General features: G+C 36.8%; 70 protein-coding genes and 6 pseudogenes (2 of these 76 only partly in view). 23 read left to right on the top strand and 53 right to left on the bottom strand.

All coding sequences use genetic code 11. From position 1 onward, the window contains the following. The 12 genes and pseudogenes from KUH03_RS40940 to KUH03_RS40890 form a co-directional block, all read right to left on the bottom strand. Positions 1–162 carry the beginning of a hypothetical protein gene (locus KUH03_RS40940; RefSeq protein WP_257090328.1) on the bottom strand. The gene continues 180 nt to the left of window position 1, outside the view, so only the first 162 of its 342 coding nucleotides appear in the window; the start codon lies at positions 160–162; its stop codon lies beyond the left edge, outside the window. A gap of 32 nt (positions 163–194) precedes the next feature. Continuing rightward, positions 195–656, bottom strand: a complete 462-nt coding sequence (locus tag KUH03_RS40935; protein ID WP_257090327.1) for a spondin domain-containing protein — start codon at positions 654–656, stop codon at positions 195–197. A gap of 141 nt (positions 657–797) precedes the next feature. Then, entirely contained in the window at positions 798–902 is a 105-nt protein-coding gene (locus KUH03_RS49950; protein WP_373564899.1) for a hypothetical protein, read from the bottom strand. 76 nt (positions 903–978) lie between these two features. Then, on the bottom strand, positions 979–1,716 hold the full coding sequence (locus tag KUH03_RS40930) for a hypothetical protein (RefSeq protein WP_257090325.1): 738 nt from the start codon (positions 1,714–1,716) through the stop codon (positions 979–981). Positions 1,717–1,852: 136 nt separating this feature from the next. Then, complete coding sequence (locus KUH03_RS40925) at positions 1,853–2,509, bottom strand: FN3 associated domain-containing protein (RefSeq protein WP_257090324.1); 657 nt, start codon at positions 2,507–2,509, stop codon at positions 1,853–1,855. After that, positions 2,494–3,990: a c-type cytochrome domain-containing protein gene (locus KUH03_RS40920; protein WP_257090323.1), complete on the bottom strand. Its 1,497-nt coding sequence runs from the start codon at positions 3,988–3,990 to the stop codon at positions 2,494–2,496. Before KUH03_RS40920 ends, KUH03_RS40925 begins: the two co-directional genes overlap by 16 nt. Positions 3,991–4,003: 13 nt before the next feature. Further along, on the bottom strand, positions 4,004–4,918 hold the full coding sequence (locus KUH03_RS40915; protein WP_257090322.1) for a DUF1501 domain-containing protein: 915 nt from the start codon (positions 4,916–4,918) through the stop codon (positions 4,004–4,006). Next, positions 4,896–5,480, bottom strand: a complete 585-nt coding sequence (locus KUH03_RS40910) for a DUF1501 domain-containing protein (protein WP_257090321.1) — start codon at positions 5,478–5,480, stop codon at positions 4,896–4,898. Before KUH03_RS40910 ends, KUH03_RS40915 begins: the two co-directional genes overlap by 23 nt. A 34-nt stretch (positions 5,481–5,514) precedes the next feature. Continuing rightward, positions 5,515–6,409: pseudogene (locus tag KUH03_RS40905) on the bottom strand (DUF1553 domain-containing protein). 47 nt (positions 6,410–6,456) lie between these two features. Further along, positions 6,457–6,732: a hypothetical protein gene (locus tag KUH03_RS40900; protein ID WP_257090320.1), complete on the bottom strand. Its 276-nt coding sequence runs from the start codon at positions 6,730–6,732 to the stop codon at positions 6,457–6,459. After that, positions 6,717–7,541 (bottom strand): DUF1549 domain-containing protein, encoded by an 825-nt coding sequence (locus tag KUH03_RS40895; RefSeq protein WP_257090319.1) that lies wholly within the window; start codon positions 7,539–7,541, stop codon positions 6,717–6,719. Before KUH03_RS40895 ends, KUH03_RS40900 begins: the two co-directional genes overlap by 16 nt. After that, positions 7,538–7,726, bottom strand: coding sequence for a c-type cytochrome domain-containing protein (locus tag KUH03_RS40890; protein ID WP_257090318.1), 189 nt, complete (start codon positions 7,724–7,726; stop codon positions 7,538–7,540). Before KUH03_RS40890 ends, KUH03_RS40895 begins: the two co-directional genes overlap by 4 nt. Before the next feature lie 641 nt (positions 7,727–8,367). Here KUH03_RS40890 and KUH03_RS40885 point away from each other — a divergent pair. Next, the gene (locus KUH03_RS40885) at positions 8,368–8,625 is read left to right on the top strand and encodes a hypothetical protein (RefSeq protein ID WP_257090317.1); all 258 of its coding nucleotides are present in this window, start codon (positions 8,368–8,370) and stop codon (positions 8,623–8,625) included. Positions 8,626–8,966: 341 nt separating this feature from the next. On the opposite strand, the gene KUH03_RS40880 is transcribed toward KUH03_RS40885, so the two are convergent. Both KUH03_RS40880 and KUH03_RS40875 read right to left on the bottom strand, forming a co-directional pair. Next, complete coding sequence (locus KUH03_RS40880) at positions 8,967–9,713, bottom strand: enolase C-terminal domain-like protein (RefSeq protein ID WP_257090316.1); 747 nt, start codon at positions 9,711–9,713, stop codon at positions 8,967–8,969. Beyond that, on the bottom strand, positions 9,701–10,075 hold the full coding sequence (locus tag KUH03_RS40875; protein ID WP_257090315.1) for a hypothetical protein: 375 nt from the start codon (positions 10,073–10,075) through the stop codon (positions 9,701–9,703). The genes KUH03_RS40880 and KUH03_RS40875 overlap by 13 nt, the downstream gene beginning before the upstream one ends. 649 nt (positions 10,076–10,724) lie before the next feature. Between KUH03_RS40875 and KUH03_RS40870 the strand changes: the two genes are divergently transcribed. From KUH03_RS40870 to KUH03_RS40860, 3 genes are all read left to right on the top strand, one after another. Beyond that, entirely contained in the window at positions 10,725–10,937 is a 213-nt protein-coding gene (locus KUH03_RS40870; RefSeq protein ID WP_257090314.1) for a hypothetical protein, read from the top strand. Continuing rightward, on the top strand, positions 10,927–11,178 hold the full coding sequence (locus KUH03_RS40865) for a hypothetical protein (protein WP_257090313.1): 252 nt from the start codon (positions 10,927–10,929) through the stop codon (positions 11,176–11,178). The genes KUH03_RS40870 and KUH03_RS40865 overlap by 11 nt, the downstream gene beginning before the upstream one ends. Before the next feature lie 181 nt (positions 11,179–11,359). Beyond that, a complete protein-coding gene (locus tag KUH03_RS40860; protein ID WP_257090312.1) occupies positions 11,360–11,872 on the top strand; it encodes a TfoX/Sxy family protein in 513 nt (170 codons plus the stop codon). 265 nt (positions 11,873–12,137) lie between these two features. Here the strand turns inward: KUH03_RS40860 and KUH03_RS40855 are convergent, their stop codons facing one another. Then, positions 12,138–13,055 carry a penicillin-binding transpeptidase domain-containing protein gene (locus KUH03_RS40855; protein ID WP_373564898.1) on the bottom strand — a complete coding sequence of 306 codons (918 nt, stop codon included), beginning with the start codon at positions 13,053–13,055 and terminating at the stop codon, positions 12,138–12,140. A 1,047-nt stretch (positions 13,056–14,102) separates the two neighbouring features. On the opposite strand from KUH03_RS40855, the gene KUH03_RS40850 reads away from it, so the two are divergent. The 3 genes from KUH03_RS40850 to KUH03_RS40840 all read left to right on the top strand — a co-directional run bounded on the left by KUH03_RS40850 (position 14,103) and on the right by KUH03_RS40840 (position 15,219). Then, on the top strand, positions 14,103–14,447 hold the full coding sequence (locus tag KUH03_RS40850) for a hypothetical protein (RefSeq protein WP_257090309.1): 345 nt from the start codon (positions 14,103–14,105) through the stop codon (positions 14,445–14,447). A 27-nt stretch (positions 14,448–14,474) separates the two neighbouring features. After that, positions 14,475–14,699 (top strand): metallophosphoesterase, encoded by a 225-nt coding sequence (locus KUH03_RS40845; protein WP_257090308.1) that lies wholly within the window; start codon positions 14,475–14,477, stop codon positions 14,697–14,699. A gap of 181 nt (positions 14,700–14,880) precedes the next feature. Next, the gene (locus tag KUH03_RS40840; protein WP_257090306.1) at positions 14,881–15,219 is read left to right on the top strand and encodes a metallophosphoesterase; all 339 of its coding nucleotides are present in this window, start codon (positions 14,881–14,883) and stop codon (positions 15,217–15,219) included. 43 nt (positions 15,220–15,262) lie between these two features. Here the strand turns inward: KUH03_RS40840 and KUH03_RS40835 are convergent, their stop codons facing one another. From KUH03_RS40835 to KUH03_RS49945, 6 genes and pseudogenes are all read right to left on the bottom strand, one after another. Then, positions 15,263–16,201: an SPFH domain-containing protein gene (locus KUH03_RS40835; RefSeq protein ID WP_257090305.1), complete on the bottom strand. Its 939-nt coding sequence runs from the start codon at positions 16,199–16,201 to the stop codon at positions 15,263–15,265. Positions 16,202–16,451: 250 nt separating this feature from the next. Continuing rightward, a complete protein-coding gene (locus KUH03_RS40830) occupies positions 16,452–16,844 on the bottom strand; it encodes a hypothetical protein (protein WP_257090304.1) in 393 nt (130 codons plus the stop codon). A 477-nt stretch (positions 16,845–17,321) separates the two neighbouring features. Then, on the bottom strand, positions 17,322–17,492 hold the full coding sequence (locus tag KUH03_RS40825; RefSeq protein ID WP_257090303.1) for a hypothetical protein: 171 nt from the start codon (positions 17,490–17,492) through the stop codon (positions 17,322–17,324). A 1,303-nt stretch (positions 17,493–18,795) separates the two neighbouring features. Then, positions 18,796–18,975 carry a hypothetical protein gene (locus KUH03_RS40820; protein WP_257090302.1) on the bottom strand — a complete coding sequence of 60 codons (180 nt, stop codon included), beginning with the start codon at positions 18,973–18,975 and terminating at the stop codon, positions 18,796–18,798. A 157-nt stretch (positions 18,976–19,132) separates the two neighbouring features. Further along, entirely contained in the window at positions 19,133–19,573 is a 441-nt protein-coding gene (locus tag KUH03_RS40815; RefSeq protein WP_257090301.1) for a hypothetical protein, read from the bottom strand. Positions 19,574–19,759: 186 nt separating this feature from the next. Then, a pseudogene (locus KUH03_RS49945) lies at positions 19,760–19,969 on the bottom strand (hypothetical protein); the annotation flags it as partial. 318 nt (positions 19,970–20,287) lie between these two features. On the opposite strand from KUH03_RS49945, the gene KUH03_RS40810 reads away from it, so the two are divergent. Continuing rightward, positions 20,288–21,127 carry an alpha/beta fold hydrolase gene (locus KUH03_RS40810; protein ID WP_257090300.1) on the top strand — a complete coding sequence of 280 codons (840 nt, stop codon included), beginning with the start codon at positions 20,288–20,290 and terminating at the stop codon, positions 21,125–21,127. An 89-nt stretch (positions 21,128–21,216) separates the two neighbouring features. Here the strand turns inward: KUH03_RS40810 and KUH03_RS40805 are convergent, their stop codons facing one another. Next, positions 21,217–22,044: a hypothetical protein gene (locus tag KUH03_RS40805; protein ID WP_257090298.1), complete on the bottom strand. Its 828-nt coding sequence runs from the start codon at positions 22,042–22,044 to the stop codon at positions 21,217–21,219. A 435-nt stretch (positions 22,045–22,479) separates the two neighbouring features. On the opposite strand from KUH03_RS40805, the gene KUH03_RS40800 reads away from it, so the two are divergent. The 5 genes and pseudogenes from KUH03_RS40800 (at position 22,480) to KUH03_RS49940 (ending at position 24,701) form a co-directional block, all read left to right on the top strand. Next, positions 22,480–23,028 carry a helix-turn-helix domain-containing protein gene (locus KUH03_RS40800; RefSeq protein ID WP_257090297.1) on the top strand — a complete coding sequence of 183 codons (549 nt, stop codon included), beginning with the start codon at positions 22,480–22,482 and terminating at the stop codon, positions 23,026–23,028. A 76-nt stretch (positions 23,029–23,104) separates the two neighbouring features. Continuing rightward, positions 23,105–23,335 (top strand): NAD(P)H-dependent oxidoreductase, encoded by a 231-nt coding sequence (locus tag KUH03_RS40795; RefSeq protein ID WP_257090296.1) that lies wholly within the window; start codon positions 23,105–23,107, stop codon positions 23,333–23,335. Continuing rightward, positions 23,317–23,678, top strand: a pseudogene (locus KUH03_RS40790) (NAD(P)H-dependent oxidoreductase). Before KUH03_RS40795 ends, KUH03_RS40790 begins: the two are co-directional and overlap by 19 nt. Positions 23,679–24,111: 433 nt before the next feature. Next, on the top strand, positions 24,112–24,399 hold the full coding sequence (locus KUH03_RS40785) for a hypothetical protein (protein WP_257090295.1): 288 nt from the start codon (positions 24,112–24,114) through the stop codon (positions 24,397–24,399). After that, positions 24,378–24,701, top strand: a complete 324-nt coding sequence (locus KUH03_RS49940; RefSeq protein WP_373564897.1) for a phosphodiester glycosidase family protein — start codon at positions 24,378–24,380, stop codon at positions 24,699–24,701. Before KUH03_RS40785 ends, KUH03_RS49940 begins: the two co-directional genes overlap by 22 nt. 369 nt (positions 24,702–25,070) lie before the next feature. On the opposite strand, the gene KUH03_RS40775 is transcribed toward KUH03_RS49940, so the two are convergent. The 14 genes from KUH03_RS40775 to KUH03_RS40710 form a co-directional block, all read right to left on the bottom strand. Continuing rightward, positions 25,071–25,688 carry a hypothetical protein gene (locus KUH03_RS40775; RefSeq protein ID WP_257090293.1) on the bottom strand — a complete coding sequence of 206 codons (618 nt, stop codon included), beginning with the start codon at positions 25,686–25,688 and terminating at the stop codon, positions 25,071–25,073. A 639-nt stretch (positions 25,689–26,327) separates the two neighbouring features. Further along, positions 26,328–26,813: a hypothetical protein gene (locus KUH03_RS40770; protein ID WP_257090292.1), complete on the bottom strand. Its 486-nt coding sequence runs from the start codon at positions 26,811–26,813 to the stop codon at positions 26,328–26,330. Positions 26,814–26,829: 16 nt separating this feature from the next. Next, on the bottom strand, positions 26,830–27,435 hold the full coding sequence (locus KUH03_RS40765; RefSeq protein ID WP_257090291.1) for an MBL fold metallo-hydrolase: 606 nt from the start codon (positions 27,433–27,435) through the stop codon (positions 26,830–26,832). Between the two features lie 132 nt (positions 27,436–27,567). Next, positions 27,568–28,485, bottom strand: coding sequence for a glycerophosphodiester phosphodiesterase family protein (locus KUH03_RS40760; RefSeq protein WP_257090290.1), 918 nt, complete (start codon positions 28,483–28,485; stop codon positions 27,568–27,570). A gap of 25 nt (positions 28,486–28,510) precedes the next feature. After that, entirely contained in the window at positions 28,511–29,323 is an 813-nt protein-coding gene (locus tag KUH03_RS40755; RefSeq protein ID WP_257090289.1) for a RagB/SusD family nutrient uptake outer membrane protein, read from the bottom strand. Then, positions 29,260–29,865, bottom strand: coding sequence for a RagB/SusD family nutrient uptake outer membrane protein (locus KUH03_RS40750; protein ID WP_257090288.1), 606 nt, complete (start codon positions 29,863–29,865; stop codon positions 29,260–29,262). Before KUH03_RS40750 ends, KUH03_RS40755 begins: the two co-directional genes overlap by 64 nt. 113 nt (positions 29,866–29,978) lie before the next feature. Continuing rightward, positions 29,979–32,249 (bottom strand): SusC/RagA family TonB-linked outer membrane protein, encoded by a 2,271-nt coding sequence (locus KUH03_RS40745; protein ID WP_257097802.1) that lies wholly within the window; start codon positions 32,247–32,249, stop codon positions 29,979–29,981. Next, positions 32,237–33,406, bottom strand: coding sequence for a TonB-dependent receptor plug domain-containing protein (locus KUH03_RS40740; RefSeq protein ID WP_257090287.1), 1,170 nt, complete (start codon positions 33,404–33,406; stop codon positions 32,237–32,239). Before KUH03_RS40740 ends, KUH03_RS40745 begins: the two co-directional genes overlap by 13 nt. A gap of 118 nt (positions 33,407–33,524) precedes the next feature. Beyond that, on the bottom strand, positions 33,525–34,190 hold the full coding sequence (locus KUH03_RS40735) for a FecR family protein (protein ID WP_257090286.1): 666 nt from the start codon (positions 34,188–34,190) through the stop codon (positions 33,525–33,527). Between the two features lie 220 nt (positions 34,191–34,410). Continuing rightward, entirely contained in the window at positions 34,411–34,893 is a 483-nt protein-coding gene (locus KUH03_RS40730) for an RNA polymerase sigma factor (RefSeq protein ID WP_257090285.1), read from the bottom strand. Between the two features lie 293 nt (positions 34,894–35,186). Next, on the bottom strand, positions 35,187–35,387 hold the full coding sequence (locus KUH03_RS40725; protein ID WP_257090284.1) for a hypothetical protein: 201 nt from the start codon (positions 35,385–35,387) through the stop codon (positions 35,187–35,189). 96 nt (positions 35,388–35,483) lie between these two features. Next, on the bottom strand, positions 35,484–35,855 hold the full coding sequence (locus KUH03_RS40720) for a hypothetical protein (RefSeq protein ID WP_257090283.1): 372 nt from the start codon (positions 35,853–35,855) through the stop codon (positions 35,484–35,486). Between the two features lie 432 nt (positions 35,856–36,287). Further along, positions 36,288–36,752: a helix-turn-helix transcriptional regulator gene (locus KUH03_RS40715; protein WP_257090282.1), complete on the bottom strand. Its 465-nt coding sequence runs from the start codon at positions 36,750–36,752 to the stop codon at positions 36,288–36,290. A 226-nt stretch (positions 36,753–36,978) separates the two neighbouring features. Continuing rightward, complete coding sequence (locus KUH03_RS40710) at positions 36,979–37,251, bottom strand: hypothetical protein (protein WP_257090281.1); 273 nt, start codon at positions 37,249–37,251, stop codon at positions 36,979–36,981. A gap of 52 nt (positions 37,252–37,303) precedes the next feature. Between KUH03_RS40710 and KUH03_RS49935 the strand changes: the two are divergent. Beyond that, positions 37,304–38,474, top strand: a pseudogene (locus KUH03_RS49935) (FAD-dependent oxidoreductase). Positions 38,475–38,866: 392 nt separating this feature from the next. On the opposite strand, the gene KUH03_RS40690 reads toward KUH03_RS49935, so the two are convergent. Continuing rightward, complete coding sequence (locus KUH03_RS40690; protein WP_257090277.1) at positions 38,867–39,199, bottom strand: hypothetical protein; 333 nt, start codon at positions 39,197–39,199, stop codon at positions 38,867–38,869. Between the two features lie 330 nt (positions 39,200–39,529). Between KUH03_RS40690 and KUH03_RS40685 the strand changes: the two genes are divergently transcribed. From KUH03_RS40685 to KUH03_RS40675, 3 genes and pseudogenes are all read left to right on the top strand, one after another. Then, a complete protein-coding gene (locus KUH03_RS40685; RefSeq protein WP_257090276.1) occupies positions 39,530–40,102 on the top strand; it encodes an isochorismatase family protein in 573 nt (190 codons plus the stop codon). A gap of 406 nt (positions 40,103–40,508) precedes the next feature. Beyond that, complete coding sequence (locus tag KUH03_RS40680) at positions 40,509–40,880, top strand: DUF2975 domain-containing protein (protein ID WP_257090275.1); 372 nt, start codon at positions 40,509–40,511, stop codon at positions 40,878–40,880. Position 40,881: 1 nt separating this feature from the next. Next, positions 40,882–41,087, top strand: a pseudogene (locus tag KUH03_RS40675) (helix-turn-helix domain-containing protein). Between the two features lie 73 nt (positions 41,088–41,160). Here KUH03_RS40675 and KUH03_RS40670 read toward each other — a convergent pair. The 6 genes from KUH03_RS40670 to KUH03_RS49925 all read right to left on the bottom strand — a co-directional run bounded on the left by KUH03_RS40670 (position 41,161) and on the right by KUH03_RS49925 (position 45,579). Then, positions 41,161–42,246, bottom strand: a complete 1,086-nt coding sequence (locus KUH03_RS40670; RefSeq protein WP_257090272.1) for an Imm5 family immunity protein — start codon at positions 42,244–42,246, stop codon at positions 41,161–41,163. A 242-nt stretch (positions 42,247–42,488) separates the two neighbouring features. Then, positions 42,489–42,827, bottom strand: coding sequence for a DUF3471 domain-containing protein (locus tag KUH03_RS40665; protein ID WP_257097800.1), 339 nt, complete (start codon positions 42,825–42,827; stop codon positions 42,489–42,491). A gap of 350 nt (positions 42,828–43,177) precedes the next feature. Further along, on the bottom strand, positions 43,178–44,029 hold the full coding sequence (locus KUH03_RS40660; RefSeq protein ID WP_257090271.1) for a serine hydrolase: 852 nt from the start codon (positions 44,027–44,029) through the stop codon (positions 43,178–43,180). Positions 44,030–44,204: 175 nt separating this feature from the next. Continuing rightward, the gene (locus tag KUH03_RS40655) at positions 44,205–44,678 is read right to left on the bottom strand and encodes a hypothetical protein (RefSeq protein WP_257090270.1); all 474 of its coding nucleotides are present in this window, start codon (positions 44,676–44,678) and stop codon (positions 44,205–44,207) included. Between the two features lie 197 nt (positions 44,679–44,875). Beyond that, the gene (locus KUH03_RS49930) at positions 44,876–45,196 is read right to left on the bottom strand and encodes a Pr6Pr family membrane protein (RefSeq protein ID WP_373564580.1); all 321 of its coding nucleotides are present in this window, start codon (positions 45,194–45,196) and stop codon (positions 44,876–44,878) included. Continuing rightward, a complete protein-coding gene (locus tag KUH03_RS49925) occupies positions 45,193–45,579 on the bottom strand; it encodes a Pr6Pr family membrane protein (RefSeq protein WP_373564579.1) in 387 nt (128 codons plus the stop codon). The genes KUH03_RS49930 and KUH03_RS49925 overlap by 4 nt, the downstream gene beginning before the upstream one ends. Positions 45,580–45,946: 367 nt before the next feature. On the opposite strand from KUH03_RS49925, the gene KUH03_RS40650 reads away from it, so the two are divergent. The 3 genes and pseudogenes from KUH03_RS40650 (at position 45,947) to KUH03_RS40640 (ending at position 47,426) form a co-directional block, all read left to right on the top strand. Next, a complete protein-coding gene (locus tag KUH03_RS40650; protein ID WP_257090269.1) occupies positions 45,947–46,480 on the top strand; it encodes an RNA polymerase sigma factor in 534 nt (177 codons plus the stop codon). Then, positions 46,461–46,733: a hypothetical protein gene (locus KUH03_RS40645; protein ID WP_257090268.1), complete on the top strand. Its 273-nt coding sequence runs from the start codon at positions 46,461–46,463 to the stop codon at positions 46,731–46,733. The genes KUH03_RS40650 and KUH03_RS40645 overlap by 20 nt, the downstream gene beginning before the upstream one ends. A 125-nt stretch (positions 46,734–46,858) precedes the next feature. Next, positions 46,859–47,426: pseudogene (locus KUH03_RS40640) on the top strand (ClpP family protease). A gap of 1,042 nt (positions 47,427–48,468) precedes the next feature. Here the strand turns inward: KUH03_RS40640 and KUH03_RS40635 are convergent. Beyond that, positions 48,469–49,320, bottom strand: coding sequence for an AraC family transcriptional regulator (locus KUH03_RS40635; RefSeq protein WP_257090267.1), 852 nt, complete (start codon positions 49,318–49,320; stop codon positions 48,469–48,471). Between the two features lie 85 nt (positions 49,321–49,405). Here KUH03_RS40635 and KUH03_RS40630 point away from each other — a divergent pair, with 85 nt between their 5' ends. The 3 genes from KUH03_RS40630 (at position 49,406) to KUH03_RS40620 (ending at position 51,986) form a co-directional block, all read left to right on the top strand. Next, the gene (locus tag KUH03_RS40630) at positions 49,406–50,587 is read left to right on the top strand and encodes an MFS transporter (RefSeq protein WP_257090266.1); all 1,182 of its coding nucleotides are present in this window, start codon (positions 49,406–49,408) and stop codon (positions 50,585–50,587) included. Positions 50,588–50,955: 368 nt separating this feature from the next. Further along, a complete protein-coding gene (locus tag KUH03_RS40625) occupies positions 50,956–51,375 on the top strand; it encodes a Crp/Fnr family transcriptional regulator (RefSeq protein ID WP_257090265.1) in 420 nt (139 codons plus the stop codon). Positions 51,376–51,461: 86 nt separating this feature from the next. Further along, on the top strand, positions 51,462–51,986 hold the full coding sequence (locus tag KUH03_RS40620) for a GNAT family N-acetyltransferase (protein WP_306429335.1): 525 nt from the start codon (positions 51,462–51,464) through the stop codon (positions 51,984–51,986). A gap of 1,241 nt (positions 51,987–53,227) precedes the next feature. Here KUH03_RS40620 and KUH03_RS40615 read toward each other — a convergent pair. From KUH03_RS40615 to KUH03_RS40575, 9 genes are all read right to left on the bottom strand, one after another. Next, the gene (locus KUH03_RS40615) at positions 53,228–53,470 is read right to left on the bottom strand and encodes a hypothetical protein (protein ID WP_257090263.1); all 243 of its coding nucleotides are present in this window, start codon (positions 53,468–53,470) and stop codon (positions 53,228–53,230) included. Positions 53,471–53,579: 109 nt separating this feature from the next. Next, complete coding sequence (locus KUH03_RS40610) at positions 53,580–53,825, bottom strand: hypothetical protein (RefSeq protein WP_257090262.1); 246 nt, start codon at positions 53,823–53,825, stop codon at positions 53,580–53,582. Then, the gene (locus tag KUH03_RS40605) at positions 53,822–54,253 is read right to left on the bottom strand and encodes a hypothetical protein (protein WP_257090261.1); all 432 of its coding nucleotides are present in this window, start codon (positions 54,251–54,253) and stop codon (positions 53,822–53,824) included. Before KUH03_RS40605 ends, KUH03_RS40610 begins: the two co-directional genes overlap by 4 nt. Positions 54,254–54,330: 77 nt before the next feature. Then, entirely contained in the window at positions 54,331–54,468 is a 138-nt protein-coding gene (locus KUH03_RS40600; RefSeq protein ID WP_257090260.1) for a hypothetical protein, read from the bottom strand. A 139-nt stretch (positions 54,469–54,607) separates the two neighbouring features. Next, a complete protein-coding gene (locus tag KUH03_RS40595; protein WP_257090259.1) occupies positions 54,608–55,591 on the bottom strand; it encodes an alpha/beta hydrolase in 984 nt (327 codons plus the stop codon). Between the two features lie 58 nt (positions 55,592–55,649). Further along, positions 55,650–55,862, bottom strand: a complete 213-nt coding sequence (locus KUH03_RS40590) for a hypothetical protein (protein WP_257090258.1) — start codon at positions 55,860–55,862, stop codon at positions 55,650–55,652. Positions 55,863–56,012: 150 nt separating this feature from the next. Then, positions 56,013–56,342 (bottom strand): hypothetical protein, encoded by a 330-nt coding sequence (locus KUH03_RS40585; protein ID WP_257090257.1) that lies wholly within the window; start codon positions 56,340–56,342, stop codon positions 56,013–56,015. Positions 56,343–56,436: 94 nt separating this feature from the next. Next, positions 56,437–56,526, bottom strand: a complete 90-nt coding sequence (locus tag KUH03_RS40580; protein WP_257090256.1) for a hypothetical protein — start codon at positions 56,524–56,526, stop codon at positions 56,437–56,439. 382 nt (positions 56,527–56,908) lie between these two features. Beyond that, on the bottom strand, positions 56,909–57,208 hold the 3' portion of the coding sequence (locus KUH03_RS40575; RefSeq protein ID WP_257090255.1) for a hypothetical protein. It continues 138 nt past the right edge of the window; 300 of the gene's 438 nt are visible here — the last part of the coding sequence; its start codon lies beyond the right edge, outside the window; it ends in the stop codon at positions 56,909–56,911.

Here is a 57,208-nt window from a genome sequence, read left to right as displayed (position 1 = left end):
AAGGATATCTCCCCCTGGAGCATAGGAAACGGTCCACACTCCGGGACTAAAAGGTGTTTCATTAGCTGTACCACCACTCTTATTTTCGATCGTTAGCTTAAATTTAGAATCGCCCTGATAAGAAAGAGTCGCTTTCATCAATTGGGACGCGGGCAGGTACATATTTCCTTGGGCATCGCTTCCGTTTACTTCGGTTATATTGCCAGGACTTGGCTCAGCTGTTCCGGGTGCACAACCTTTATGCCTGGCGCTTGATTGACCCGCGTTCCATTATCCCACAATTTGATCTGGGCGGATAGATCTCCAGTCACAGGAGTTCCGTCTGCTTTATAGAGGGTTATGCCCGGATTTTCAGGCGCGAAGAAAAGGTCATTGCTCCAACCGTACATCGTTGCGAAAGAAAGTGCCTGCCCTGCGCCGGCATAAAACTCTATACTAATGGACTGTCCAGGGAAAATCACTGGAGGAGTACCTGTTCCCATAAAAGTTCCCGACTCGACGAGTGGCTTGGCATCCAAAACATTTTCTATGGTAATCGTATTGGACTGTACCTGTGGTATCATATCATCGTCGCTGCATGAAGCAAGCATGGCAATACCACATCCAAAGCAAAGAGCGTACGTTGCTGTCTGTCTAATTTTTTTGATTGAGCTCATAATTGTTTTATTTAAGATCTACAACAACAAAATTAGCTTCAACAATAGATTCGGGAAATATCGTCATTTCCCGAAGGCTTGTCCAGACTTCCCGAATTATAGCTACTTTATGTCTATGACAAATGCACAGGACCTAGATCCCTAAACCCGATTCAATTTGTAAGGAAAGACTTTGCCCGATGCCCATTGAGCAACATATAAATTTTCATCATCATCCACACATACATCGTGGGGATGAGCGAATATTTTATCTTGCTGTTGGATGAGCTGAAGTTTGCCATCTTTATAAATAGGTTCGGTTCCTCCAATATTACTAACTACTTTATTTTTTTTTGCTTAGGATCGTTACGAAACCGGAATTCTCGACATTCATATTCGGAGAACGCAGAACAGCTGCATAAAGATTATCTCCTTTTATTACGGGTCTACAAACTCCTGCACCAGGTAAACTTATGATCTCGATTAGCTTACCCGTCGTATCAAACCGCTTAAAGCAGTTTCTGGCCCTATCTGTTACTAAAAGCGATTTCTTGCCATTTCGTTGGTCAAAACAAATTCCGTGTGCATTATCCAAAAAGGAATCACCTTCACCTCTACCTCCAAAATGATTTTTTAATTTACCATTACTATCATAGTGCAAAATATGCTGAGCGCCATATCCGTCGGCAATAAAGATGTCTCCGTTACTATCAATTGCAGTTTCTGTTGGTATAAATTCTTCTTTTTTACTATATAAGCCAATGCCCAACGGCGCATCGATAGTCAAAAGTATCTTACCGTTAAGGTCAACCTTGTAAACCTGGTGTCTCTCATTATCTGTAATATATAGAAATTCCGTCCCATTTTCATCATGAATGGTCAGGCCATGGCCACCTGGAAATTCATGCCCCCAACTTTCAAGAACCCGACCATCCTTATTAAAAATAATGATATTATTTTTGGTTTCATTGGTCAATAACAACAACCTTCCTTTTTTATCTTGCACCATTTCATGACAGTCTTTTACGGTCAGATTGGGTGAATGTTTTGTTGCCCAGCTTTTATCCAAGGTATATTTCATGTTATTGTGGCCATACTGCATTTCTTTGGGTCTTGCAAAAGATCTTTCATGATGATAAGCCCCCTGCCAGTAAACTGGATCTCTGGATAAATGTTTTTCTATTCATGTTTAAATGAGACTATAAATTACTTTAATACTATTTCATCAACAAAAAGCCATGGTGGGTTTCCTGTTCCAGCGAATCCTTCAGGAATTTTGGCATAATGTTAGTTTTTAATCGGATAACACTTACTTTTAGATCTGGCAGATTACAAGTAACCATTCTCTTCTTTCTCATTTTATCTGCTTTTTCCAAATCTACTGTTACCTTATTCAACAACTTCATATTTGAAGTGTCTGCTCCACCCCAAACCTCTATGTAGTGAGGTGGGTAGATATGTTGGTTATACTCCTGTTTAATACTTAATGCAAGAAAATTCAATTTTATTGGAGTATCAAAGAATATACTCGCTGAAAGTTCATTTCCCTGGAATCCGAGCCATTTGCCGTCAGCATGATTATTCCCTCCGCTCTCAAGATCAAAAAAACTTTGTTCTTTCCTAGCTTTATATAGTCGGTTTGGTTTACTCTCTAAATTTACTTTGTTGGGTATAATAAACGCAGCATAAAATTCTTGGCTAACTTCATTACTGGGTAACCAGCCATCTTTAATTGCTTTGACGCGTAATCTCACATCTTTCTGAATTCGAATGGGTGATTTGTAAATTGATGCTGTAGTACTATCGGGGTTACTTCCATCCAACGTATACCGCAACTGTACGCCACTCACTGGGTGACTTAGCGATAGCAGCATTTCTTTTGAAAGAAACTTCTTGCGGGACTAATTTTCGGAACTGTTAAGGCTAATTTCTGATGCTCATCAAATTTAATTCCTGCATCAACTCTCAACTTTGGAAAGGCTTTTCGGATTGCATCCAATTCATCCAGTTTTACCGCGGTATTCCAAACATAGGCTTTTCGAAGGTTTGGCATTTTTGCAAGTTTCTCCAAACCGCTTTTATTTACCTGAGTACCAATTAAGCTGATATTCTTTAAACTTGCAATAGCACTTAACGATTGAACATCCTCATTCGACAATTTTGTATTATTCAGATTCAAGGTGCCCAAGTTTTTAAATTTCCCTAAGGTTTGAATATCCTCTTTCTTTATGGGTATTCCGCTTAGGTTAAGAGAGACTACTTGTTCAGCAATCGGAAGGATTTCTGATAAAGATTGACTTTTAAAAAAATCCTTTCCATAAAAATTAACATCCAATGCCGGAGAGCCAGCATCTAAAGGATGAATAATTCGATAAGGTGTTATTAATTTTTTGATTTCATCTTCGTCCGCTGCCGCAAATTCATAATTTTGAGTTCCTTGAAATCCGTAAACGGATTTTGCAGATTGAACTAATGTATCTTGTTCGCTAAAGGTCGCTAGAGGCACATTAAATTTTCCTCCGCTTTTAACCCACGCTCTTAACAGCGCTATTTCATCAATGGTCAGCTGTGGTTTACCTTTAGGAGGCATACGATGTTGATTTTCGATATCCAACAACAAACGTTCAATCATCAAACTATTCATTGGGTTTCCAGCAATGAATAGCTTACCATTTTTTCCTCCCTTTAATATCGCTGTTGAATCAGACAAAATGAGACCGCCCTTAGGTTTGTTGGAGTTATGACAACCCATGCATTTGGCTTGGAAAATTGGTAGGACTGCATCTTCAAAAACCATTGCATTTTCGACATCAAGTGCTCTCGATTCCTTGCTAATTAGAGGACTGCTTATGAAATCTTCGCCATGAGTGAGTGCCGCACCAAAGTGTCCGACCATTAACAATAAAATCATGGTTATATTAATTCCAACAACAAAGACCGGGTGATAATCTTTATTTTTCCTGAACCTCAAATAACCCAGAAGCCCAAGTGAAAGTATTGAAAGAAGCACACCACCATATTTATGCCAGTCATAATTGCTCCCTTCAAATCCGCCCTCTTTCGAAAGCATCAGCCCCATAATTACAGTAATTGCCGTCAATAAAGAACTGATGAACAATAATATGTTGATAATAGATTGAATCGCTGGGACTTCCTTTTTCAATCTATTTCTAAACAAAAATATTAGCCAGGAAATAATTAGCAATACGATAGGAAAATGCAATAGTAAGGGATGCATCCTACCGATAACCTGAAGAAAAACAGGAACTTCTATTTTTTCTTCAAAGATTAAGAAGAACACAATAAAGCTATTTAAGCCAAGTAGAATATTGAAATGCGAATTTTTTAAAGTCATCTAACGTTTCTATTTAGGCGAGAATATCTTTGACAACGTTTCCAGCAACATCGGTAAGACGATATCGTCGACCAAGGTGTTTATAGGTTAATTTTTCGTGATCTATGCCCAATGTGTGGAGAATAGTAGCATGGAAGTCGTGCACATGAACAGGATTCTTCACGATATTGTAGCCCAATTCGTCGGTTTCTCCATAGACTATGCCTGGTTTGATCCCACCTCCAGCCATCCAGATACTGAAACAGCGCGGATGGTGATCTCGCCCATAATTATCCACGGTAAGCCCACCTTGGCAATAATTTGTTCTTCCAAATTCACCGCCCCAAATCACGAGCGTTTCATCCAGCAGACCTCGTTGTTTCAAATCGGTAATTAATGCGGCGGATGCTTGATCTACATCTTTTGCCTGTAGTGCCATTTCGTTTGGTAGTCCACCATGCTGGTCCCATCCCTGATGGTACAATTGTACAAATCGAACACCATTTTCAGATAATTTCCGAGCAAGCAAACAGTTGGCGGCATAGGTGCCTGGAACTAAACATTCTGCCCCATACATTTTGATAATATGATCCGGTTCTTTTGAAAGATCAGTTACCTCCGGAACAGAGGTCTGCATTCGATAAGCCATTTCATATTGTTGTACTTTAGCTGTAATTTCAGGATCACCGAAGGTTTCATATTGCATACCGTTGAGTTCAGCAAGCTTATCCAATAATTTTCTTCTGCTTATTTTATCTGTGCCTTCTGGGTTATTCAAATAAAGAACAGGATCTGGCCCTCCCATAAATTGAACCCCTTGATGAACTGAATCCAGAAATCCATTCGTCCATAGCTTGGAATATACGCCTTGACCATTTCCTTTTCCTTTGGAGACAAGTACGCAAAAGCCAGGTAGATTTTGATTTTCACTTCCTAATCCATAACTCAACCAGGCCCCATACTCGCTCTACTGCCTTGCTGAGATCCGGTTTGAAAAAAGTAATCGCCGGATCATGGTTAATAGCATCTGTATGCATTGATCTGATTATACATAAATCATCTACTACCTTGGCCATATATGGAAACAGACTACTCACCCATGCCCTGCTTTGCCCGTATTGAGCAAAATCAAAATACGAACCGACAAGGGGAAATTTCGCCTGACCAGCAGTCATCCCTGTAAGCCTTTGATTCCCACGAATAGAAGCCGGAAGGTCTTGTCCCATCATTTCTCTCAATCTTGGCTTATGATCGAATGACTCCAACTGAGAGACGCCTCCAGACTGAAAAAGGTAAATGACACGCTTTGCTTTGGGAGCAAAATGCGGCAAGGCCTTTTCAAATTCCTCCTGACTTCCGGGTTTTCCGGAGAAAAGATCAGGAATCAACAGCGCTCCCAATGCTACACTCCCAATACCAATACTTAAACTAGAAAGAAATTGTCTACGATTTTGAAATAACTGTGCTTCTCGCACTTCTTTTTCAAAATTGGAATCTAGCTTCTTTTTCATAACAATCAATTTAAAGTCTTCTTTACCTGTTCATTTACCCTTTAGTCAATGTTTCTTCCAAATTATATATGGCATGCACCACTGACATTAATGCTGCTAGCTTTTCCTTTGGAATACGATCGTCGAGCGGAGCCTCTCCAACACGAAGAAATGCTTTTGCATCATCTTTTCTTTTGCTGAAGCGATCTATTTCCTCGCTATAATATTGGTTCAGCAGCTTCAGTTCATTTTCTGTTGCATCGCGACATAATACGCGTTTAAAAGCTGTTTTTATATAATCGGATTGCGGCTTATTTGGGGCACTATTAATTAAGTGTGTTGAATACACTCGTGCAGCCTCCAATACTGCTGGATCATTCATCATAACCAAAGCTTGCAAAGGGGTATTTGTCCTTGTTCGTTGCACCTGACATGCATCCCGATTACTCGCATCAAAAATCAACATATTAGGTGGCGGTAAAGTCAGCTTAAAAACACATACAATCCTCTCCTGTATAAGTCTTTGCCATGGTCCTGTACGTATTGGGCCAACGTGCCCCGCCCTGAGCTGCTAACCTCCCAGATGCCATCAGGCTGATAAGGTTTGATACTCGGCCCACCGATAGTCTTGTTTAACAGACCACTAGTCGCTAAAACTTGATCTCTAATCATCTGGGCAGGTAATCGCAAGCGTTTTGCCCGTGCCAGATAAATGTTATCCGGATCTTTTTCTAGGTGCTTGGTTGTAATTTGAGATGACTGTTTATAAGTTGCCGTACTGACCAATTGTTTGATTAATCTTTTACATTCCATCCGTTTTTCTGGAAATCCAGCGCTAACCAATCCAATAATTCGGGGTGACTGGGCAGATCACCCTGGTTACCAAAATCAGCGACTGAAGCGACCAATCCACGACCAAAAATCATGGCCCAAATTTGATTGACAAACACACGCGAGGTAAGTGGATTTCTGTCACTAAATGTCCATTGTGCCAATCCTAAACGGTTTGAAACATATTTTTGCTATCAAATGGTAGAATAGCTTCTGGTGTCTGCGGATATACCCGCTCTCCTGGGGCATCGTAAACACCTCTATCAAGAACATACGTTGGTCTGACGGTATCACGCTCGCCCATTACAGAGACAGACACCTCTGCGTCATCATCCAATTTGTTTATAAAGTTTAATATTCCTTTAACGTCCTCTTTTGTGACTGTCAATCGTGGTGTTTTCGAAGGCCCAGAGTTTACAAGTCCTTCTAGGCCTTTCTCCAAAGAGTTATTAAAAAGGCATACATCCCATAATAATTTTTCTGGGTAAAGGGATCATATTTATGATCATGGCACTGCGCACACTCCATTGTAATTCCCAATATACCTTTTGCATAAGTGTTTGTTTTATCGAGTCCATAAGCAACTCGATATTCCTCATCAACAACACCACCTTCCTCAGTGATCTTATGATTCCGATTAAATGCTGTTGCTAAGAGTTGCTCTTTAGACGGATTAGGCAATAAATCTCCCGCTAATTGCCAAGTAACAAACTGGTCATAAGGCATGTTTTTATTGAAAGCATGAATAACCCAATCCCGCCATGGCCATTGTGTCCGGATATCATCATCTTGGTATCCATACGAGTCTGCGTACCGGGCAACATCCATCCAGTGAAGCGCCATTTGTTCGCCATATGCTTTAGACGCCATTAAATCATCTATCAGCCGATCGTAAGCCTTATTCGATTTATCATTAAGAAATCGCTCCATGACCTTTTCCTCAGGAGGCAAACCTGTTAGATCGAGGCTCACTCTACGCAATAAACGGTTTTTATCTGCCTCAGGATTAGGCTTAAAACCAGCCTTAACCATCTTGTCCAATACAAATCTATCAATTTCGCCATTTCCCCACTCTATCTCACTCGCTTTTGGCATTTCGGGCTTTACCGGAACAGTAAATGCCCAGTGTGGTTTATATACAGCACCTTGTTTGATCCATTGTTCAATAAGTTCGATTTCGAAATTAGTTAAGGGAAGATTAGCGGCAATCGGAGGCATACGAATCGACTCATCTTTTGTTGTAATTCTCAAAAAGCTTCACTGATATGTGGTTTACCTGGAACAATCGCATGCTTATCAGGACTTTCCGATAATGCTTTATAGGCCCCTTCTTTAGTATCTAGGCGCAACCCTCCTTCCCTTGTATTGTTATCGGGACCGTGACACGCAAAACATTTATCAGAAAGAATAGGCTTGATGTGGTAATTATAATCCACAAACTTCGGTAAAACATTGGTGCCAGAACTTGAAGTTGAGGATTCTGAACTCGGCTACACATCGTTAACAAAGAAATTATGATCGCTAAACTACCCAAAACTGAGATGATTACCCATGAGTTGTTTTTAGAAAAAAAGATCTTCTAGTCATCATACTTTAGTTTAAATCTTAAGACACAAAACAAACAGCCGCTTGAATAATGTCTAATATGTGTTATCTATTTATATTGGTTATTATTAGTTTAATGGATTATTATACACATCTGATATTCCATTACCCTAATTCGTGTTTTTTTCTTTATTACTACCTGTGAATGGCCGTATATCGGAAACTATAAAACTTAATTTCAAGAACTTACTATATAAAAGTTACACTACTTAAGTGTTGAATTTGTAATTCATGCTATCGAATATTATAATAATATTGCTATAAAACATCTCCAATGCTTAATTATGGTATGAAATAGAACGTTTTTTATTTAAGTTTAGGCTAATATAAACATCCGCTACTATATATCCAAACAAATAAGTCTATATGTATACACATATAAGCTTGGTGATAAGCAAAGGATTTGGATTTTAACTAGCGAAGCCCCCGCGAAACTATTGATCAGCGACCTCAGCTTTCTGGTCATTTAAAAGTGTTTGTTGTAGTTCCGGGGCATTTGGAGCAGATGTACCCCTCAGAGAGTTTCTTATGTGTTCTTTTGTCAACTCCATGCGATCGCATCACTGACTATATGGTGTATCTGAGTACCGATCTTACCATCTATCAGCACATCGGTGAAATTAGGCAGCGTGTATCATTGGACAGAAAACAATGCAAAGAATCGGAGGCATTGAAGAAATTACCAGATCTTAAAATCTGTTGGTTTTCTCAATATCTAGGAGATTTATGATTCGTTACGCTGTATTTATTATCCGTTAAGACTTTACAATTATCTGTGACTAAACGAAATTGAATAAATCATTGAGATGATCGAAGTGATTACTTTAGTCTCATTTAGCCAGAGATATTCATAATTGTTTGTGATGTCTTCTTCCCTTACTCCGCATTTCGACTGTCAGTACTAGGGATTAAAAATCCGCCTCATCATGAATATGGGGGCGGATAAAGAAATTGTGAGCATTTTTCATATTTTCTTTAGTAGAGGCATTCCAAAACCTGCTGTGGATGGTGGGATCAGTTTGCCGTTCTGGATCTTGTAGCCTGAAAGATCAACGTCGTCCGACGTACTCGCTACCCCTCTATTGTAACCGTATTGCCAAGCCCTCCTGCCAGATGTGCCGTATAGTAGGATTTAAGCAGCGAGCCCCATGCATGCGGTGAAGCCTGCGCACCCATTTTCTTCAATTGCGGCATCAATCTTCTCCAGTTCGTGAAGCCCAATCCCTCGATATCTGTAAGGTGCACATCCAATAGTTTCTTTTCAAAGAGTTCCTTGAGTAGCGCTGGATTGGGATCTGCTTCACCATCTGCCAACAAAGTATTTATTCCCGTGGCGTTGATGTAATTTCTCAGTTTTTGATAGTCGGCAACGGTTTCATGAAAGGGTTCTTCTATCCAAAATAAATTGACCAATGGAATACCCTTTAGATATTGGATGAATTGATCTACTGTAAAACCATTGTTCCCATCTACTAAAATGCCACAATTAGGGAAGGCTTTGGCCACGGCATTGGTTACCTCAATATCGCGCTGGAGTCCCTCCTTGAACGGCATCCATTTGTGTCCCCGCCCAATCTTTAGTTTAAATTGTCTATACCCTATTCCATAATCATATCTGCACTCTTCCAGAATCCGGTCTATACCCGCAGGCTTTTCAGATGGCTCCAAGTCATCGAAATAGATCATCCCACTATAATAGTCCGTGGTATACGGCTTCTCGCGGCCAAGTAGTTCATACACTGGTTTCTGCAAGATTACTCCCGCAAGGTCATGAAGGGCAATATCAAATGCGATGTGCCTATCATTCAAAATGCCCATATTGGAAGCAAAAAGTTCAGATACTTTTTACCGATGAGTTCCTTTTCTATCTGCTTAGCATCTTTTCTGGATCCTCGTAAAGAAGCCCACCCCATAGCACCTTTGTCTGTTTTGATAACACAGATTTCCACATTGGGGCCATAGCCATGCAGATCCAGTCGAGCATTTTTCCCTACGAGGCGGGGATATTTCATTTGAACGGTTGAATATTTTATTTCCTGTATCCGGTGATACGAAAGTTCCTTCTCATGGAAGTTACTGTTCAAGATAGCTGTTAATGACATGGCATTTCCTACACCATGATATAATGCTGTGGATGCAATGCCTAAATTTAAGGCCTGTAAAAATGTTCTTCTTTTCATTTTTGATTTATTTTATTTTTATTTGATTCTAATTGATTTTTCCTTACTTATATTGCTAGCACTAGTCCTTATTGGCTCATCAAGCTTTCACAAAATATTGTTTGCGAGCAATTAGCGATTGAATTGCCTATTTTAAATCTTTATTGGTTATTCGATGTTTTCTCAATTATTATGAGGCATTATTTAAAGTTTTACAGTAGTTTTTGAAAAGTACATTAAAAACAAAAATTTAAGTAGCATTTCTGTTTCAATTTGTTGTCAAATTTTATCATTATAACACAAGTAATCAACCGATTAAACCTGTAATATCAACAGTTGTAACTATATGGATTTTGGTGTCAATATTGGGAACCAAGAGGAATAAAACTTCTGTTTAAGAACGTATCTAATATTGCATTTAATAGAACTTCTCTAAGAAATCGAGGTGAAGATATCTGGTCAGGAAATTTTCGGGTGCACAAAATTTAAAAGGAGATTAAAACTTGCCCTATGCTAAGAAGTAATAAAAAACTAAAACATAAATTCGAATGCATATTTAGGGATTTAATTCCATAAGATATGAGGGCAATCAGCACAAATACCTGCTATAAATTAAAATGTAGGAGTTCTAATTGTCGAATGACTTTTTAGGGAAATTAAAAAGAACGATATGGAAAATTATAGTAATATCATAAAACTCAACTCATCTAATAGAAGTGTATTCAACGCCTTAAGCAATGATATTCCACGATGGTGGACAGAGATGTTTGAAGGTGTATCAGATCAAGAGGGGAAGTCTTTCACCATCCATTTCGGGAACATGTATTCAAACAATTTAAAGTACATGAACTTACTCCTAACACAAAAGTGGTATGGTACGTAGAAGATTCTTTTTAGATATTCCGGGATTAGAAAATAAAAGGGAATGGATTGGAACAACAATCATTTGGGAAATAGCCGAAAAGGACAATGGTGTAGAATTACACCTTACCCATATTGGTTTACATCCTGAAATTGAATGTTATCAGGTTTGCTCCGATGGATGGAAACAATTTACTGTCAGCCTAAAATCATTCATTGAAACAGGTATAGGTTTTCCTTTTATAAATCAAAAAGTAAAATAATTGAAGTAATACTAACTGTCTTCAATTTTCAGTTCTTATTTTACTGCGATCATCCGTTAGTTTTACCATATTATAACATAACTAAAAATATTTCTGCTGATAACAACACTGGCAATTATTGGATCGTAATCGTGAACTCTCTCTCCATAATGAAATTGGTAGTGATTACTCTTTTTAATGGATGAATAATATCGCAGGAATATTTTTAAATACCTTTCCAAAACATTTTACCTATCGAAATGTTACTCCAAAAAATATCAATATCATCCAAAAAAGTAAATCGGTTGAATTTGTAAATAATAAAAAGACTAAAAAGATGGCTTATAATAGTGAACTTGTTAATCGGGTGCGTGAAAGACTTTCAATAGAAGAAAATATTGAAGTTGAGGAAAAGAAAATGTTCAGCGGATTATCGTTTCTTGTAAATGGGAAAATGTGTATTAATATTAGCCACGACAATCTAATGTGCCGTTATAGCGCTGAACTGGAGGATGAGGTTTCGGAAAAAAAGGGCTTTTTGCCAATGATTATGAAAGGAAAACAGCTCAAAGGGTATTGTTACGTAGAACCTCATGGTTTTCAAAAATCTGATGATTTTGAATACTGGATTAAAATATGTCTTGATTATAATCCGTCAGCAAAAGCTTCGAAAAAGAGCATTGAAGAATCTCGTTTTGAAAGAAAAGCAAAGTAGTTTATCTTGACTTTATGGCTTCGTGCTACCCATACGGCAGCTTCGTAATTAGCAGCATTAAGCTATTGAATTACTCCTAATTTCTAGGCACAAGTATAATTGAGCATATTTCTGGCAATTGATCGCCGCTAACTTCAGCTAATGAAAGCTTAAGTTTTACATTGTTTTCACCCATTAGTCGCTGGTCTATTTCTAAAACCATGATATCTGTTATACAAAATGGAGTGTACCAGTGCTTGTAATACTTACTATTATGGGGATTATTCTAATGCTTTACTTTGTTGATAGACGTTTGACCCGTCGTATTTTGATCTAATACACCCAGATCTTTCAATACCGACAGTGTGATCTCCTTCCTGCACTTGCCAAAAGATGACTGATTGTTTTTACGATCTTGTAGTAATCGGGTGGCAAAGAAATATACATTGTCTTTCGTTGTCAAGTAGCCAATCCACCAGCCAGTATTGATTCCATCTTGTCTAGTCCATCCTGTTTTAGACCGAATACTATAGCTCTGTTTTTGTTCGGTAAGCATGACTCGCTTTACAATAGCTACATTCCGTTTCGAAAAAGGAAGTGTGCCATCATATAGTTTCTTTAAAAAAGTGACTTGATTTATTGGTGATATCGCAAACTTACCATAATTCCAGAAATCTGGATCGGATTGGGAAAGATCTAGATTTCCGTAACGACATTTGGTCAGATAGCTCCTATATCTCTCCTTTCCTATCTTCTTTGATAATTCAACGAACGCCCATCCGGCCGAAACTTCAAAAGCTTCCTTTACTGACATATCATGATAGATACTTGGTCGGTAACCGTATTTTATTGTATCGGTCTTCCCTGGCCATTTCACGATTTCGTTCTCATCTTTAATAACTTCGGTTTCTAGAGCAATAAGCATATTGATTACCTTGAATGTTGAAGCAGGAAGAACTTCCCTCTTTGTTCCAATAGTATCTGACAGAATCCAGGTCTGTTTAGTGTTGTCGTAAATAGCAATTGAACCATCTACTTGACACTGATCAAAATATATCTTAAAGTCGGATCTCACGCATACTGAGTTCCCTATTTCCCCCTTCGATTTAGAAATATCTTGTGGTTGGCTAAAAGCCAAAAAGGTATAAGTCCGAAGATTGAGAGAATAAATCGCATCTGACCAAAAGTTATCATTATCTGTAATATTTTAAGCTGTCTTTTTCATCTGACTTCATTATGATAAATTTAAACACTTATATACTAGTCAAAAGCTCCATAATAATTGCGAAACCTCTTATCAAAATATTCTTTAGCGTATCTTTTAACTTCATCAGATGTAAATCAATTATACCCCATCAAGATACAATATACATATCTTGCAGTGTTAATTGAATAATAAAACTGAAAAAAATAGTAAATTGGTATTAATCTAATAAAGACTTCATTTCAAGTAGGAATCGTTCATTATCAAAATTCTTTATAGACTTGAAGAACTTGTTTAGGGATTATAGAGGCTCTATTCTAGTTGCGGACGAACAAGTCCGACTTTTAAATATAGTGATCGAACAACGAAATAAGAAGAAGTATGAAAAATTTGAAGCTTAGACAAAAAGGAAGTATAGGTTAAAATGAAGACTTATCGATTTCGTTTTAATAACAGCAGCAAAACCTCAGCGATTCTGATTTGGTTTTTTCAACATTGTTGATGATTACTTTAACATGCATCACTTTACTCATACCTTCGGGACCATATTTTCCGACCTGGCTACTGTTGATCTTCCTTCCGTTAGTGTTAATTGCTATTTATAAGCTGTTTAGAACAGTGTCCGAAAGACAGTCGACAGACAGTGTTACACTAAATAAAGAAGGGTTTACTAGTGCCTGTTTCGGTTCAGTCTTATTTTCCAATATAAGCGCTATAAATATTCCCGTGCGAAGTATATCATTGCTTGGAGGGAAAAAGTACGATTATTACAAACAAACCGAGGTAGATACGCCCAATCTTGTAATTTCAATTACAACTGATGATAGCAAAATATTCCGTTGGGTTTTGAGCGAATGGGGCAGTTTTACAACTCAAAGGAAGACTTTTTAGTTTTTTTGACTTTCTCACAGCATTAACCGATCAGCTTTATCATTATTATCATGCTAACGAACCAACGAACAGCTATTTAAAAATTCTCGATGAAAATGGTGTTTGGGAAAGATCACGTAAATTAAAATTGATCAAGAAAACTCAGATATCGTAGTTATGGAAAAAGAAAAACAAGATTACATCATAAACCATTACCTACATTTGATGTCTCCAAAAGAAAAGCTTGCATATAAACATGCGCATTCACTTTCAAAGATAGATCAAAATGAGGATATTGAAAAAATAAAGAGAGTCTACTTTAAAGCTGGATGGCTAACCAAAGACGAAAATGCGTTAAGTTTATTGAATAATGGCCTAGAGAAATTTAATGAGGATACGGCAGCGCGTATAATACATGATCATGTTTCACAAATCTTTTTTAATTACTGCCCCAATTGTGGGAAATTGGCCAGGACACCAACAGCAAGACAATGCCGTTTCTGTTTCCATGATTGGCATTGAATTTATTAACTTTGATAAAAGCCAAAAATGAAAGTCCATATTATCAGTGACCTACATAGAGAGTTTGGATACAACAATATAGATCTGCGTGTAGCTGATGTTGTGATATTGGCGGGAGATACTGATGTGGGTGTAAAAGGTATCAGCTGGCTCAAATCGCTCTCTTTGAATATACCTATCATTTATGTGCTGGGCAATCATGAATACTATAAGGGGCTTATCCTAAAACATTACATAAAATTAAAGATGTAGCAAGCAACTCAAATATTCACGTATTGGAAAATGAATCTTTGGAAATTGATAAAGTTTGTTTCCACGGCTGCACACTCTGGACTGATTTTTCCTTAAAAGGGAATCCCGCTGTATATGGATCGTTGTGCCAAAGTCGAATGAATGATTATAAAAGATTAGGTTGGGTGACAGCTATGGCAAATTGAGAAGTATAGACACTTTTAGAATACACCAAACTTCAAAATTATGGCTGGCGGAAAGTCTTAGCCTCAGTGAATCCAAACATAATATTGTTGTAACGCATCATGCGCCAACAATACAATCTTTACCAAATAAATATTTAGATGATCCAATCAGCGCCGCATACGCTTCGGATATGGAAGATTTTATAGTAAAGCATCAACCCTCCTATTGGATTCATGGTCATATACATACACCTATACAGTATAAAATAGGTAACACTAAAATCATATGTAACCCGCATGGGTATATTGATGAGGCCTATAATGGTTTTAATAACAGCCTGATTATTGATATATGAACTAAAAAGTAGCAATACCTATGAAACAAACTCTTTTATGTTTCTATTCCTGATGACCTCTATTTTTGGGAAGTTCAGGTGATTGATCTTTATTGTATTCATCTATTTTTTGTGTTGCTGCCATGGAGACAACCAAATCATTTAGCATGGAGCTTGCAGCCGTCGGCGAGTTCGGAAGTAAAACCAAATTGCTCCTACTATTGGCTCCAATAGCATTCAGCGTGTCGTAATGTTGAGTAACCACGATTAAAGCTGAAGCTTCCTGAGCGTTGATATTAGCCGCATTGAGCATTTTCACAGATTCTTCTAATCCTCTTGCAATCTCTCTTCTCTGGTCTGCGATCCCTTGTCCTTGAAGCTTTTTAGATTCTGCTTCAGCTTTTGCAACAGCAACAATTCGGATTCTTTGGGCTTCGGATTCATATTCTGCAGCAGTTTTTTCACGTTCGGCAGCGTTGATTCTGTTCATAGCATGTTTTACCTGTTCATCAGGATCGATATCTGTCACTAAAGCTTTGATAATATCGTAACCATAACTTTGCATCGCTTCCTGCAATTCACTTTTTACGGCAATGGCAATATCATCTTTTCTTACAAAAACATCATCTAATTTTGTTTTTGGAACCTCAGCACGCACAACATCAAAAACATAAGACGTAATCTGATTTTCAGGATTTTCCAGACGATAATAAGCATCTCTTACATTCTCTCTAATCACCTGATACTGAACAGAAACTTTCATCTTTATAAAAACATTATCCAATGTTTTGGTGTCGATGATGACATCCAATTGCTTTATTCTAAGATTCAGACGTTTGGAGATTTGATCAAAAAACGGAATTTTTAAATGCAAACCGGCATGGCTTACTTTTAAAAATTTACCTAACCTTTCTACCACAGCTGCAGATTCTTGTTTTACAGTATAAAAGGAAGCAAATAGGGTAATAAGTCCGAAAAAGATTAGAATTCCTAAATATATCATATCCTTAAATTTATTATTGGTAATACACGAATTTACGTCTTTATATTGTCATTCTAGCAGCAATTCCTTTTATTTTATCTTTGTTACTTTTTTCAATTTTGTTCAGATTGACTGTACAATGATCTCCGAATGCAATATTCACTCGACAATAATTAATATCGGTTTTTATCAGAAAATTTAAAATCCTGTATTTTGGGTAAAGGTCGTATTAAAACTCTTTTTTTTCTTACTTTCGGTGCTTCGGCTGAACCTAATTTTTCATCGGATTCGGTTCGAACCCCGTAATCAGGTTAAATTTTGTTTCCGTGAATATGGTGTTTTCGTCAACATAGCCCTTAGTTGTGTCGCTTGTGAGCTTATCAACATAAATCAATTCAAAATTGCCCTTGTTATATTTGAAGTGGTAAGTAATGTTTCCTCCCTTAATTTCACTCCACATTTTTAAAACTCCTTTTTCTATAAAGAAATTCGGAATTTGAAAGCCATTAAATTTGCCATGATTTTCAGTAGGAAATTGCGGTTCGATGATTTTATCGGACGATACCGCCAAAGTTAGCTTTCCATTAGGCTGAGACATGAAAACTTGTAATCTCAACGGCCTTGTTTCATCAACAGTATCCATTTTCACAGTTATTTTATCCATTTTACCATCGTGATTTAAGTCCCCTTTTCTTCTCTAACCTGATAAGTATAATTGTTTTTATTTTTAACCTTTTGAGAGAATGCAGTCATTGGGACTACAATTAAAAAGAATATAAGGTAAGGGTAAAAATTTTTATTAATTCTATTCATCTTGTTTGGTTTTGGCCTGCTTTTCGAGTTACCCTTATATCCCGTAAATGCATGTTCTTTTCATTAAATTTTCCCGATGCGCCAAGTGTTGTTTGTGTTTAATCAGTACGCCCCTTCAAGCTCTTTATAATCGGCCTCTCTACCCTGTTGGCGGTAGAGTTCTAAGAGTTTGTTGTACGAGTTAATTCCTCCTGATTTATGGTTGTATACGGCAGATTTCCAATATTTTTCGGCGTTTTTAGATCGCCAAGCTCATAATAAGCTTCACCCAATATAGCCTTAACATAGACATTGTCCTTATTTTTTTAGCAACACTTGGACTGCCTCGTCATATTTTTTTCAATTTTACATAGGCACTTCCTAGCGCGTAAACCTGTGTAGTGTCCCCGGCTTCCACCATTGGTTTAAGATAGGTTATCACATCATTGTAAGATCCATCTCTTAGGCTGAAGTTAGCAAGGGTTTCTGTTGCTTTTTTATCCCCCTTCTCCGATGCCAATATGTAGTATTTTTTAGCTTTTTCGGGCTGGTGGGTATTACTGTACAATAATGCTAGTTTGCTGATTGCTTCTACACTACCCTCTTCGATGGCAAGTTGATAATGTTTGATTGCTTCCTCGGTTTTCCATCATTATTAAGACGGTCAGCTTTGTCTTCATTAGAACTATTACATGAGGCAAATGCAATTAGTATTGCAATAGAAATTAAGTTCCATATTCCAAAAATTATATGCTTATTCATAGCTGTAAATAATATATTGAATTAAAAATAAGGATAAAGGATTTAAATATGTAAAGTTTATTTTTTGTTTACAGCTTGCAGGCCCTTTTAACTTATTATTGACATGATATAAATATAACTGAAAATCGAACAACTTAAAACTGTCCATAAATCTCTGTAAATGGTTGTTCCTATCGTACTTCAATTTCCACATTATTAGATCAGCAATAAAATTGCTTAGAATCTGATAATTTGCTATTTTTCTCCTATTACCCGTTCGCATATTGCTAATCATAAGTCCTGAAAGAAATCTAAAAATATATTGTGATTATATCCTAGTTTAGTAACAAATATAAACCCATGGAAGAAACTAATTTTTACACAGATATTATTGAAAGCATCAAACTTATTTTTTCCTTCTTGCAAAAAAATATGGTTTCTCGGATTTTGAAGAACGCCAAATTACTTATGAAATGCATTATGAGGCTCATAAAGATGATATAATGATTGATATTTGGTTTGAAGCAATTGTATCTACCCCAATTTGGGCAAAAATAAACAACTATTACATTGATAATCTCGAGCTTGAAAATGAAAACATAAAAAGGTACAATTACTAAAAAGGTATTCTTCTGTATTAGAAGGTAATTTTGAACTACTGGAAGCTAATACGCAATTACTTATCGCTGCTAATAAAAAAGACAGACGCCCTTCGAATAGAAAAAGGCACTTACACAATTGAGTTTCAATTATTTTCGAAAGATGACTACGATATGTATGTAGAATTTGACTCTTTGCAAGATGCAAAAATATATATATCAGAAGATGATACTATAAAAGTTTACAGAATATTGGATTGCTATATGAATGAAATAAATTGGAATGCAGAGTAGCGAAGCCAATTGATTCAAATCACATGAGTATCATCTTCTCAAAAGCTTATGTGATAAGATCTTTTCTTCTTGTTGCTTGTCAACTGGACGATTGTTAAGATAGTCTTTCCATGGAAAAGCACGCTAATTAACTAATGTTACAGTTGTCAATTGTACTTTTGTCAGGATGTATTCAAATACCTAATGCTACTAGCCCATTCTCATCAACATTGTTTTTAATCTTCTTTCCAGCCTAGTATTTCCAACACAATCTACTGGACGGAGATTATCCAAAGCGGTTATTTTTCTTTCAACCCATGCTAAGGCCGTATCCCCAATTATTCCTACTATAACATAGACTAAAGACTCATCAAGAAATCTATTTTTCAATTCCGTTAATACCGCTAGCTGAGGCATAGACCTATACAACGTGGAAAATGCTGCTCATTCTTCATCCCCAGGGTAATATTGTTCCAATTTTATCATCTTTTAAAAACGTCTAAATCATCCTTGTATGCTTTCTAGTAAAATTCTACTATTATCATATTCATATATTGCAGTTACATTTTTTAAACTTGCCATTGTTTAGTAAAGCATATGTTTCTGTTTCAAAAATGGGCTCTTCATTCATCCAGTTTGAGCTCGTTATGACTATTTTATCTTTTTCAACTTGGCTCCTTTTACCAAATGCAGATTCTGCTATTTCGTCATAAGCAATTTGAAGTCTATCGATGATTTTGTGTTTTTTATTTACTGTAATCAATGTTGTGAGGAGCTCGTGTTCACCGCACTGATAGCTAACCACAATGGAAGTAAAATTTTCAGAGAAAGGTATTTTATATTTTAACCTGAAGTTTGTTGCATCCTTACATCCAGGATCAAACTTTATACGCTTCAGAAAACCTGTATCATATACTCCAGATTTTTCAACATTGTCGAAAGTAGTACTGTCTATTATCGGAAGATTTCTTAGAGGAAGCTGTGCCAATAAGTCTAGATCATAATTGAAAATTTCTTTGCCTTTTTCTATAATAGCGCCATCATCTCCAATACTTTTTGTTATTAGCGGTATTTTTGTAGTTTTCTTTTCCGTTTTGCTGTCGCAGCCTAAGAAAAAAATACTGTTATCAACAGTAGTTTAAACAGTTTTTGCATGCTTATTCTATTTTCAGATCTATTCAATGATTAAACTCAATTTTCTATTTAAAAACTCCTTTTCTATAAATGCAAAGAGTTCCTCTTCGCTCAAAGTTGGATGGATATCATTACCGAGCCATTTCAACAAATTTCTGTAAAGAACATCCAGAGAATGGAATCTGCTTACGTTCGGACATTCATCGTAAAAGCTTCCAGTAATTGATTCAATATACGGATTATCTGTCGGTTTCCCTTCCGCTTGGCTTCGACAACTCGCTTATATTCGGCTACATTGATTAAACTAAATCCGCATTTACTTATCAAAAATAGAAATATCGTTTTCTTCCAGCACTTACATATGATAGTCTTTTAACTAACTCTTCCCTATTAATAAGAAACGAATCCAAAAAATTATTGATTAATAACAGGGGCAATTGTTACGATCAAAGTGTATATAACATTTAATCATGATTTTATTCCAAAAAACAGCAGCCCTAGATCAGATATTTTAATCAAAATGTACGAAGAAAAAATGTAATTTTACTCAATTGAACTATAAAACCCAATGCATACCAACAGAATTAAGCTCCAAATCACCTCTATTGTCTGTATAATTATTTGTAATTTTTCTCAGGCACAAACACATATAATCAACCAAACTTCTATTGATAGTGCACGATTTTCGCAGACAAGAAATATATTAAACAATCTTTCCGTAAATGGGTTTGAAAAAAAGGTATTTACAAATGGGAATGTTAATATACCTTATCGGTTTCTTCTGCCTAAGGGCTTTGACCTATCAAAAAAATATCCGCTCGTAATCACATTTCATAATTCATCAAGAATAGGTAATGATAACGAAAATCAATTGGAACATTTAGCACGAACATGGATTAGAGATGATATTTTTAACAAATTCAGTTGTTTTGTTTTAGCACCTCAGTTTACACAACGCTCGTCCACTTATGTTCAAGATGCGGAGGGAATTTTGACATCATTTCCATCAAATGATGCTGTGCAAATTCTGGCTCTAATTAAAAAAATCGAGCAAGACTACCCGAATATTGATTTGGGTCGAATTTACTTAATCGGTTATTCTATGGGCGCTTCGACGGCTCAAAATTTATTGAGCTTAGCCCCTGAAAAATTCGCTGCGATGGTCTCAATAGCAGCTGTCCCTGACTTATCTAATCTTGATCACTTAAGACATAAGGATATTTGGTTAATTCATGGGGAAAAAGACATCGATAATCCGTACATCGGAAGCAAGGTATTATACAAAAAATTGAATGGCAATTCCAAGCTTGTATTTACAACATTTAAAAATCTACAACATAATAATATTGTGATTCCCTATTTATTGACGGATGAACTTCAAAAATGGTTATTCAGTAAGCATCTATAATATCTTTGACGCCCACTTTGCAAAAGGCATTTCAATCTTAATTTTACCTTCTCCATACATTCCAACATCAATCCCAGATAAATATTGATTTACCAACAAAATTTATCTGATACAGCATATTCTATACATTGATCAATGGTCTTCAGTTTGCCCCGAACGATTTTGTTTTTATAGAGTTTTCTTTCTCTACTGTAACTTACACCCGTTATTAAATATTTCCCTGTTTTGTCCCATCCATAGAAAGCCGCTTTATCAAAAAAATCTGGCACGAATATAAATTTACTTTCTTTTTCAGACCACTTGTAAAATTGGTACATATCATTGTCTCTCATTGAGCTTGCGAGATCCAGAATAAGAAGGTCTTCATATCCATCATTATCCATATCTATTATTGTTATAAAATTATAATCTCTATTACGAAAAGTCATTCTTTTTCTACTTACGAACTCATTTTCTCTAAATTCTTTATCCTTATAATAACCATAGGTATAATAATATGAACCGTTATTTATAGTTTGCCAATGCTGAAGTTCAATAGTTCCTTCAATACATCGATAAGCAGACTTCGGTAAAAAGTTACTTGTCCCCTCTTCTATTTCAGCAATGGTATAATTTTTTCCTCTTAACAAATCTTCAGACTTAGCGAGTAGCAATCGAATGTCTATCTTTCTTTCATTAATTTCTAAGGGAATTGTTACGACATATTTTGACGGAATATGCAATGTATCAATATATTTTTGCACACCTTGTTTCCTGATAGACTTAGGCTTAGGTATTCGACCATCGATCACTTTAGAATCAATTTTAGCTAAATTGATATCTTCATCGTTTGAAATACTTTTAGACTGATTTCTTGTACAAGAAATCAACAACATGAGTACAAAAGCATATGCTATTATTGTAGTTGTTGATTTCATAAACTTGAACTATTAATTTCTATAAGTCAAAAGTATGAAAAAGAAACAGTTACTCGCTATAAAAAGCTATGTTTTAGTATTGTAAATGTGAAAGACTGTAAGATAGAAATGATCTTATATCTAGCTTATGAATGTTTTTTCCTAAATTGTAACCTATAAAAATGAAATCCAGTAAACGAACATATTATGATTACAGAATTCCCTCTCCACAAGAGTTTGAAACAGTATTCTCTCATTTTTATTTTGCGGAAAATAGGACCGAAATAACAATAACCAAAACCCTTTTGCCATCTTTCCAAACCATCATGGTTTTTAATTTCGGTGCGTCTGCATTTTTGATTTCAAGCAAAACACGAAAATCAAGGTTGGAAAATGTATTGTTTTGGGACCAATTAAGTCCGCATTTGGATATGGTATCCCCCAAACTCCAGCATATTGGTTCTCAATTTCAAAGATGATTCATTCTATCGTTTTTTTGGCAAAGCATTTTTATCTAATCATTTGCCTATTCATCCCGATGAAGCAATGGAAGAAAATTGTTTTACTAGTCTATGGGCACAATTGAATAGTATAGATGGTGTACAGGAAAAGGTGGCACATATTCTCAATTTCTGCCGGCCCTATCTCAACCTTCAAAATGTAACTTCTAATCTATTAGCTAATTTCAAATCGGATACAATAAATCCAATCAAGTTTATTGCAGAAAAAGCGCGGCAAAGTGAAAGAAACATTCAATTGATTCATAAAAAGCACTTTGGTTTCAGCGCCAAGGAGATCATCCGTTATCATCGTTTCTTTAAAGCGATTGAATTGATTCAACAGATAGATTTTTCCAAAGAAAAGGTAAACTGGTTTGAAATTATCAATAAATGCGGCTATTATGATCAAAGCCAGCTTATTCACGACTTTAAACATTTTATTAATCTTTCGCCTAGGAACTACCTAAAGTTCGAGCAGGATATCTGTCAAGCTACCAGCAAATAGCTATTTTCGTTTTCATACAATTTTCCTGATTTGCCCTATTTTAAATTTGTACTGTTCAATCAAATATAGTAACGCTATGAAACATCTCATTATTTATGCCCATCCAAATCAGGAAAGTTTGAATGGTCAGTTTAAACAAGCTATTGAAAAAAATCTAGTACAGCAAAAACAAGATGTAATCGTCAGAGATCTTTACACGCTCGGATTTGATCCTGTGCTGTCGTTGGAAGATATGACAGCACAGCGAAAAGGCATTGTCAATGAACTTATTAAAAAGAGCAGGAATATATTAAGTGGGCGGATATAGTCACCTTTATCTACCCAATCTGGTGGACCGGTATGCCTGCGATTATGAAAGGATACATTGACAGGGTATTTAGTTATGGTTTGCCTATCGTTATGATCAGGGTATACAAAAAGGACTATTAACTGGAAAACAAGCGATAGTTCTCAATACGCATGGAAAATCTAATGAAGAGTATAGCACTATCGGTATGGATAAGGCATTACTGCTGACATCCGATAAAGGTATCTACACCTATTGTGGATTTCAGGTCACAGCGCATTTCTTTTTGATAAAGCCGATCGTGCCACCCCTGAGGTTATTGAAATATGGCTTTCTAAAATCACAGATGTATATACTACAATGAACACTCAGCTTTCTAATTGTTAGAGCTCATAGTATAAGGAAAGTCATCTAGCTCACTCAATTATATTATGTCGTTACGATAGTATTAGTGGGATGGAACTATTTCGATTTATACAAAACATCTGTGGTTATTGATCATAAGGAATGCTATTAATAAAGACTTAAAAAGGCAGGATATTAAAACCCTGTCTTTCATTCTTTTACTTCACAGTCTAGAACATTAGCACTAATGAATGCAACTACCTATACTTCAATGAGTGGAACTTTATCAATATGTAAATCTGTTTTAAAAGTTTTGATATTTAATAGATTCTTTTGATAAAAACAGTAAATCCTTTTCCATAAAGCCTTTATAGAAAGTACTATTTTTGGTAATATTTTGTTACAATCTTTCGTATCTTAATTCGGTCAATAGAATGTTCAGAGCAAAGCCCATGAAAATTACAACCAATTTTATCCTCTTCCTCATGCTCCTCTTCATGTTATCCTGTAAAGAAAAAATAAAAGATGAAGATCAGTTTGTAATTTATCAGGTAAGTCCTAATAAAGGAAATGTAAGATTGTATTGGAAAAATAATGATCATACCATTCTAAGAAGTATTGCTCGGCTGAAGAAAGAAGTTGAAGCTAGGAATGAAACATTATTGTTTGCCATGAATGGTGGAATGTTTGAGCCCGACAATTCCCGAAAGGTCTTTATATCGAAAATTTTAAACTGCTAAAATCAATTGATACGCTAAAAGGCAACGGCAACTTCTACCTTCCTCCAAATGGAATATTCTACCTGACGAAAAATAATCAGGCAGTAATTGTTGAAACTCAAAAATTCAGACAGAGCAGGGAAATCAGATATGCTACTCAATCTGGACCGATGCTACTCATGAATGGAGAAATAAATCCCATTTTTCAAAAAGATTCTAAAAATCTGAATATAAGGAACGGTGTGGGCATTTTGGGAAATGGGGATCTCCTCTTTGTCCTGTCCAAAGAAGATATCAGTTTTATAATCTTGCACGATTTTTAAGGAATCAGGATGCAAAAATGCATTATACCTAGATGGTTTTGTTTCCAGAGCCTATCTTCCTGAGAAAAACTGGGTACAAAATGATGGGGACTTTGGAGTCATGATTGGTATAACTGCAGCTACGAGGTAGTTTTGGATAATTTCCTTTTTATTCGAATGTTGTCATTTCAGTAATGATGTGCTCAATTAAATCTTTGGCCGAATGGAATTTTAAGATTGAAGTTGGTTGAGGGAATAAAAGGCGTGGCCTAAATAGATACTCTAAGAGCGGGTAATGAAGCCTAAATGTAAGACCAATCTGTTAAATTGGCTTCTTAGAACCGAAAGTCCCGTTTTCTAATATTCCATCGCTATATATTTCGGTATAAATTAACCGTCCTTTTTCCTGGTATTTAATATAGGTCCTCCTGTTTCGTCATTGTATTTTTGCAGTAATTTATAAAAATTCCATGTTCCAACAGGAGAACCATCTTTATACTCCGCTTCCAAGTAAGTATAAGGATCCGTGAATTCTGAATACCGTTGTAAATCAATATGACCATTTGATTTAAACTCTATCCATTTCCCTTCTTTCTTATGGCTTTTCACCATTCCTTGCTCCTCATCACTTTTGTAGAAGCCATCATTATCATAGTATCTAGAAAATTTTCCAGAGGGAAGAATCTGATATTTACGTAAAGGTCTTAATATTAAAGGGTCTTCGCCAAATTCATAATCTTGTATGGAAATTATATAATTTTCAGTGATGTTAAATAAGCTATAGTGTGCAAATCCCATTTCCCCCTCATGATGAAGATATATTCTTTTCATATCAATAAGCTTACTGTCCTTCGTTGAAATTAAGTACACTTTTTCAATAAACGGTTCGGCATAACGGACGGTATTATATACAGCCACAAAGTACAATGAATGCACTCCATAACTCAGAAAATTAGATGCAATTTTAAGCCTATCATATTGCTCATTTACATTCTCACTAAATGGCAAAAAAATATCATATTCTTCGGGAAGTAATATCAGATCTTTTTGATTACTTTTTCAAAGTTTAATGCATGGAGTTCTTTCAATTTATTTTCATTCTGTATGGTAGACAGAATGACGTCAATGCTCCCTTGTTTCGAAATATCTGAATATCCAAATGGTAAAGTTATACGGTCAGTGTTATTTCTGTTAAAGAACAATGATCCCTTATCGATCGAACATACTCCTGTGTCTATTGCCTTATTTTCTATCTGAGCATTACTGTAGTTGGAAAAAGGGAAAATAAAGTAATAAAATAAATGATATTAATTTTATACATATATAGCTATTATAGAAAGGAACCATGAAATGGTAATATTCTTCGAAAGAAGAATGACTTCGACGGTACCCCATACATACAACACAAATATCAATAACTGGTTTCTCAAATTAGTGCAAATACTAATATTCGTCTGCTACAATTTAATATTCGTAAATCTATTCTTGTAATTATCGATATTTCTTTTTTTTACTATTTTCAACCTCCGAAATACCACCAACAAAAGAAAGGCCACTTTGAGATTGTCCAAAGTGGCCTAATTATCAATAAATTCTTAATGGTTACCTAAATTGTACCGATGGTTCTGATACAATCGGCAAGGTTCTCTAGTCATCAGCAGTTAGAAGTCCGCTTTCCCATTTAACGTTACGGTTGAATTCGTCCAATATATATACTTTGTAACTTTGGCCATCTTCAAATACGCGAAGAATAACGTGTCCACGAAATGACTGATATCCCTTTTGGAACCATGGACCATAAGTAACCAAAGTTTCATCATGCATATTGGTTGAGAATAACAACCTATCTTTTCCCTTCCCCAAATTCCGCAGCCTATAGTAAACCTCTTGTCCGGGCTGATCTGAACTATAAACTTGTTGAATGGCAATTTTCGGATCCAGTGTCGCTATAAGGTTTGCGTTGTTGGCATCGCGATTTCCATGATGATCCAATACCATCGCATCGACGCGTCCGACGGCTTTGGCAATAGAAGTTTCTACATCAAACCAAGATGGTACTGAGTCGTCGTGCAAACCGGTATTGTCAGCACCAGCATAGTAGTCAAACTTACCATAACGGAACTTTAAAGCCATACTCAAAGGATTTTCATTATACCCCCTTTGTAGAAGTCGAGCATATCTTTAGCTGAAAAAGTTCAGTCCTTTCATTACTTTGTGGATTCCATACCTGCGCATTATTTTTGATATTCAGAATATGTACCATTGGAAAAGCTTTAGGATCTTTTGTCAACACGATCTGATCTTGACGTCCAACTTGCAAAGATTGAATGGTATACAAACGACTATCAACCAATTGGAGATATCGCTGAAATAACTTATCATCCTTCAATTTAACTCTTAGATCCAAAGGAAAGTCGTAATTTGGATAACTACGGTCAATGATAGTTTTAACATCCAGTCTCGGCAGCAGATCCATTACGGCACCATAATGGTCACTATGGAAATGACTGATAATAGCATAATCCAACACTAGTGGACTTCGCTGGCTCCCAGTGGCCCACTCTATATACTCAATCAGCGCATCCTGAATGGTACCAGTCGATGCGTAGCGGGGACCGATCGCTTTCAATGGCGCATTATTTTTCTCAAAACCCTTTTTATCCACTGTTCCCGCATCCAATAAGATACGTGTCCCATCAGGCATCATAATAAAGGTACAATTTCCCTCTCCTGTATTAATGTGATGTATATCCATGTACCCTTTTTTTCCAAAACGGAAATTTCTGCTGTACTGAAGTTCCATGCTTGACCGGGGATAGCTGTGCCAACAGGAATGGTGCTTCTAATGCGAAGAATAGCACTAACATTCCTAGTTTTCTAATCATCTTCATGGGTTCTGCTTTTTGCTCTTTAAATACTTTATCAAAAGCGCCGGACGGTCGGTTTGAATCATGTTAACATGATTCTCCAGAAACCAATCATAAATGGATGGGTCAGTTACAGCTCTTTCGTCATCATGCCCAACATTCTGCTTGGGCCAGAGTGAATTAACCCAGATATTGATCCCCTGTTGCCGTAATTCTTGAAATCTTTTCAATATGTCCTCCTGGCCCTTGTTTATCGTGAATTCTACCGCAATGGGTTTATAATTTCGAAGATGGTTATCCAATAAAACCTTCGCATTGGAACTGTTCATATTAATAATTGGCATGAAACTTACCTCTTCAAAGCCTTTACCCAGTTTTTCTTTGATTTCCTCATACGATTTATTGGCTTTAAGCACGATCTGATCCAGCGTTCCTGTAGATTTAGCAATCGCATAACAGATAGGGAACAACTCAAAACCCTTGTCAATATTAACAAGAATGTGCCCCTTGCAGGTTAACAATGCTTCTTCTAAGGTTGGGATACGATGTGACGTAGCTATACCGAGCCCGTCTTTGAGAAATAGGTTCTTTAGACTGTCCAACGTCCAGTCTCCGACCCTTCCTTTTCCGGTAGTTGTACGGTCAATAGTGGAGTCGTGCATTAATACTGCTTTTCCGTCTTTAGTCAGTTGTACATCGATCTCGACCATATCCACGCCCATTGAAATACAGTTTTTGATTGCCTGAACGGAGTTTTCGGGCGCATTGCGCCAATCGCCGCGATGGGCAATGACCCAAACTTTTTCGCTGGGTGAATTCCGCAGTTGCGCTGTTGTCCGCTCGATGTTCGTAGTGCTGGCAGCCCTCTCTTGTGCTGGTAACTGCTGTACAAAAAGTAGCAGCATATAGAAATAAAACAGCCTGATATTTATCTTCATGGATTTAAAAGCTTCAATTTTCCAATTATTTAGTATAACCTGGATTTTGTGAGATACTCTGATCAGTCGCGGTCTGGCTTGCAGGAATAGGAAGCAACAACTTATTGTTGTCTGTCAAGCCCAAAAGCAGCGCAGCACGTCCCCGACGGATAATATCAAACCAGCGATGGCCTTCAAAAACGAGTTCTTTGCGACGCTGCATATCAATTTCCTCAAAAATATCTTGTTTTGTCAAAGCTCCTTTATAAGGGCCTATACCTGCGCGCATCCGGATTTGATCAAGGTATTTCAAAGCTGATGTGGTACTGCCCAATTCATTTTCAATTTCAGCAAGCATCAGCAATACGTCCGCATAACGCAAGACAACAAAATCACTGCCGGCATCTTCAACGACAGTCACCGGAACGGCAATTTTATTGCTATAGCCTAAACCTGAAACTAAGCTTTTGACATAGCTTCCTTTACGTTTGTCCTGATCTGTAAATAGACCATAGAACTTGCTACTTAGCACACCATGACCTTTGGTTCCAGTCATCTTTCCTTCCACACGTCCAGTCGGATTAAACATCCGATAAGCGTCAGTCCCTTCGCTGTTGGAATTAACACCTGAAGCAAACTGAACAGCAAAAATAATTTCCTTATTTAATTCATTGGCCACTGGAAAGACCTGTGTGATATCATCAAGCAACCCTTGCCCTGAGGTAGGACTAATCACTTCATCCAAAAAGGTTTTGGCATTTTGGAAATTACCTAAGGTTAGTTCGATTTTCCCCATTAGTGTTTGCGCAGCCGATTTTGTCGCGCGGCCTTTATTGGACTCTGTACGTGTTGGCAGCAAAGCAATGGCCTCTTTAAGATCTGTTTTGATCTGGTCGTAAACCTTTGCCTTTTTGTACGGCCCTGACCAAATAGCTCCTGTGGATCTTTAATCTCATCAACCACAAGTGGCACATCCCCAAAACAGCGTACCAAATTAAAATAAAGCAAGGCGCGGATAAACTTCATTTCACCGATCCTATTTGATTTCAATTCTTCTTTGTTGAACGAAATGTCCTTAATTCTGTTGAGTACAATATTTGCATTCTGAATAGCCATATAGTGATCTCTCCAAACTGCCTCGATGAGGCCGCTTTGTGGTATATTGGTAAAATTGTCCAACATGCCATACTCGCCATTATCATTGGCAGGCGTTTCATCATAAGCGTCCTCACCGGGGATTTCACCAATGGCCAGCATGCCCAAGTTATAGATTCCTTTAAACTGTAAAGAACCGTAGGTTGCATTTATCGCTTCTTCGATTTCCTTTTCATTTCGGTAAAACCGTTGCGCAACCTTCTCTGTTTCAGGATAGATCTTAAGTTCCTTTGTACAGCTCAGCATAGTAGCCGAACCAATCAAAAATATGTAGATTATTTTTTCATCTCAATAAACTCCGTTCGTATAATTAATTTCTCTATTGACATTTCGTCTAAACGATGTTGCCATGGTTATCTTTAATAAGTTGCTTTGAGTCCAAAAGTTATTGTTCTAGCAATTGGATAGTTTCCTCCTGTATTGTATCCTGATGTTAGAATATTTCCCATGGTGGTACCATCAGGATTCCAGCCCCTAAACTTGGTTTTTGTAAATAAATTTGTACCTGAAACATAAAGCTGCAGATCACTTAACTTTATCTTTTTCAAAGAGCTTGAATCGAAGGTATAGGCGAGGCGCACATTTCGTAACCGAAAGTAGTCGCCATTATTGCGTTGCACAACAACAGAACTGCGCACCAGCTTTCGGCTATTGGAAAAGTTACCAAAATTAGGCTGTCCCAGAAACCCTCCGGGATTGTTTTCGGGATGATATCTGTTTTCAAAATAGTACTGCGAGGGAACAGCGAAGCCCTCGCCGGATTCAGTCAGTGAAGACATATCACCGTCCAGCAATGTCCGTCCATAAATACCGGCGAAATCAAAACTAAAGTTAAATCGCTTATATGTGATATCTGAGCCAAAACCATAAGTCCACTTTGGTGCATATGAACCTTTTGAGGTTTTATCCTCCTCATTGATCTTACCATCGTTGTTGACATCGATTACGCGATAATCCCCTGTCAGCGTTCCGTCGAGATGTGGCGAATTATCTATCTCTGCCTGGGTTTTATATACACCATCAACGGTATAGGCGTAGATCTCCGCAATAGAACCACCTACTTTAGTCACGAAATTTTGATCGACACCAGTGGCTATCTTGTTTTGCCCCGGCCCTAACGCCAACACTTTGTTGCTATTACGCGTAGCATTGGCATTAAAACCAATAGCGACCTTACCAATCATAAAATTATTACCGGATAATTGAGCTTCAAAACCTTGGTTCTCCATTTCACCAACATTTGCAAGCGCCTCACTATAACCTGATTGAGCCGGGACAGGTACTTTGAGCAATAATCCTTTGGTATTCGTTTTGTAATAAGCCAGTGAGAGATTTAACCTATTTTTTAAAAACCCTAGATCCAAGCCTATATTTTGTGCATTGGCAATTTCCCAACCAAGGTTGGGATTGGAAGATGTACTCGTAATATACCCTGGTGCAACCGTTGATCCATTGAGATAATCATAGTTATATTTAGTATAGTCATTCACATTGGTAACCAGCGCGTAAGAACTATAGTTGCCAATTTGGTTATTTCCTGTCTTTCCCCAACTTAAAGCTAATTTGGCAAAATTTAGAAAATTATTTTCAGGAAAGAAATTCTCTTTGCTCATAACCCATCCAACGGATGCTGATGGAAAGTTTCCCCATCGGTTGTTTTCACCGAATCGAGAGGAACCATCACGGCGTAGCGCTAGCGAGACGAGATACTTCGCATCATAATCATATTGAATACGGGAAAGAAAGGATTCTAATGTCCACATATCAATCTTAGGAACTGATCTTGTTGCACTCGCCCCCGCAATGTTCTGGATATTGTCATCCGCATATCCTGTCCCCGTAGTTTTATTTAAATTGATCCGTTCTTTCTGAAAAGTATGACCTATCAACACGTTAAATGAGTGCTTTTGAATCCGGAAGTCATAATTCAAGGTATTCTCTACGAGATAATTATAAGTTGATATCCGAGTTTGTGTTCCATCTGCGTCCGGTCTGGGCGCAGGAATCCGGTATGCCCCAACACTTAAAGGATAATAGAAGTCGGCTAAATAGGAATCGTAATCACCACCTAGGCTAAAACGGTATTTTAACCCTTTAATAATCTCATAATTGAGAAAGATATTACCAAATGTTTTGAACCGCTGGTTGAGGTTTTTGACCAATGTTGACGTCGCTAGCAAATTCTCCACGGGTGTACCATTAATCGCTACCCCTTCCAGAATACGTTGCTCTTGTACCAATTGGTTACTGATATTCAAACTGCCATCTGCCTTGTAAGGACTATAAAATGGGAAAGACAGTGGTATTAATCCCAAAGCGCCATCGCTTCTGCTAGATTGATCTCGTGCATTTTGGTGAGTATAACTTGGTTTGAGATGAATCCCGAAATCAAGTTTACTTGATATTTTGGTTTCCAAATTAACGGCAGCAGAATAGCGTTGCATATCAGACCCAATGACGACTCCTTTTTGGTTAAAATACCCGAGTGAGGTGTAGAACTTTGACTGTGCTCCGCCGCCGCTAATATTAACATTGTAGCTGGACATTGGTGCTGTTCGAAACGCTAAATCCATCCAGTCTGTATTTGTTAAACCTTGCTGACCGTCAAGATAAGGTCTTAGATAATCCAGCGAAAGCTCTCTCCCATCAATATTCTTGCCATTGATTTTTTCGTAACACGTACCGAATTTGGGTCAGAAGCGCTACGATTCCTTGGGTCTTTGGATACATAGCCCCAATCTCGAGCTTCAGACAGGAATTGAGCCAACTGATAACCGTCCACAAGTTTTACGCCTGATGTCTGCTGCTGGAAACCGTAATAGGCATCAAAGCCTACTTTGGTCTTTTCGGCTCCCATCTTTCCCTCCTTGGTTGTAACCAGGATAACACCATTGGCAGCGCGTGAACCGTAAATTGCTGCGGATGCAGCATCTTTTAGAATATTGATACTTGCTATATCCGAAGGATTGATCGAGTTTAATGTATTTCCTTCGGATAGCGGGAAACCATCAACTACAATCAAAGGACTTGCCCCAGCAGTCAATGTACCTCGTCCCCGAATGACAATTTGAGCGCTCGCTCCCGGTTGGCCATCGGCCTGATTAATCACAACACCAGAAACCTTCCCTGCCAATTGTTGCTCAAAACTGGCCGCCGCAGTCTTCTCTAGGCTTTTGGCGTCAATCTTACTGACAGCACCTACGATTTTCGCCCGAGATTGCTCGCCATACCCAATCACCACGATTTCATCCAACAATCTATTTTTGGTATTTAATTTAATGTCAAGCTGATCTTGGCTCTCTATTGTTGTACGGAACGTATCATAGCCCACATGAGAAACCATCAAAACTTTTTCTGGCACATTGGGCACGGCTAGTCGATAACTCCCATCTGCTTGAGATAATGTTTTAACGCTGCTATTTAGAAATTCTATCGTAACACCGCTAACAGGTTTGTTGTCTTGATCACGGATAACACCAACTAGGATCTGTTGTTGTTTAGCTGTCTTCATCAAACGTTTTACCGTAAGAACCTTATCCTTAACAAGGAAATCCAGCGGGAAATTCCTTTTGAAGAAATCTATGGATTCGTTCATCGTTTTAAACTGAAGGACTGTTTCCTCCACATATAGTCCCTGCAGGTCACTTTCTACATAGTAGACTTGGTAACCAAACTGCTTGCCTAAGTTGTTGATCGCGGAGCGTAAAGACAGTGATTTTAGCTTGGCCTGCTGACCAAAAGTGTAAGGGGCCGCATTTGTCGATTCAGGAAATGCGGACCAAAACAATGAAAAAGTATAGCAGAGGCTATAAAACTGTTTTTTTCATAAATTTGAAATGATTTGAAAATTGATTCTAGTTATTTGAATTGATTTATTCACCGGTAATGGCTGTTACCGGTGTTTTTTATTTTAACCTATATTGTTGTTCATTAATTCGCGTCGGTTTTAGGTCTAATGGGAAAGATATAATCTGTAGGATATCCTCAAAATTACCGCTGAAAGCACCACTCACAACTTTGTCCTTTAGGCTATCTGGATAAGCTATTTTCATCTGGTAAGATTCTTCCAGTTGTTGTAATACGATAGCTAGCTCAGTGTGGTCAAACTTAAAAGTTCTTTTAGCGGATGGTAGCATATAATGCTTTTGTGTCGATCCCGCTTTAAAACACCAGGCCTCTTCGGGCATTAAATAGGTTGTATTCCCGTCTTTATTAATCTTAACTTTTCCCTCAAATAATTGCACCCGATGGTCGGTATCCGTTTGAATAAGATCAAACTTTGTACCCAGCACTTCAACATCAAAATCCATTGCATCAATCTGAAAAGGTTTATTTTTGTCCTTAGCGATATCAAAATATCCCTTCCCTCTGAAAGCTACTTTTCGTATGCTACTCCCAAATTCGGTAGATATAGTCAGCTCACTAAAGGGTTCCATGATGATATGGCTACCATCTTTAAGGTATACAGTGTCACGATTGTTCATTGTCACAAAAGTGTACTGTTCTTCCACATTTTTGGGTTGGAATATAAACCACGCTCCTAACAGCAATACGGGAAGAATAAGTAGCATACTTTTCCTCTTTTTTTTTTAGCCCGTTCCTTTTTCTGGATACGTTGATCAATGTTTTCCCATAAGGATTGAGATGTCTCCTGTTTCACGGAGGGGTCCTCCGAAATTGCATCCCAGATTTCTTTCGGATCTTTTTTCCTTTTGCCATATCGTATAGATGGTATCTATAAACTATTACGTCTATACCCCTATATCGTACACCCCTATTTAAAAAAAAAAATTAAAAATTAGCCCGAAGAAAAGTCATGGCTTTGTTGATCTGCTTAGCAACGGCTGTTTTGGATATTTTGAATTTATGAGCAATCTCACTGTAACTTAACTCATCCACAACACTATCAAGTACCATTATTTTTCGACGTTCTGGTAGAGCTGACAATAATAAATTCAGTTTGTCTACTTTAATCTGATAGGCAGATTCGTCAAACCTCTCTTCGATTTCTGTCAGCTCGTATGCGCTATCAAGGGAAGTAAATTGAACCTTTTGTTTTCTATAAAAATTGGCAATTTCCTGCTTGGAGGTTTTAAAAATTATTGCTTCTGGATTGGATACGCCATATAGCTTATGAACATAACGCCACAGATGAATAAAAACTTCCTGTACTACATCTGCAGCATCATCTTGGGATTCAATATAGTATTGAACGAATAAAAATACTTTCTTATGGTATCTATTAAATAGGTCTTTGAAGTACTCCTTCTTCATAACGATTTTTATTCAAATCAGACAAATGATGTCTAAAAGCTAACTCATAATTGGATAAGGTCTTTTACCTTTTATAGATAAATCTACAAAATTAGTAAGAAGCCTACAATCCAAAATTGAATATTAAGTTGTTCCAATAAGTTCACCAGACAAAAATACAAAGCCTATCACCATTATATGAGCAAAGTAGCAGATTTCATAATTTCTTAACACGAACTTATATTTAAAACATAATATCCACCATAAAAATTGACAAGAAATATCTGTCACATTCGTATAGTAATATTTAGAGTTTATTCCTGGTGGAAGCTGGCTCTGGACTTATGTTTTTTTGTCAAGTATCCGGTCAAATAGGTCCGAATATCTTTTGGAAGAACACTCAGCGTAACTTTTAAGCTTTGGACAGGTTTACAGTCCTTTCCTTCTCCACAATAATAGTCTAGATGGAAGATATAGTCCTTGTTTCCATAAATGACAATATAGGATACTTTCATATCATAACTCTCATATCCCCACAGTAATAAAAAGAATGATAGCCGCCTTTCGCCCACCAAGGTTCTGAATATGTATTTCTTCCTTTACGAAGTAGATTAACGACATTTGAGAATAGGGATATGTGTAGACCACCGATGTAGAACCTTTTTGTTTTTCACACGCGCTTCGATCTGGGTGAGTACTCCATCAAATCTAGACGAATCAGCATTGCAGGGATTCGTAACTTTTACGTGCAATGTGTTTTTTCCATATGCATCTTGATAGACGCGTTTCGTCACGATGGTATCAAAGACCTGCAGTTCCGAACCACTTCGAACGGTATCTTGCAGATACCTCCTCGAGGTTGCGAAACACGTAGTGGTAAAGAGAAGCAACACCATAAATATGGTACAGCCAGAAATTGTGGCAATATACCCTCGAGAAATCGCTACAATGGGCATATTATGTCTATTTATCGGTTTTGCCATGCGCATAGGTTCATAAAAAATGGTATCATTTTGTTTGTATAATTGAGCAAAATCTGTTCCAACACGGGGGCTTTTTGCGGTCTTTTAATTCTTACTTGTACATGGTCAATTTTTTCGATTATTACAATCAGTATCGGACGCATTTCTGATTTTGCTTTTCAATATCTACATCCATTTTTTTATATTATATCCTTTGAAATTGACAATTCACTAATTAAATATACATTTCAGATATGAATATACTTATGTCATTTATTATTCGTGTTTAATGGATTTATATTCGCTTAAAAATTCTTTCGTTCTGTGATCCTCCGCTGAAAAATGGTCTCTCAAAACTGTATATTGGCTGCAACTTCTTATACCTTACTGAAATTAGACTATCCCATTACACTTACCACAATATCACCATAATTTCATGTTTACACTGCAGGATCAGACATTAATCATCGTATATTGTTTTGGGTTGATACCGAAATGCTTTTTGAATACTTTTGAGAAATGGCTGAGGTTGGTAAAACCGAGTTTATAACCAACCTCTGAAACGGAATACTTTTTTTCTTGCAGGAGAAGAGCGGCTCTTTTTATTCTGAACTTCTGATAATAACTAAATATACTGTCGCCGAAAATCTGCCTAAATAGTCGCTTTAGTTTAGTAGGGCTCATGGCCGCTTCAAGTGCGAGCTCTCCAATAATAGGAGGCGTTTCGAGGTCGTCAAGGATTTGGTCTTTTATTCTATACAGGATTGTGATATCGTGGTTGCTCAAAGCATACATACGTTTCTCATCCCGCTTTTCCAGTTCCATCAATAGCCTGCAGATCATTTCCTCCGCTTTGATTCTTCGAAAGAATAGTTCGAACGTTTCGTCAACAGTTTCCGATACAATCTCATCGACCACTTTCTGCAAAGAAGGCGAAATGATCTGTTCAAAAGATAAGGTTGTGTATTCTCGAGGAGGCTTTCTAAAACCGGAGACTGCGCTGATATGCTAAATAATTTACTCAGATAGCTGGCCTCTATTTCGATATTAATAGTTGACGTATTGGAATGGATGGAAATTATCTCATCTGTATTAATACGACTGGTTGCAATCAAAACGGTAGGTATTTCTTTGGGATTTGTTCCTATAGATAATGATCCAAGTCTGGGAAAAATGTTTTGGAACTTAAAAAATATAACCTTTTTGCATCATCACGCTCTAGATTATCAATCACAACATCCTCATTCAACTCGTAGTCACTGATCAACATCCTCATGTGTGCATTAAAAACAAACCCAATGCAGTATCCGTTTCCATATTCGTTGGGGATCTCTAATTTTCTTCTTTTAATTTCAGTTCCAAGGAAATAAGCCAGCTTTTGAAGAACAAGGGGAATTGTCTGATCATCTTTTTTCATAAAAGTCTTTTATAGCTATTTTTGAGTCTAATGTAATTATTTTATTCCTAAAATGACAGCCAATTTTGTATCGATCTTAAACAATACAAAAATTATGGTATTCAAAAATAAAAAAATAGCGATCATTGGTGCTGGGCCTGCCGGTCTTACATTGGCTAGATTATTACAACAAAATGGTGCAGATGTCGCCGTTTATGAAAGAGATAAAGATCCCCAAGCTAGAATTCAAGGGGTACGCTTGATCTGCATAAAGGCTCAGGTCAAGAAGCATTGAAAAAGGCAGGACTGCTGGAGAATTATTATTCTTTGGCATTACCTATGGGAATTATTATGGCTGATGAAAAAGGGGCTTCACTTTTCACAAAACATTCTACTCCTGAAAATCAATACGACAATCCTGAAATCAACAGAAATGTTTTCCGGAAAATGCTATTAGAGAGTTTGACTGTTAATACTGTCGTTTGGGATAGCAAATGTACAAGACTTGAAGCTACAGACGGACAATGGCTACTACATTTTGAAACAGGCTTACAGGCAACAGCGGATCTTGTAATCGGGGCCAATGGTGGGATGTCAACAGTGAGATCATATCTTACTGACGCACAAGTTGAAGATACTGGAACCATAATCATCCAGGGAGATATTTCTGATCCCGAACATTATGTCCCGAAATTTTATCAACGCTGTGATGGGCATAGGCTAATGGTTGCCCATAAAGGAAACTTACTAGTGGTCAATCCAAACAATAATGGATTGTTGAGCTATGGTATCATTTTCAAAAAGCCCGCTGGATGGAACAATCATAAGGAAGAAGAATTCCAGAATCCAAACTTCGTACATACTTTCCTTTTGGATAGACTTTATGACTGGGATAACCAATTTAAAGAACTGTTTCTTTCAACATTATCTTTTAGCTATCTTCCGACAAGAAAATTCTCCTTGGACACTCCTTGGAAGAATGATCGTCCTCTCCCCTAACACTTATTGGTGATGCAGCACATTTAATGCCTCCGTTTGCAGGAAAGGGCGTCAATACGGGGTTGTTAGATGCATTGATTTTATCTGAAAAACTCAGTGATCAATCTTTCACATCACTTGAGGCCGCCCTTAAGGCCTATGAAAAAGAAATGTTCGTCTACGCGCGGGAAGCACAACAGGCCTCAAGCAGAAACGAAATTGAAATGCGCCAGCCTAACTTTTCTTTTAAACAGTTAATTCAATAAGAATACTATCACCTGTGTTACCACTATATTTAATTACTTTTGGTTCCGCTCCTGTAATTAAAGATAATTTCTATATAGCTCTTTCTGTCTTCATTTTATTTTGAAAAATACATACGATAGGTTTTAAAGACTAGACAATAATCCACTATTAAATCATTCAATACCTCATTAGGAATAATGGGTTTAATTATTGACCTATAATGGGTTCTTGGCAGCCACCAGCTATATATTTATTATTTTTCTCGTCTTTGAGATAGTCAACTTTGTTTGTTTTAGGTTTATACACCAACTTGAATGTTCTTTTTCAAATCTATCTTCTTTTTCAGGTGTAAAAATCAAAACATCCTTTTCTGTCTTATATGATCCATTGATAAATTGAATATTCTTTTCTTCTAGCAGAACATACCCTTTCTGTTCTGCTTCTTTCTTTTTATCGGATCATAATTATAAGAGCTAATTACCATTCGGGCATTATCTCCCGCCCAGCCATACTCCAATAAATTGCTGCTTACGTACAGTAACGAATCTTTCCTTTCTTCGATCTTATAAATAAAACATCTCTTCGTCTGTTCCATAACAATATCTTCTATTCTCTTCGCCTCGGGCATGGGATATTCCTTCTTTTTTATTGGTGGCGGAATAGTATTCTTATTCGGTTTTTTCTGCTGGCCAAAAACAAAAAAATGAGAAAAGGTTATTAATGCTATCAGGAATATTTTCTTCATTTGCTCTAATTTTTAAAAATTGACTATTGTTATTCGTTAACCAAAAACTAAAATTTTCAATGTATTATCATTTCGAAAATAAGGTTTCAATAATTAAATATAAATTATTATGTCCAAAAGCACTTGCTTCATTTAATATTCGCTTTTAGGGATTTATATTCGCTTTGTAAATAAAACTTTGGTTTGAATATAGTCTTATAACATATATGTTTGCTGTTCCATTTCATGATCAGATTACCGGTAAACAGATATATTTTGATTAATATCTAAGATTCTTAGTTATATGATTGAAGTTGTAATTTTATGAAACTTTAAATATTCTATTTTCAAATGAAAGAAGAAAATATTAGTCAAACTGAGGCTTTGGTTGTAATTGATGTTCAGAACGCTTTTGTTTCGGGTTCCTCGGCAATACCTGATCATACCAGATTAATTTCTGCTGTCGATCTATTACTTGATAAAGCAAGAATTGCAAAATGTCCTGTAATCTTTCTTCAAAATGACGGCCCTCCGGATGCGATAGACGCACCTTTTACCTGGGGTTGGAATTTGTTCTTCTCTCCGCTACCGGAAGAATATGTAATTAGGAAACAGACAGATAATGGATTTGAAGGAACATCCCTCTATGCTACTCTGACTAAACTTGAAATTAGAAAAATAGTAATATGTGGCCTGCTTTCTGAAATGTGCCTCGCTGCGACCGCTAGAGCAGCCCTGGAATATGGTTTTGATGTTTTGCTCCCACATGATGCACACGCAACTTATGATGTCCCACCCGGCCCTGGTTCCGAAGGTGTCCCATCGGCAATGGCAGCCAGAGCAGCAGAATGGTCCCTTGGCGATGAGATTCAAATATGTGCATCAGCGTGTGACGTCGTTTTTGTTTCAAACTCTCCAGAATGACACATTACTAATCTAATTACAAAATTCAAATACATATAATTTGTACGATTAAATAAGAAACCGGAGAAAAATATCAGTCTATTTTTATTACGGGTGGTTTTCCTGCGTAATCTATTTCGGGAAGGTCCGCATGGAAATCGGCAGATACCTTCAAGTCATTACAAATGATTGATAAATAATATTTTTTTATGATTATCGCTAAATATTTATTATTATTGTATTGAATTTTAAACTTATAAACCATGAAAGGAATGGACAATATCGTATTCAAAGGATTATATATAATCGTTTGGATCATATTTATTGATTATCGATTGAAGCTGGAGCCATTATCGTTAACTTCATTTTCAGTATCTTCAAGCCAGAATTTGTAGGAAGACTTTACCAAAAACTTGATTTATCCGAGATGTACAATCAGAGCAGAATGTCTTTTTATACAATTTATTTTTTTATTATTGCCCTTGCGGTACTAAAAGCACATTTATTTTATCTACTGATCGAAATGATGCACAAGTTGGATTTAAATAAACCATTTAGCAATTTAGTTTCCAAACAGATTACACGAATCAGTTATTTTACATTTTCAATTGGTTTGTTGAGCTGTATTGCTCAAGAAACTGTCGGTAGAATAATTCGAAAAGGCTATGAAATCGGACACTTAACACAATTCTGGACAGACAGTCAAGCTTTTATTTTAATGGCGGCTGTGATTTATGTGATATCTGTGATTTTCAGAAGAGGAATAGAACTACAAAACGAAAACGATTTAACAGTATAAGATGCCAATAATTGTGAACTTGGATGTTATGATGGCCAAGAGAAAATGTCATTGAATGAACTATCAGAGAAAGTTGACATCTCACTTTCAAATCTTTCAATTTTAAAAACTGGAAAAGCCAAAGCGATAAGGTTTAGTACATTGGAAGTTATCTGTAAAGCATTGGAATGTCAACCAGGCGATATCTTGGAATTTCTGGAAGACTAAAAAGCGCATTAGATTTCAGGATATCGTCCTGTTCAATTCCTGTCTATCCATAAGCAAATTAACAATTTGTTTGTCATAAGTATTCCAGATTATTTTGGGTGACAATAGACTGCCACCATTTTGGGGTAAAACTCTTAGTTCTTGGATAGTTGGTAAATTCCGTTATAAACGGTTCTAAAGATGGCTGTTTGTCTGCATAAATCTTTGGATTGTCAAAATTATACACGATGCGATACTCTCCATTTGGATATATCAGCAAATTATAAGAAAACCAGGTACCTTCCTCTGGGCTTTGTTGGTATATATACTTCTTTACCGCACTCAATAATTTAACAGTTGACTCCTCTCCATCATATAAATAATATGTTAATTCTAATCTTTCTCCATGATCATTGGCGTCAAAATAGTATCCTTTCATACCTACACCACCAATATCTTGCCCCTCTATTTCCACCCGATTCCAATATGCCTCCCCAATAGAATTTTTCAAATCCTTCAAAATTAATTCTACAACCCGATCAATTTTATTCTTGATAAAACTATCAACATAAACTTTTGATCTGTCCATTTGGATGGGTACTTGTTCCTCATATTCTATTTTATCAACCACAGAAAGATTCGGAGAATTTGAGATTGTAACCACAGTATCCAAAAAGAAATTCCAAAATTGTACTCTTTTCTCTTTACTTCCCTCATGGGAGAAAGGATTTCCACCAGCGAACGCATTTGCCGCACAAAAATCTGTTGACCAACTCTCCGGATCATAAGAATTATCATCTTCATAATCGTCAATATCGAATAGGCTTGCAGCATCAGTATAAATGCTCCCACAAAGAGCCAAACAGGCTAATCCAACATCCGAAAGGGGTTTTAAATTAACTGCCTCTAAATAGTTTTTGTTTTTGTCATAAAGCATTTTAAAATCAAAGTTTTCCTTTCCATATAAATGGCGTTCCGCTTTGTTCAAGATATTGGACAATAGACTGTCATTTATTTCTAAAGTCGAATAGACAAGTTTACAGCAGGCTAGGAAAACCTTATTAATCTTTATCGGATCACGCAGGTTTTCAGCGATATGAGCCCTATTCATCAAGGGCAAATGTCCGAGGTCATTTTTAAGCAATTCTATCTTAGCATCTTTGATTATATCTATTAGCATTCTCTAACTTTTATGAAGAGGTTTGTATTTCCATTTTTACTAATTTTAGTCACCAATCTACTATTATACTCCATCATTTTATTTGTGATCGAAAACTAAATTCCACTTAAATCTACCTTATTTCCTGTTAAGGGGACCTATCAATTGATATTTGATAGCGTTCATCTATAATTCGCTTTATTATAAACACAATGATTCATGGGTTATTTGATCGTACTTATTATATTTATTTACATCAACTTTTACTTCATTGCGCCAACAGGCGTTGCCTTACGATCAAACATAATCGGTTTTTCACTACCATCAAGTAAAATTCCTATACCTTGAATCTGACCATCCACATCGCTAAAAAAATTAAATAAAAGATTGCTTGGTTCCGTGTCTGCAACCCCATTTTTATCTACTGACCTTGGATCAAAAACATCATAATGCCTATGTTTGAGAATAATGTTTTCATAACCAAGCACAGTGTATAAGTTATTATCTTTAAGATGTATTTTAATAATTCCATAGGCGGGATTCTCGAAGGAGCCAGTATAATCTTTCAGCTTATGAGATGGTGTTGTTGATGGGACAGGAATCTTTTCTTCTTCTTTTTAACTAAACGAGAAGCTTCAATTTCAGCCTTTTTTCACCATTCCAATCGATTGGCTCTAATTGGAGTAGCCTATCCGCAATAGAATTCCTTACGACAGTGGGGACCTTAGAAACATTTTGATTGGTCAATACCACTATTCCCAGAGAATCAGTTGGAAAAAATGCAACATTTGCGGAGAAACCATTTATATTACCCCATGTTCTACTTGATAATGCCCTCTGTAGGAACCTATCATCCAGCCTAAACCATAATTGGAGAGGAAAATGTCTTTGTGTTTGTCCGGTAATGCTGTGTCCATAACCATTTGAGAACTTGCAGCCTCACTAATATAATCTACTGGCAGTATAACTTTCCCATTGAAACGCCCCCGTTGAGCCAAATCTTTAGCCAGTTGGCCATGTCACTAACACTACTGTTTATACTTCCAGCCGGTCCCATTCCATTAATATTGTAATAATCAATCTGTTTAATCACATTATCTTTAGAGACAGTATAGGGTAAAGAAGCATTACTATCTCTTTGAAATGTCTGAATATCCGTATTGGAACGCGTCATCTCTAAAGGATTGAAAAATCTTTCCTGTATATTTTTCTCCCAAGTTTTACCACTTAATCGTTCAACAATCATTCCTTGTGCCAGATACATAAAGTTATTATAATACCATTTCATCCGTACAGACGAACTAGGTTTCATATACTTAACACGTGTTATCAGACTGTCTTTGTTATCGCTATTAAATAGAAACCAGGATAAATCATACCTAGACAAACCCGTCCTATGCGCCATGAGATCCCGAAGAATAATCTGATTATCCATCTCATCGCTATAGAACTTCAACTTAGGAAGTAGCGTCACCGCCTTGTCCTCAAATGTCAGTTTACCATCCTGCCTCAACAAACCTAACAATGAAGCCGTAAAAGCTTTGGAGCTGGAACCTATGGCAAAAAGCGTATTGGGTGTGACGGGTTTCTTATTGACGATATCACGATAGCCAAATCCTTTACTATAAATGACCTTATTCCCTTTCACCACCGCGACTGCAAAACCAGCGACATGATGATCGCTTAAAACCCGTTCTAGTACCGAATCAATAGCAGCAAAATGATCATTTTTATTTTTTTGTACTTGGGCAAATAGCGAAAGGGAAATCAATGAGCAAAAAATACAGGTTAATAGGGCTTTCATATCGAATTGATTTTTATACTAATCTACTCATTCGCTATCATTCACGCAAATGTGGTATCTCATCGCAAAACCCAATTGTAAATTTACCATCTGAACTAATCTCTTTTACAAATTTTGATGGCATCAATTAATAATAGCTAAGCTTCACCAATACTACCAAAACTCGATTACGTTCCTATTCCTTCACCTTTATGTATTTGTAGTTAGACGTATTATCTGTTCCCGCTAGGAAAACAAATATCCAGCCCCACCTATTCTGCAGCCTATCCACATGCAACTGGCTATCTTGGTCCAACCAGAGTTGGAATTGGTTATTCTGGATCATTCCATATATTAGTGGGATAGGTATGATGGTACGCTTATGCTGAGATACGAAATAATTGCCTTTTAACTTTCCTTTTAGCACAATGCTTTTCTTTTCGAGACCTCTATCCAACCAAGTTGCTTTGATTTGGCTCCTTCCGATTGCCTTGAGTCTTATTTTCGCGTTCTTGAAATCCAACGTATCAATTTCATTTTTCAGGATAAGCTGATTCCATAGAGACGAAAATTCGCTCCCCTCATGATCACTTGTTAGATTCTCATAAGTTCCATCGAAGAGCTGTAGTTCCGAAATTTCATGCATACTATCTGGGCTCGTCTGCTTCAACGAAGCACATCCACATAGACTTAAAATAATACACAGAAGCATTAATCTTATCGTCAACTTTCTTATGGGCTTTCTTTTGTCGGCTATCACCATGGCACGGATTATATAACTTTAAATATAACCATCTTTAAGCATATATTATATGTCCAGATAGATCTTACAGACTTGACTCGATCTATAGATACTACAGAAAATTTTTATAGACTAGCTCCTTCCTGATGCAAATAAAAATATATTCGTAGTATATTTCGATTGGATTTAGTCCGTGTGCATTTACTACCTTTTTGGGCTATTCGTCTATTTATTCGGATTAAGAGTAATCCTATTAGCAGAAAGGCCACAGTTATAATCACGCTATTTGTTAGTACGCTATTCATACCCAGCTCAGAAACATCTACAAAAGGATAAGGGTAAAATCCAGAAAGCGCTCCATGCCACAAAGTATAGAGCAAATAGACAAAGGGGTACAATAACCAGTTAAATATAGATCTCCAGTGTATAATACGCTGATCAATCATACTCCCCAATAGATTAGAACCAAAATGGGAATAAGTGAGTGGAGCATTTCATCCACAATCCTAGCTATTCCAGCAGGCTGCCACAGGAAACGAAGTATCAGGTTATAGATAAGTCCAACAATCAGAATATACAATGTCACTGCTGTGATTGTTGTCGGTTTCGCAAAAAAGAGCCCTATTTTATTCTTCGGAAACAGTACGATACTAGTACAACAAATCGCAACCATGAGATTTGTCAAGATTGTAAAATAACTAAAGAACCTCACGACTAATTCGCTAATCGCAATAGAGGAATTGCTGCAACTAATTAAAAACTGAGCACCAATAGCGGTCCAGCTTAATATTGCGATGAAAGCAGCAAGGCTTCTTTGAGACAAAATCATATTCTTTATTTACTACCTAAAAATAGGCAATTTATCGACTAAATTCCAAGGCTCGTCATAAGTAAATCCAAACATTGCATCTAACGGCTTGCTCCTTGAGGTTAGTTTTATTTCCTATTAATGAATTTATATTCGTGCAAAAATCGTTAGCTTTATCAACGTACTGCATCTTCTGAATCAATAGTCAGTCTGCATAGAGATGGGTAATCGTTGTCATAAAAATTAGAAAATACCAGGAAGATAGCAAAATCTAAAAGATTAAGCTACATGTTGACTGTAATAGTCCGAAAAGAAAGATAATTTTTTTCAAAATAAAAGGTGATACTTTGACCACAATTGGTACATTGTTATAAAAGATAATTATACTATGCACAGTATTAGTAATTCAAATCGAGCCATGAGGCGACAGACGCTTATAATGGATCTGTATAAAAGTGCATTTCCAGCAGTCGCCAAATATGTCAGTCGTATGGGAGGAAACTTTGATGAAGCCAAGGATGTATTTCAAGACGCCTTGGTGGTATATTATGAAAAGACTACGCAGACTCCAACTGTATTGACGAATGATATTGGATATCTAGTCGGTACAGCCAAAAACCTCTGGTTGAAACGTTATTATCAAACGAGCCAGAACCTACCCTTAGATCATATTGAAATCCCATTAGCGAACGATGAGTCTCCTTCAAGTAAACGACTGCTTCGCTTCCTGGAGACTGCAGGACGCAAATGTATGGATTTATTAAAAAGCTTTTACTATGACCAGATGTCACTTCAAGAGATCGCAGATGAATTCGGGTATTCAGGAACCCGCAGTGCTACTGTTCAAAAATACAAATGCTTAGAGAAAGTGAGAGAAACTGTTAAAGAAAAATCCTTGGTTTATGACGACTTCATGGAATGAAACCCAACAGATAGAAACTCATCTCCTAGGCACAAACCATCCTAGTGAAATATTGCTTTTCGAAGCCCATTTGTTGCTGGACGAGGAATTGGCGGAGAAAGTAATCATGCAACAAAAAGCTTACGAAGCCATACAAGGATATGGTCGCAAGCAGTTAAAAAGTGAAATTGAAGCTATACATCAAACACTATTTACACAACCCAAATACATACGTTTTAGCCAAAAAGTAATGCGGCTGTTTAGAAAACCATAAATCTCCAAAATCATGAATATTGACAAAAATGAGTTCCGCAAATTTGCGGCCGGGCACTGCTATGTCCCAAAAGAAAGGGTAGATAATTACATTGCACATATTGAAAGCTCCAGTATCCCCATGCAATGACACCCTATATTACCGAGGAACGCGAGTTGCGAGTATCACAGATGGATGTTTTCTCCAGGTTAATGATCGACCGTATTATATTTATGGGAGCTCCTGTCGAACCCAATATTGCAAATATCGTACAAGCCCAACTATTGTTCCTTCAGTCCGTTGACCCCAAAAAGATATTCACATGTATATTAACTCTCCAGGCGGTGAAGTTTATGCTGGACTTGGTATCTACGATACCATGCAATTAATTAGTCCGGATGTTGCCACAATCTGTACCGGCATGGCCCTTTCTTTCGGTGCAATATTACTTTGTGGTGGCGCTAAGGGCAAACGAAGCGCGCTGACGCATGCACGTGTCATGTTGCACCAACCGTTAGGAGGTGTGCAAGGACAGGCATCAGATATTGAAATTACTGCCAATCAAGTTTTAAAAATAAAAAAGAACTTTATGATATTATTGCCAAGCATAGCGGCCAAAGCTATCAGAAAGTTCACGATGTTAGTGACAGAGATCATTGGATGGTCGCAGCCGAAGCAAAAGAATTTGGAATAATAGACGAAGTTTTGACCTAATGAGCTCTAAGTCATTGATAGTATACAATCGTTATTGGCAATTTCCAGTCAATAACGATTATTATATTAGCTAGCGAAGGTATATAATTAGCTTTTCCACATCTATATTCAAATCAGCTATCTATTACTTTTCTAAGCTTCTTTCTGAACACTAGAAATTCAACAACAGTACATAGTAAATAGATTATTGAAAAGTATAACAGTATTTTTAATGGAATCAGTGTTACACTATATTGGTAAATATCAACCAAAACAGTGACAGTTAGAAAAACAACACACAAAAACGGAATTCCTGAAAATGTCAATAAGGACAAAAAATAACTGTTTCTAATTTTTTCAATTTGATTTAGAAAAAACAACAAGGTACTAACGCAAATAGCAACAACATATAGCATTGAAAACCCAAGACTTAGAAACAAATCCATAATAATAAGAAAACTATCAAAAGAGTTGTACCGGCAGGCTCTAATCCACCAATAACAATTCTATAAAAGATAAATAATATAACACATAGTAGAAGATTAAACAGCGAAAACCTAAAGATAATTTTTTTCATATATTTCCAAGTATACATTCAAAATATGAACCTCCGTTAAGTAGTTTCAATCATTTCTATGACTTTTTCAAAGCGTTGATCACAGATTAACGTTAAATTCAATTTAAAACTACGTTATTTTTCACCACAACGAACCACAATCTTATATTTGATGTATAGCGTTTCGTTCTTATGACATGACTATTCGTCCCATCCCATCTTCAGACTCTTCCATATAATCAGTATATGGTTCACACTGTAATTCAATAGAAGTATCCACAAATTCTTCCTGAAACCTAATTATTTCGTCTTTAGAAAAAACAATGAGTATCTCTTTCAGCTTTTCCCTACGAAGTACTGCCTTTTCTACTATGTCCCGAAACTATTCAGATGTTTCACTATTTTCCACTTATATATTTATCGCAAATCAATTCTAATCATTTATTCAAGCGCTCTATCATTCGTTTGCTATCGAATTTCTTGGTACAGGTAGCTCCGATGTCTTATTTACGCTTGTAGCGCTGTTTGTCCTTTTGTCTTTCTGAATTCAGTCAAGCTCATTACATGCCGCTTTTTAAAGAATTTATTGAGATGGCTTTCGTCGGAAAATCCAAATTCGGAAACAATTTCATTAACCCGCATATCGCTGAAAAGAAGCCTATGCTCAATCAATCTTATTTTATAATTCAAGATATAATGCTGGATAGTTTCACCACATTGCTTTTTAAAGTAGCTACCGAGATAGCTTTCAGAGAAACCAAATTTTTGTGCTATGGAAGAAACCTTTAGCAGCGCTGGATCATGGATGTTTCCTTGGATATAATTAATGATATCCAAGGCCCTCTTGTCTGTATTCGAGGCTACATGCTCTACTCTCATCTTTGAAATATTGCGTGCAGCAATTACAATAATAGCATTCACATAGTGTAGTGTCAGCTCTTCATGAAAGAGGTCTGGATGATTGATATTATGAAGAAGCGACGATACAATCGAATCAACCAAAATAACATCAGGTTTATTCTGTAAGATGCAGCCCGACAAATAGGAAGCACCGTATAATAGGCACTCCATAGAATTAATACTGTTCCATTTGTAATCCTTAACATAACGTTCGCTAAACTTGATAAGCAAAAGTTCCGTTTTCTCGACAACTTCCAAATAGTGCTGATCATTTGGTGTAAGGAGGATCAGGCTGCCTTCGCTGTATGAGGCTGTATTGTTATTTATCTTAAGGAATCCTTTTCCGCAAATCACATATATGATTTGAAAAAAAGAGAACTGATTGTCTTTTAGTGGACAGTTTACCTCCTTATGATGTTCTACTTTGACAAGTTGGTCGATATTCTCACGTTTCATCATGTAAAAATACCTATTTATCATTAAAATATACTGATTTTTCAGAATTTTTCTGTTCAAATTTGCTATACATAAATTTTAGACATCAATGAAAAATTCAATCTACGTCCTGGCCTTGGGCGCCTTTGGCATAATCACCACTGAATTTGGGATAGTTGGCATCCTTCCGACAATTAGTCGGCAATTCCACGTATCGATAGATACTGCGGGGTGGTTGCTTAGTGCTTTTGCCATAACTGTCGCAGTCTCCTCTCCTTTTATCACTTCATTCACGACCAAAATAAATCGAAAACTCCTTTTGTGTTTGGTCATGAGCATATTCGTTTTCTCAAACTTAATCTCAGCATTTTCGTCAAATTTCTCGGTACTCATGGTCGCCCGTATACTACCAGCCATTTTACATCCCCTATTCTGGAATATCTCTATTGCCATAGCTTTTAAAAACAGTGGTGCAAAAGGTGTTTCTACAGTGATGTTAGGGCTAAGCTTAGCTACAGTATTAGGTATTCCATTAACGACCTATGCTGTAGATCTCTTCCACAATTGGCAGGCTTCGTTCTTCCTCAGTAGCGCAATCAGTTTGATTGCCTTTATCGGTCTATTACTCTTCATACCTTCGATCCCTGCAGATAACACAAAATCTGCACAGAATCAGATGTCTGTTCTAAAAAGCCCGCAATTGTGGCTCAATCTGATTTCTACCATTTGTACATTAGCAGCAATGTTTTCTAGTTATACTTATCTTACCGCCTATCTTGAGCAAATTACAAAAATGGATGGAGCACAGATCAGTATCATGTTGCTTCTTTTTGGTGGCATGGGAACTTTAGGAAACTGGCTTATGGGATTAGCCCTGAATAGAAATGTGCTATTGACTGCAAGACTATTTTTGGCTTCTTTAATTACAGTACAGGTTTTAGCTTACTACCTTGGTGGAATCTTCACGCCAATGGTCGTTATTGTTTCCCTTTGGGGAATGATTCATACGGGAGGCTTTTTAGTTTCAAATATTAGAACGACACAGTCTGTTCCTCATCATGCCTTAGAATTTGTCAATAGCTTACTTACTTCATCATTCAATATTGGCATATCCTTAGGTGCATTTCTCGGTGGAATAATAAGTGCATATTACGGAGTTCATTATGTTTTATGGGTAAGTATTCTGTTGCTCGCTGTAACATTCGCTATGAGTTTCGTCAGTTTTCCAAAAGAAAATACAGAAAGTGAAGAGACAATGCACGCAAAACTTGCTCCATCGGTCTGTGAATAAACGTTGAAACGATATCAGCTGCTTTGTGGTGTAACTTAAGCAACCTCCGGCAACGGAAAGGTTGCTTTTGTGTATTCTAACATAATTTAATAAAAGAATTGTTATAGAAATAAACGACAATAGAAAGCACAATCGATACTTTATAAAACAAACACAAAATTTACACGACGCAATTACTACTATCTTAAATTTGCTATTTTTATCCCTATGGAAGAATCGTTGAAACAACTCTTTAAGGAAAAAATATACTCATATCATAAAATTTCACAAGTTTCATTTGAGAATCTTTTAAAAATAGCAACAGTTGTGAACCTCGAAAGAAATCAAGTACTTGTGCAACAGGGTTCCATTGGGCGGAGTTTTGCTTTTTGCACACAGGTTATTTAAGAGCATATATAAGTGATGAAAAGGGACAAATTTATAACAAGAATATTGCCGTTGGGGGTGACTTTGTCGCATCCACAGTTTCCTGCATTCTAAATCGTCCCTCAAAATTTACCCTTCAAGCCATAACCCACTGTTCATTATTGAGTCTTTCCTATAAAAAGTTCAGAGAACTGCTTTTCCAAACAGACGACCTAAAATCCTTTTATATTCATTATCTTGAAAAGAACTGGGTCATCGATAAAGAAGAACGAGAAGTATCCATCGTCATGGAGGAAGCTCAAATTAGATATGAGAAATTTTTAAAACGTCATTCTAATATAGAGAATTACGTACCCTTACGGGATATCGCTTCCCATCTCGGTATTACCCCACTCAGCTTAGCAGAATTCGTAAGCAGTTAAAATAATATTTTTATCAACATATGTAAAGCACTATGCGATCTCAGTCTTATAACTTTGATTTATAAAATAACAAAAGAAAATATTTCATGAATTATATGTCAAGGGATATGATACGTAAGAGTCTAAATTCAGAATTCGATACGATCTACGAAATTATTAACGATGCATCTACAGCTTACAAGGGTAAGATACCTGAAGACCGGTGGAAAGAGCCTTATATGGATGAACACGAGTTGCGGGAACAAATTGCTGATGGGGTTGAATTTTGGTGCTATCACAAAGATAACACTATACTTGGTGTAATGGGGATTCAACACAAATCAGATGTGACCCTAATCCGCCACGCATATGTGAGGACGACAGCCCGAAACAATGGAATTGGTGGCAAATTGTTAAAACACCTTTCAACACTTACAAATAAGCCCATCCTAATTGGCACTTGGGCTAATGCCAATTGGGCAATTGGTTTCTATGTAAAAAACGGCTTTCGTCAAGTTAGCCATATAGAAAAAGAAGAATTACTGCGGAAATATTGGAATATCCCCTTGCGACAAATTGAGACATCAGTCGTTCTTGTCAGCTCAGATTTTGATAGTAAGTTAGCGTTATGAGGCATCGTACTGGCTTTAAAGCATGAAATCATGAATATTGGTATACACTGACCGTCTCCAGTATGCGACCATCTCACATCATCAAATTTGCCAGGTTTCATCGTAAGATGAAACCTGGCTCCGTCGGTAACAGCTAATTTTTAACTGGGTCTAAAGAGATTAGCCCTATTGATCCTTGATAACAGGCGTTACTATCATATTTGTCCATAAATACGAATCTAGACTTATCAATTTCCCTATATTTCTTTATAATACGGTTTAATTTTGCTGTCACTATTGAATCTTCCATTGCTGGGCTATGGCGATCTCCAACCTCCGATCTGAAACTGTAAACACTAAAAATGGATTTACCCATAAGGAACAAACCTATTAACGGAACAAGAAAATATCTTTTGGCATTGTTATGTATTTTATATGTTCAAATCTTAGACAAGCATGTGCTTATCTCGAATTGTTTAGCCAAACTTAAAAGGTACTGGTATCTTGTTGAAAAAATAGTGACTAGTTGCGACGATTTAATGACGAAATAAGTTTATCAAAAAATGCAGGAGATCATACCAAATGGAGCTTATTTGATAAAATTATTGAAGATGAATAGAATTTAGCCCAAATTGAATTCTTGAAAATTTTAAAAATCACTCAAATTCCCAATCGTATAAAAGATAAAATTATGAAAACGCTACTTGAGACTATTAATCATACTGAAGACTATGATATTAAATGCTATGTAACTATTACAATTTCAACTTTTATTGAATATTCCCAGATACGAGTAGAAAGCCCTTTCAATATATCGGTTATTGGTCAACAAAATTTATTTTCACTTATTGTATTTATGCTTAAATTAATGTTATATTTATGTTAATTCCGAAAACAATAATAAATTATGGCAAAATCTGCGAAAATTCAATCTCCTAAAAAAGAATTAAAAAATCAAGTAATTATTCATCTACAGGGTGCAATCAGTATTTGCGTGCCCATTTAAGCGAAAAGGAGTTTCGTAACCGGATAGAAAAAACCGCCAAATTATTGACAGAAGGTATTAAAAGTAAGGATTTAAAGAAAAAAAAGCGTTAAGTCAGCAAAAGAAAAACTTATAAAAAAGAACTTGTTGTTGATAAGAGTAAGTCTACTCCTATCAAAGAAAATACACCTAAAGCATCAGCTAAAAAAACACTAATTAAAGATGCTCAACCAGTTACTAAAACGACAAACGTAGATAATCAACAACCTAAAGTCGCTCAAACAGCAGTCAAAAATACACCTAGTTCAACCAAACAACAGCCTAAGCCCGCACCAACAAAAACAATATCACCGGCTCCTAAAACAACTGCAGTTAAATCACCCGCCAAAAGCAGGGTCACCAAAGTTGTGCAAACAGCAGCCAAAAATACCCTTAGTTCAACCGAACAACAGTCTAAGGTCGCGCCTACAAAAATAACTTCACCAGCTCCTAAAACAGCTGCAGTTAAATCACCCGCCAAAAGCAGGGCCCCAAAAGTTGTGCAAACAGCAGCCAAAAATACCGAAGATACTAAAGCAACATATATTTACCTCTTATTTCCAGTGATATTCAAATAGGTCCGATCTGTATTACTTCTTAAAATCAAATTTTGGGTGATATAAACCCTTGGTGAGAAGGACTACATCATTAAATAGATTTTTCAATTCGGCTGTATTTTTCTCCAAGGATTTTATATCCAAAGTCAAAATAGCATTCACTTTATTTTCAAGATTTTGAGGCGTAATTTTTGCCTTTGAAAGCAATTGGATGGCATACTTGTCGCTGATAGGATATGTTTCATTTAATGCAAACAATGTTTCCACCAAACTTTTCAATATACGGGCAAAGCTTCCCGACAGATTGTACATGTCTTTGTTTGAAGTGAAGCCATCAAGATGCGCCAATGTAAATTCTGCTGACCAGAGAGCCTATTTATCACACTTTCTTTTAATGCCTGGGGATATTTTGTGGCCAGCCGCTTTAACCGATTTATAATACCTTTTGCATCATACAAAGGAATACAAGCAATACATTCTGCTAAATAAATCATTGATGTAAATCCATAAGGTGGCTGTTGTTCATAATGGTTTTCCCATTTGCCCACTTGTGCTTCGTCAATCGTATTTTCAATCTGATTTATATTTCTATATAAAAGATCTACTTTTCCTACTTCTGTATGCATCCAAGCGCCACCGTTTACCCATGGTCCCCATTCATAAAAACCAACGACTACCGGAGTATCATCCATTGTGTATTTTTTCACAAATTCTCTGATGCCTTGGATTGAAAAAGGCTGCTTTTCGTTATAATAAATGGCTATATCAATATCGGAGTTTTCATTTACTCTTCCCGTCGCATGTGATCCCCCAATGCAATCGCCTCAATGTGTTCTATCGCGCTTAGATCATCAACAAAGCGTTCAATAAAATGTCTCTTCCTATCTGTCAAACTTATGATATCTTTCACTATGTACTTCATCTAACTCATTATTTTTTTAATCTCAAATGTGAATGTAAACAGTTCGTTACCAGACAATAAAGGTATATACTTTATTCTAATATAACTTTTACGCCATCACCGAATAAAATATATACCTTAATCTAAAATTCACTTGCTGCTACTTTCTAAATAGCGCCTTTTTGAGCGCTAGCGCGCCCTGTTCTGTTGAAAGCTTCACTGCTTCGATATGATCCAAAGGATTCAATAATCCATAGTCATGAATAAACCCATTATAAGTTTGAATAGTAGTTGGGACACCTGCTTCATCTAATTTTCTAGCATAGGCTAATCCCTCGTCAAACAGGATATCGTTTTCCGCTAGCTGCACCAATGCCGGCGGAAGTCCCTTCAACTGTTCTATAGAAGCATTGAAAGGTGTTGCATAATATTCTTTACGTTTTGCGGTATCCGGTAGATAATTCGCCCACATCCACTTCATTAACGGCGCTGTAAGAAATCGTCCTTCAGCATATTTCTGCCAAGACTCACGAGAGAAATCGGCATCTGTGACCGGCCATAACAACAATTGAAATTTTATCTCTGGACCAGCTTTGTCCTTGGCCATTAGACAGAGAACAGCAGTCATATTGCCACCAACACTATTTCCGGCAGCAGCCAAATTTTGACCATCTACACCAATTTCAGCGCCATTTTCAGAGACCCATTTCGTAGCGGCATATATTTGGTTGATAGCAACAGGGTATTGGGCTTCAGGCGAAGGCGTATAATCTGTAAACACTGCAGCTGCACCGCTATTTACCACTAAATCCCGTACTAATCTCCGATGTGTTGGATAATCTCCTAATATCCAACCGCCGCCGTGCGTAAACATAAATACGGGAAGGTTTTCGGAAGCAGCATTTGTTGGTTTTACAATATGTATATTCACTGTAAATCCGTCCTGCGTAATTTCTCTTTCTGTTTCGGTAATACCAGAATAGTCGACTTTTACTGATTTTTGTGCATCGACTAGTACTTGTCTTGCCTCTTCGGGTGTCAATGTTTCTAATGGTTTACCGCCGCTATTATTTAGCGCTTTCAAAAATTCTCGGATATCCAAAAGGATTTGCGGATCGTTTTCCGCTTTCATGTTCTGTGCCATAATTAGAATTTTAATGATTAACGTAACTATTGTAGCTCGTTGAGTTCAATTTATTAATTTATTTCCCCTCAAGTTGTCGGACAACAATCTTGGCCATCTCCTTGGAACTAAAAGGATTCTGTCCTGTGATAAGGTGGCCATCGACTTCTACGTTTGAAGTCATCGGGATAAACGCCTTTTTAAGATTCGCTCCACGTGCCTTGATAGCCGCTTCAAGATTAAACGGTACTTTTTTTCTTTCTACCAGCAATTGTTTCTTCAAACCAGTCAAAGCCAGTAATTGTTTTTCCTTTGATCAGATATTCGCCATTGGAAAGCTTGACATTAAGTAGTCCCCTACACCATGGCAAATCGCAGCAACATTTTCCCACTTTCGTACTGTGTCTTAATGATCGATTGTATTGTTAAATCATCCGGAAAATCATACATCGTACCATGCCCCCGCAAGATAGATCAAATCGTAATCTTCATCTGCGACTTCGGTCAATCGCTTACTATTATTCAACAATTTTCGGAAACTGTCCTCATTCCAATATCTTTTAGAAGTTTGATCAAGTGTAAAATGCTTGAGGCTTTCGGGATCGACGGGAATATCACCTCCTTTAGGGCTCGCAATCGTAACCGTGTAGCCCCGCTCCTTCGCAGCATGATACAAATGGGTCAGCTCACTCAACCATAAACCGGTTGCTAGCTTACTATTTGCATATACACCAACATTGGTCACAATAATTAAGATTTTCAGCATGCTCATCTTTATTTCCTTTAGTATAACAAAGTTCTCTAGAAACAGTTGAAATGAAGTAACCGAAATAAGGAAAGTTGTAGCCTAATCTCTGTAACAGGCACTAATTAAATGATACCCTAAATTCTAATGGAGAAATCGAGGTACGGCTTTTAAATAAGCGATGAAAAGATTGCGGATGTTCAAAGCCCAAATGGTATGCAATTTCGAAACAGACATCTCGGTGGTTGAGAGCAATTCTTTCGCTTTTTCAACAAGCCGATTCTGAATATGCTGTTGTGTTGTTTGTCCAGTTTGAACCCGAAGCATATCACTGAGATAGTTTGCACTGAGATTCAATTGTGCTGCAATAGAATGAACACTGGGGATCCCATTTTCAATCAATTTATCATTCTTGAAATAATCATCCAATAAGATTTCCAGTTTAGAAAGTAGATCGTTGTTTGCTTTTTTTCTTGTCAGAAATTGACGGTTATAAAAACGGTCACAATATTTTAATAAGAGGTCAAGATTAGAGATTAGCAAATCTTGTGTGAACGCATCCATATTCGTATCTATTTCCTTTTCAATATTGTTTATAATATCTGTAATGGATTTTCCTCCTTATCCGAAAGATACAAAGCTTCATTTGCTGTATAGGAAAAGTATCCATATGCTCCTACCTGGGATGCTAATGTATATCCATGTAGGAAATCTGGATGAACAACCAGAACAAAGCCTTGAACACCGTTCAATAGTACATCTTTAAATCGCAATACCTGATGTGGAGCGATAAAATACATGATACCCTCATCAAAATCATAATATTGTTGACCATACCTGCATTTTCCTCCTGCACAGTCTTTCTTTAAAGCAATAACATAAAAATCTGTCGT

The sequence above is a fragment of the Sphingobacterium sp. E70 genome (assembly GCF_019285695.1).
GTDB classification, from domain to species: Bacteria; Bacteroidota; Bacteroidia; order Sphingobacteriales; family Sphingobacteriaceae; genus Sphingobacterium; species Sphingobacterium detergens.
This window is presented reverse-complemented; position numbering and strand designations above follow the sequence as displayed.

What these genes read in the sequence shown, in the direction of transcription:
- KUH03_RS40935 (WP_257090327.1), bottom strand. Translation starts at nt 656, where the DNA reads ATGAGCTCAATCAAAAAAATTAGACAGACAGCAACGTACGCTCTTTGC.
- KUH03_RS40930 (WP_257090325.1), bottom strand. Translation starts at nt 1,716, where the DNA reads ATGAAATATACCTTGGATAAAAGCTGGGCAACAAAACATTCACCCAAT.
- KUH03_RS40925 (WP_257090324.1), bottom strand. Translation starts at nt 2,509, where the DNA reads ATGCTGCTATCGCTAAGTCACCCAGTGAGTGGCGTACAGTTGCGGTAT.
- KUH03_RS40920 (WP_257090323.1), bottom strand. Translation starts at nt 3,990, where the DNA reads ATGACTTTAAAAAATTCGCATTTCAATATTCTACTTGGCTTAAATAGC.
- KUH03_RS40910 (WP_257090321.1), bottom strand. Translation starts at nt 5,480, where the DNA reads ATGAAAAAGAAGCTAGATTCCAATTTTGAAAAAGAAGTGCGAGAAGCA.
- KUH03_RS40880 (WP_257090316.1), bottom strand. Translation starts at nt 9,713, where the DNA reads ATGGGCATTTTGAATGATAGGCACATCGCATTTGATATTGCCCTTCAT.
- KUH03_RS40875 (WP_257090315.1), bottom strand. Translation starts at nt 10,075, where the DNA reads ATGAAAAGAAGAACATTTTTACAGGCCTTAAATTTAGGCATTGCATCC.
- KUH03_RS40870 (WP_257090314.1), top strand. Translation starts at nt 10,725, where the DNA reads ATGGAAAATTATAGTAATATCATAAAACTCAACTCATCTAATAGAAGT.
- KUH03_RS40865 (WP_257090313.1), top strand. Translation starts at nt 10,927, where the DNA reads ATGGTACGTAGAAGATTCTTTTTAGATATTCCGGGATTAGAAAATAAA.
- KUH03_RS40860 (WP_257090312.1), top strand. Translation starts at nt 11,360, where the DNA reads ATGAATAATATCGCAGGAATATTTTTAAATACCTTTCCAAAACATTTT.
- KUH03_RS40850 (WP_257090309.1), top strand. Translation starts at nt 14,103, where the DNA reads ATGGAAAAAGAAAAACAAGATTACATCATAAACCATTACCTACATTTG.
- KUH03_RS40845 (WP_257090308.1), top strand. Translation starts at nt 14,475, where the DNA reads ATGAAAGTCCATATTATCAGTGACCTACATAGAGAGTTTGGATACAAC.
- KUH03_RS40835 (WP_257090305.1), bottom strand. Translation starts at nt 16,201, where the DNA reads ATGATATATTTAGGAATTCTAATCTTTTTCGGACTTATTACCCTATTT.
- KUH03_RS40830 (WP_257090304.1), bottom strand. Translation starts at nt 16,844, where the DNA reads ATGGATAAAATAACTGTGAAAATGGATACTGTTGATGAAACAAGGCCG.
- KUH03_RS40810 (WP_257090300.1), top strand. Translation starts at nt 20,288, where the DNA reads ATGCATACCAACAGAATTAAGCTCCAAATCACCTCTATTGTCTGTATA.
- KUH03_RS40805 (WP_257090298.1), bottom strand. Translation starts at nt 22,044, where the DNA reads ATGAAATCAACAACTACAATAATAGCATATGCTTTTGTACTCATGTTG.
- KUH03_RS40795 (WP_257090296.1), top strand. Translation starts at nt 23,105, where the DNA reads ATGAAACATCTCATTATTTATGCCCATCCAAATCAGGAAAGTTTGAAT.
- KUH03_RS40785 (WP_257090295.1), top strand. Translation starts at nt 24,112, where the DNA reads ATGAAAATTACAACCAATTTTATCCTCTTCCTCATGCTCCTCTTCATG.
- KUH03_RS40770 (WP_257090292.1), bottom strand. Translation starts at nt 26,813, where the DNA reads ATGGCTTTAAAGTTCCGTTATGGTAAGTTTGACTACTATGCTGGTGCT.
- KUH03_RS40765 (WP_257090291.1), bottom strand. Translation starts at nt 27,435, where the DNA reads ATGGATATACATCACATTAATACAGGAGAGGGAAATTGTACCTTTATT.
- KUH03_RS40760 (WP_257090290.1), bottom strand. Translation starts at nt 28,485, where the DNA reads ATGAAGATAAATATCAGGCTGTTTTATTTCTATATGCTGCTACTTTTT.
- KUH03_RS40750 (WP_257090288.1), bottom strand. Translation starts at nt 29,865, where the DNA reads ATGCTGAGCTGTACAAAGGAACTTAAGATCTATCCTGAAACAGAGAAG.
- KUH03_RS40735 (WP_257090286.1), bottom strand. Translation starts at nt 34,190, where the DNA reads ATGCTACTTATTCTTCCCGTATTGCTGTTAGGAGCGTGGTTTATATTC.
- KUH03_RS40730 (WP_257090285.1), bottom strand. Translation starts at nt 34,893, where the DNA reads ATGAAGAAGGAGTACTTCAAAGACCTATTTAATAGATACCATAAGAAA.
- KUH03_RS40725 (WP_257090284.1), bottom strand. Translation starts at nt 35,387, where the DNA reads ATGAAAGTATCCTATATTGTCATTTATGGAAACAAGGACTATATCTTC.
- KUH03_RS40720 (WP_257090283.1), bottom strand. Translation starts at nt 35,855, where the DNA reads ATGGCAAAACCGATAAATAGACATAATATGCCCATTGTAGCGATTTCT.
- KUH03_RS40710 (WP_257090281.1), bottom strand. Translation starts at nt 37,251, where the DNA reads ATGAAAAAAGATGATCAGACAATTCCCCTTGTTCTTCAAAAGCTGGCT.
- KUH03_RS40690 (WP_257090277.1), bottom strand. Translation starts at nt 39,199, where the DNA reads ATGAAGAAAATATTCCTGATAGCATTAATAACCTTTTCTCATTTTTTT.
- KUH03_RS40685 (WP_257090276.1), top strand. Translation starts at nt 39,530, where the DNA reads ATGAAAGAAGAAAATATTAGTCAAACTGAGGCTTTGGTTGTAATTGAT.
- KUH03_RS40680 (WP_257090275.1), top strand. Translation starts at nt 40,509, where the DNA reads ATGTACAATCAGAGCAGAATGTCTTTTTATACAATTTATTTTTTTATT.
- KUH03_RS40670 (WP_257090272.1), bottom strand. Translation starts at nt 42,246, where the DNA reads ATGCTAATAGATATAATCAAAGATGCTAAGATAGAATTGCTTAAAAAT.
- KUH03_RS40660 (WP_257090271.1), bottom strand. Translation starts at nt 44,029, where the DNA reads ATGAAAGCCCTATTAACCTGTATTTTTTGCTCATTGATTTCCCTTTCG.
- KUH03_RS49930 (WP_373564580.1), bottom strand. Translation starts at nt 45,196, where the DNA reads ATGATTGATCAGCGTATTATACACTGGAGATCTATATTTAACTGGTTA.
- KUH03_RS49925 (WP_373564579.1), bottom strand. Translation starts at nt 45,579, where the DNA reads ATGATTTTGTCTCAAAGAAGCCTTGCTGCTTTCATCGCAATATTAAGC.
- KUH03_RS40650 (WP_257090269.1), top strand. Translation starts at nt 45,947, where the DNA reads ATGCACAGTATTAGTAATTCAAATCGAGCCATGAGGCGACAGACGCTT.
- KUH03_RS40645 (WP_257090268.1), top strand. Translation starts at nt 46,461, where the DNA reads ATGACGACTTCATGGAATGAAACCCAACAGATAGAAACTCATCTCCTA.
- KUH03_RS40635 (WP_257090267.1), bottom strand. Translation starts at nt 49,320, where the DNA reads ATGATGAAACGTGAGAATATCGACCAACTTGTCAAAGTAGAACATCAT.
- KUH03_RS40630 (WP_257090266.1), top strand. Translation starts at nt 49,406, where the DNA reads ATGAAAAATTCAATCTACGTCCTGGCCTTGGGCGCCTTTGGCATAATC.
- KUH03_RS40620 (WP_306429335.1), top strand. Translation starts at nt 51,462, where the DNA reads ATGAATTATATGTCAAGGGATATGATACGTAAGAGTCTAAATTCAGAA.
- KUH03_RS40600 (WP_257090260.1), bottom strand. Translation starts at nt 54,468, where the DNA reads ATGAAGTACATAGTGAAAGATATCATAAGTTTGACAGATAGGAAGAGA.
- KUH03_RS40595 (WP_257090259.1), bottom strand. Translation starts at nt 55,591, where the DNA reads ATGGCACAGAACATGAAAGCGGAAAACGATCCGCAAATCCTTTTGGAT.
- KUH03_RS40585 (WP_257090257.1), bottom strand. Translation starts at nt 56,342, where the DNA reads ATGAGCATGCTGAAAATCTTAATTATTGTGACCAATGTTGGTGTATAT.